The 51,428-nt window shown below is 59.0% G+C and carries 43 protein-coding genes and 3 pseudogenes (1 of these 46 running past the window's edge); 33 read left to right on the forward strand and 13 right to left on the reverse strand.

The genetic code is table 11. The features are described from left to right. The 5 genes in view from K3F49_RS37380 to K3F49_RS37400 are tightly spaced (at most 32 nt apart) and all read right to left on the reverse strand, a layout consistent with a single transcriptional unit that may run on beyond the window. A protein-coding gene (locus K3F49_RS37380; RefSeq protein ID WP_234685863.1) for an ABC transporter permease crosses the window boundary here: on the reverse strand, positions 1-690 show its 5' portion. It extends 138 nt beyond the left edge of the window; 690 of the gene's 828 nt are visible here — the first part of the coding sequence; it begins with the start codon at positions 688-690; the stop codon falls past the left edge of the window. Then, entirely contained in the window at positions 687-1,607 is a 921-nt protein-coding gene (locus K3F49_RS37385) for an ABC transporter ATP-binding protein (RefSeq protein WP_234685864.1), read from the reverse strand. Before K3F49_RS37385 ends, K3F49_RS37380 begins: the two co-directional genes overlap by 4 nt. Beyond that, positions 1,604-2,944, reverse strand: coding sequence for a nitrous oxide reductase family maturation protein NosD (locus K3F49_RS37390; RefSeq protein WP_234685865.1), 1,341 nt, complete (start codon positions 2,942-2,944; stop codon positions 1,604-1,606). Before K3F49_RS37390 ends, K3F49_RS37385 begins: the two co-directional genes overlap by 4 nt. Positions 2,945-2,976: 32 nt before the next feature. Then, positions 2,977-4,929 carry a TAT-dependent nitrous-oxide reductase gene (gene nosZ, locus K3F49_RS37395; protein WP_234685866.1) on the reverse strand — a complete coding sequence of 651 codons (1,953 nt, stop codon included), beginning with the start codon at positions 4,927-4,929 and terminating at the stop codon, positions 2,977-2,979. A gap of 23 nt (positions 4,930-4,952) precedes the next feature. Beyond that, positions 4,953-7,196 (reverse strand): NosR/NirI family protein, encoded by a 2,244-nt coding sequence (locus K3F49_RS37400; protein ID WP_234685904.1) that lies wholly within the window; start codon positions 7,194-7,196, stop codon positions 4,953-4,955. Between the two features lie 345 nt (positions 7,197-7,541). Between K3F49_RS37400 and K3F49_RS37405 the strand changes: the two genes are divergently transcribed. The 5 genes and pseudogenes from K3F49_RS37405 to K3F49_RS37425 all read left to right on the forward strand — a co-directional run bounded on the left by K3F49_RS37405 (position 7,542) and on the right by K3F49_RS37425 (position 11,855). Continuing rightward, complete coding sequence (locus tag K3F49_RS37405; RefSeq protein ID WP_234685867.1) at positions 7,542-8,252, forward strand: Crp/Fnr family transcriptional regulator; 711 nt, start codon at positions 7,542-7,544, stop codon at positions 8,250-8,252. 101 nt (positions 8,253-8,353) lie between these two features. After that, the gene (locus K3F49_RS37410; RefSeq protein WP_234685868.1) at positions 8,354-9,235 is read left to right on the forward strand and encodes a ferritin-like domain-containing protein; all 882 of its coding nucleotides are present in this window, start codon (positions 8,354-8,356) and stop codon (positions 9,233-9,235) included. Between the two features lie 659 nt (positions 9,236-9,894). Continuing rightward, entirely contained in the window at positions 9,895-10,116 is a 222-nt protein-coding gene (locus K3F49_RS37415) for a hypothetical protein (RefSeq protein ID WP_234685869.1), read from the forward strand. Between the two features lie 654 nt (positions 10,117-10,770). Continuing rightward, positions 10,771-11,046, forward strand: a pseudogene (locus K3F49_RS37420) (SulP family inorganic anion transporter); the annotation flags it as partial. A gap of 380 nt (positions 11,047-11,426) precedes the next feature. Continuing rightward, positions 11,427-11,855 carry an RrF2 family transcriptional regulator gene (locus tag K3F49_RS37425; RefSeq protein WP_234685870.1) on the forward strand — a complete coding sequence of 143 codons (429 nt, stop codon included), beginning with the start codon at positions 11,427-11,429 and terminating at the stop codon, positions 11,853-11,855. Between the two features lie 143 nt (positions 11,856-11,998). Here the strand turns inward: K3F49_RS37425 and K3F49_RS37430 are convergent, their stop codons facing one another. Further along, positions 11,999-12,274 (reverse strand): DUF2249 domain-containing protein, encoded by a 276-nt coding sequence (locus K3F49_RS37430; protein WP_234685871.1) that lies wholly within the window; start codon positions 12,272-12,274, stop codon positions 11,999-12,001. Next, on the reverse strand, positions 12,267-12,764 hold the full coding sequence (locus K3F49_RS37435; RefSeq protein WP_234685872.1) for a hypothetical protein: 498 nt from the start codon (positions 12,762-12,764) through the stop codon (positions 12,267-12,269). The genes K3F49_RS37430 and K3F49_RS37435 overlap by 8 nt, the downstream gene beginning before the upstream one ends. Positions 12,765-12,837: 73 nt before the next feature. On the opposite strand from K3F49_RS37435, the gene K3F49_RS37440 reads away from it, so the two are divergent. From K3F49_RS37440 to K3F49_RS37450, 3 genes are read left to right on the forward strand one after another with little or no spacing between them, the layout of a single operon-like run. After that, positions 12,838-13,218: a DUF6522 family protein gene (locus K3F49_RS37440; protein ID WP_234685873.1), complete on the forward strand. Its 381-nt coding sequence runs from the start codon at positions 12,838-12,840 to the stop codon at positions 13,216-13,218. 58 nt (positions 13,219-13,276) lie between these two features. Continuing rightward, positions 13,277-14,041, forward strand: a complete 765-nt coding sequence (locus K3F49_RS37445; RefSeq protein WP_234685874.1) for a class I SAM-dependent methyltransferase — start codon at positions 13,277-13,279, stop codon at positions 14,039-14,041. A 17-nt stretch (positions 14,042-14,058) separates the two neighbouring features. Next, positions 14,059-14,469 carry a PAS domain S-box protein gene (locus K3F49_RS37450; protein WP_234685875.1) on the forward strand — a complete coding sequence of 137 codons (411 nt, stop codon included), beginning with the start codon at positions 14,059-14,061 and terminating at the stop codon, positions 14,467-14,469. Between the two features lie 794 nt (positions 14,470-15,263). Here the strand turns inward: K3F49_RS37450 and K3F49_RS37455 are convergent. Next, positions 15,264-16,205: a LysR family transcriptional regulator gene (locus K3F49_RS37455; protein WP_234685876.1), complete on the reverse strand. Its 942-nt coding sequence runs from the start codon at positions 16,203-16,205 to the stop codon at positions 15,264-15,266. 129 nt (positions 16,206-16,334) lie between these two features. Here K3F49_RS37455 and K3F49_RS37460 point away from each other — a divergent pair, with 129 nt between their 5' ends. From K3F49_RS37460 to K3F49_RS37470, 3 genes are all read left to right on the forward strand, one after another. Further along, the gene (locus K3F49_RS37460; RefSeq protein ID WP_234685877.1) at positions 16,335-17,300 is read left to right on the forward strand and encodes a tripartite tricarboxylate transporter substrate-binding protein; all 966 of its coding nucleotides are present in this window, start codon (positions 16,335-16,337) and stop codon (positions 17,298-17,300) included. A gap of 8 nt (positions 17,301-17,308) precedes the next feature. Further along, entirely contained in the window at positions 17,309-18,322 is a 1,014-nt protein-coding gene (locus K3F49_RS37465; protein WP_234685878.1) for a methyltransferase, read from the forward strand. A 111-nt stretch (positions 18,323-18,433) separates the two neighbouring features. Continuing rightward, a protein-coding gene (locus K3F49_RS37470) for an IS5 family transposase (protein WP_234685879.1) occupies positions 18,434-19,193 on the forward strand; the annotation gives its coding sequence in 2 pieces (ribosomal slippage) (positions 18,434-19,125 and positions 19,124-19,193; 762 coding nt in all). 458 nt (positions 19,194-19,651) lie between these two features. Here the strand turns inward: K3F49_RS37470 and K3F49_RS37475 are convergent. Next, on the reverse strand, positions 19,652-19,864 hold the full coding sequence (locus K3F49_RS37475) for a hypothetical protein (RefSeq protein ID WP_234685880.1): 213 nt from the start codon (positions 19,862-19,864) through the stop codon (positions 19,652-19,654). A gap of 91 nt (positions 19,865-19,955) precedes the next feature. On the opposite strand from K3F49_RS37475, the gene K3F49_RS39570 reads away from it, so the two are divergent. Further along, positions 19,956-22,094 carry an Ig-like domain-containing protein gene (locus tag K3F49_RS39570; RefSeq protein WP_234685881.1) on the forward strand — a complete coding sequence of 713 codons (2,139 nt, stop codon included), beginning with the start codon at positions 19,956-19,958 and terminating at the stop codon, positions 22,092-22,094. Between the two features lie 46 nt (positions 22,095-22,140). Here K3F49_RS39570 and K3F49_RS37485 read toward each other — a convergent pair whose 3' ends face one another. Continuing rightward, the gene (locus K3F49_RS37485; protein WP_234685882.1) at positions 22,141-23,205 is read right to left on the reverse strand and encodes an ATP-grasp domain-containing protein; all 1,065 of its coding nucleotides are present in this window, start codon (positions 23,203-23,205) and stop codon (positions 22,141-22,143) included. A 661-nt stretch (positions 23,206-23,866) separates the two neighbouring features. Between K3F49_RS37485 and K3F49_RS37490 the strand changes: the two genes are divergently transcribed. From K3F49_RS37490 to K3F49_RS39775, 9 genes are all read left to right on the forward strand, one after another. Continuing rightward, a complete protein-coding gene (locus tag K3F49_RS37490) occupies positions 23,867-24,640 on the forward strand; it encodes a sugar transferase (protein ID WP_234685883.1) in 774 nt (257 codons plus the stop codon). A 151-nt stretch (positions 24,641-24,791) separates the two neighbouring features. Beyond that, a complete protein-coding gene (locus K3F49_RS37495) occupies positions 24,792-25,829 on the forward strand; it encodes a glycosyltransferase family 2 protein (protein WP_234685884.1) in 1,038 nt (345 codons plus the stop codon). Positions 25,830-26,127: 298 nt separating this feature from the next. Then, positions 26,128-27,765, forward strand: coding sequence for a tyrosine-protein kinase domain-containing protein (locus K3F49_RS37500; RefSeq protein WP_234685885.1), 1,638 nt, complete (start codon positions 26,128-26,130; stop codon positions 27,763-27,765). A 1-nt stretch (position 27,766) separates the two neighbouring features. Further along, positions 27,767-28,996: a polysaccharide biosynthesis/export family protein gene (locus K3F49_RS37505; protein WP_234685886.1), complete on the forward strand. Its 1,230-nt coding sequence runs from the start codon at positions 27,767-27,769 to the stop codon at positions 28,994-28,996. Positions 28,997-29,107: 111 nt separating this feature from the next. After that, entirely contained in the window at positions 29,108-30,343 is a 1,236-nt protein-coding gene (locus tag K3F49_RS37510; protein WP_234685887.1) for a cellulase family glycosylhydrolase, read from the forward strand. Then, positions 30,333-31,856, forward strand: coding sequence for an O-antigen ligase family protein (locus K3F49_RS37515; protein WP_234685888.1), 1,524 nt, complete (start codon positions 30,333-30,335; stop codon positions 31,854-31,856). The genes K3F49_RS37510 and K3F49_RS37515 overlap by 11 nt, the downstream gene beginning before the upstream one ends. Positions 31,857-31,899: 43 nt before the next feature. Beyond that, positions 31,900-33,258, forward strand: coding sequence for a lipopolysaccharide biosynthesis protein (locus K3F49_RS37520; protein ID WP_276575460.1), 1,359 nt, complete (start codon positions 31,900-31,902; stop codon positions 33,256-33,258). 4 nt (positions 33,259-33,262) lie between these two features. After that, complete coding sequence (locus tag K3F49_RS37525; RefSeq protein ID WP_234685890.1) at positions 33,263-34,384, forward strand: glycosyltransferase family 4 protein; 1,122 nt, start codon at positions 33,263-33,265, stop codon at positions 34,382-34,384. 770 nt (positions 34,385-35,154) lie between these two features. Then, complete coding sequence (locus tag K3F49_RS39775; RefSeq protein ID WP_452101159.1) at positions 35,155-35,403, forward strand: hypothetical protein; 249 nt, start codon at positions 35,155-35,157, stop codon at positions 35,401-35,403. Between the two features lie 262 nt (positions 35,404-35,665). Here the strand turns inward: K3F49_RS39775 and K3F49_RS37530 are convergent, their stop codons facing one another. Then, a complete protein-coding gene (locus K3F49_RS37530; RefSeq protein WP_234685891.1) occupies positions 35,666-37,444 on the reverse strand; it encodes an adenylate/guanylate cyclase domain-containing protein in 1,779 nt (592 codons plus the stop codon). A gap of 776 nt (positions 37,445-38,220) precedes the next feature. Here K3F49_RS37530 and K3F49_RS37535 point away from each other — a divergent pair. The 4 genes and pseudogenes from K3F49_RS37535 to K3F49_RS37545 all read left to right on the forward strand — a co-directional run bounded on the left by K3F49_RS37535 (position 38,221) and on the right by K3F49_RS37545 (position 41,233). Continuing rightward, positions 38,221-39,129, forward strand: coding sequence for a heme-binding protein (locus K3F49_RS37535; protein ID WP_234685892.1), 909 nt, complete (start codon positions 38,221-38,223; stop codon positions 39,127-39,129). 336 nt (positions 39,130-39,465) lie between these two features. Further along, positions 39,466-40,473 (forward strand): annotated as a pseudogene (locus K3F49_RS37540) (cytochrome P450); the annotation flags it as partial. A 34-nt stretch (positions 40,474-40,507) separates the two neighbouring features. Continuing rightward, positions 40,508-40,861 carry a cytochrome P450 gene (locus K3F49_RS39330; RefSeq protein ID WP_276575462.1) on the forward strand — a complete coding sequence of 118 codons (354 nt, stop codon included), beginning with the start codon at positions 40,508-40,510 and terminating at the stop codon, positions 40,859-40,861. Positions 40,862-40,984: 123 nt separating this feature from the next. Further along, positions 40,985-41,233 (forward strand): histidine kinase, encoded by a 249-nt coding sequence (locus K3F49_RS37545; RefSeq protein WP_234685893.1) that lies wholly within the window; start codon positions 40,985-40,987, stop codon positions 41,231-41,233. Between the two features lie 209 nt (positions 41,234-41,442). On the opposite strand, the gene K3F49_RS37550 is transcribed toward K3F49_RS37545, so the two are convergent. After that, positions 41,443-41,793, reverse strand: coding sequence for a hypothetical protein (locus K3F49_RS37550; protein WP_234685894.1), 351 nt, complete (start codon positions 41,791-41,793; stop codon positions 41,443-41,445). Positions 41,794-42,388: 595 nt separating this feature from the next. Here K3F49_RS37550 and K3F49_RS39335 point away from each other — a divergent pair. Then, positions 42,389-42,523 (forward strand): hypothetical protein, encoded by a 135-nt coding sequence (locus tag K3F49_RS39335; RefSeq protein WP_276575444.1) that lies wholly within the window; start codon positions 42,389-42,391, stop codon positions 42,521-42,523. A gap of 41 nt (positions 42,524-42,564) precedes the next feature. On the opposite strand, the pseudogene K3F49_RS37555 reads toward K3F49_RS39335, so the two are convergent. Continuing rightward, positions 42,565-42,977 (reverse strand): annotated as a pseudogene (locus K3F49_RS37555) (adenylate/guanylate cyclase domain-containing protein); the annotation flags it as partial. Between the two features lie 324 nt (positions 42,978-43,301). On the opposite strand from K3F49_RS37555, the gene K3F49_RS37560 reads away from it, so the two are divergent. The 7 genes from K3F49_RS37560 (at position 43,302) to K3F49_RS37590 (ending at position 50,909) form a co-directional block, all read left to right on the forward strand. Continuing rightward, entirely contained in the window at positions 43,302-43,739 is a 438-nt protein-coding gene (locus tag K3F49_RS37560; RefSeq protein ID WP_234685895.1) for a hypothetical protein, read from the forward strand. After that, positions 43,732-44,964, forward strand: coding sequence for an HlyD family secretion protein (locus tag K3F49_RS37565; RefSeq protein ID WP_234685896.1), 1,233 nt, complete (start codon positions 43,732-43,734; stop codon positions 44,962-44,964). Before K3F49_RS37560 ends, K3F49_RS37565 begins: the two co-directional genes overlap by 8 nt. A 602-nt stretch (positions 44,965-45,566) precedes the next feature. After that, positions 45,567-45,749 (forward strand): hypothetical protein, encoded by a 183-nt coding sequence (locus tag K3F49_RS37570; protein WP_234685905.1) that lies wholly within the window; start codon positions 45,567-45,569, stop codon positions 45,747-45,749. An 853-nt stretch (positions 45,750-46,602) separates the two neighbouring features. Then, a complete protein-coding gene (locus K3F49_RS37575) occupies positions 46,603-47,106 on the forward strand; it encodes a hypothetical protein (protein WP_234685897.1) in 504 nt (167 codons plus the stop codon). A 30-nt stretch (positions 47,107-47,136) separates the two neighbouring features. Then, positions 47,137-47,847 (forward strand): adenylate/guanylate cyclase domain-containing protein, encoded by a 711-nt coding sequence (locus tag K3F49_RS37580; protein WP_234685898.1) that lies wholly within the window; start codon positions 47,137-47,139, stop codon positions 47,845-47,847. A gap of 614 nt (positions 47,848-48,461) precedes the next feature. Beyond that, positions 48,462-48,980: a hypothetical protein gene (locus K3F49_RS37585; RefSeq protein WP_234685899.1), complete on the forward strand. Its 519-nt coding sequence runs from the start codon at positions 48,462-48,464 to the stop codon at positions 48,978-48,980. A 1,746-nt stretch (positions 48,981-50,726) separates the two neighbouring features. Continuing rightward, a complete protein-coding gene (locus tag K3F49_RS37590; RefSeq protein ID WP_234685900.1) occupies positions 50,727-50,909 on the forward strand; it encodes a hypothetical protein in 183 nt (60 codons plus the stop codon). The last annotated feature ends 519 nt before the right edge of the window (positions 50,910-51,428 follow it).

Here is a 51,428-nt window from a genome sequence, read left to right on the forward strand (position 1 = left end):
GTTCGCAAAACCGGTCAGGTTGAACAGCCGGTAGACGTCCGTCGGGTTCAGGAGAAGCATCGCATCGACGGCGGCCGCCGAGATGCTGCGGCCCTGGTCCACGGCGAGGACGCCGAGCAGCGCCATGTCGTAGATCAGGACCAGAAGGAGCCACAGGCCGATGCAGACGCCGGCGGCCGTGCCCCGATCGCGAACCAGTGAACTCACCAGATATCCAATTGCGACGAACACGGCTCCGAGCAGCACGGAGGAACCGATCATCGCGGCGAAGGCCGCGAGGCTATCGGCACCGATCCGGCTTCCCGTGGCGATCAAGGCCGCAGCGGCTATCCCGTAGCCGAGACAGGTCGCGAAGGCCAGCACCGCCAGATGTCCGATAAACTTGCCGAGCAGAACCTGCCAGCGGGCGACCGGGTAGCTGAGCAGCAGGAGCATGGTCCCGCGCTCCATGTCGCCGACGATCGCATCGTGCGAGATCAACAGCGCGATCAGCGGAATCAGGAAGATGGTCAGGCTCGAGAGGCTGACGATCACGACGTCGAGCGCTCGCACGCCGACGGTGCCGGTCGGGGCGCTGCCGAGGAACGTCAGCGACAATGCCAGTCCGGCGAGCAGGAGCGTGGATGCGAGCACCCAGCGGTTTCGGATGGCCTGGTGGATCTCCTTGCGGGCGATGATCAGCGCATTCATGACGTCTGCTCCGCCTGTCGGAGGAAATGGGCGTAGAGTTCGTCGAGCGTCGGCGGGATCACGTCGAGATCCTCGACCGCCGTTCCCGACGCGGTGGCGCTGTGCAGCAGCTCGATCTTTCGGTCCGGCTCCGCGTCGATCTCGACAAAGTGGCCGTTCAGGCGGCGACATGGCGCACCGGCCGGCAGCCAGGACGGCAACTCGCCGGGCGAGAGGCCGGCGATCTTGAGCCGTATCTTGGTCGGCAAGCGCGCGATGTTGCGCAGTCTTTCGATCGACCCATCGGCGACCTTGATGCCGCGATTCATGATGATCACGCGGCCTGCGCGTTCTTCGAGTTCGGTCAGGGCATGGGACGACAAGAGAACCGTAGTGCCCTCGGCCGCGAGCCGCTGGATGACCTCGTAGAAGGTCTGGCGCAGCTCCGGATCCAATCCCGTCGTGGGCTCGTCCAGCAGCAGCACGCGCGGATGCCCGATGAGCGCCTGTGCGAGGCCCAGGCGCTGGCGCATGCCTTTGGAATAGGTGCCGACGCGCCGGCTGGAGGCGTCACCCAGGCCGACCGCGTCGAGAAGCTTCAGCGCGCCGGCAATGGGCTCCCGCTTGAGCCGCGCGTAAAAAGCCAGCGTCTCGCGCCCGGTAAGGGCGGTATCGAACGAGACATTCTCCGGAAGGTAGCCGAGCTGTCGGCGCCCGGCGAATTGTCCTGCCGCCGGATTGTCGCCGAGCACCTCGACCGAACCGCTCGTCGGACGGATCAGTCCGAGCATCAGCTTCATCAGCGTGGTCTTGCCGGCGCCGTTGTGGCCGATCAGCGCCACCAGTTCGCCTTGGCTCAGTTCGAACGAAGCTCCGCGGACCGCTTTGACGCGGCCGTAGTCCTTGGTGACCTCGGAGATGCGCACCGTTGTCATCATCGCGCCTCCTCGGCCGTGCGGCGCGCGGGCGGTGACATCAGGGGGCGGCTGTCGACGACCCCACCGGGCAGCAGCGCCGGAAACTGGGCCTGCGCCCAGCGGATGACCTGCACGGCCGGGCTGTTAATCAGCAGCTTCGCGGCCGGGGCCGTCCACAGCACGCGATCGATGAGGTCGTTCGGCCGGTACGCCGTGTCGGCGATGCCGTCGCCATTGAGGTCGAACGCCGGATTGTCGCTCCAGTAGTTGCCGCGTCCGCCGGACGACCAGTCCAGGTGCCTGGTGCCGACGTATTTCACCTGGTTGGCGTTGTTGACGAAGGCGTTTCCGGTGATCTCGTTGCCCTCGGAGCCCGCCGTGAAGTGCACGCCGATGGCGCAGCGTTCGAACCAGTTGTCGCGGAATCTATTGTGATTGGTGTTGTAGATGAACACGCATTTTTCCGGACCGCTCCGGACAGCTTGTTTACGCTTCGCTTCCGGAAGCATTCCTGGTTCGTCGTCAGGACTCTCTTCCGTCTTGTCCGCGACCGTACCCAGGAGACCGCCGGTCACCCGGTTTCCGTCGATCTCGGCGTAGTTGGCGTAGTTGAACAGGATCCCGTAGTCGCGGTCCCGATCCGAGATATTGTCTCGGATCACCAACCGGTTCGAGTACATGATGGCGTAGCCGACATGGTTGCCGATCGAAACGTTGCCGCTGACTTCGCTGTCGTTGGTGTACATATAGTGGACAGCGAAGCGCACCTGGTCGAAGCGGTTGCCGACGAAGCGGTCCTTTCGGCTGGAGATCGAGAAGATGCCGTCGCGACCGTAGCGGAACGTGTTGTCCGCGATGGTGACGTCGGGCGCGTTCCAGAGCGACACGCCGTTGCCCGCCTCGCTGAGACGCCCGCCGCGCAGCCCTTCGATCACGTTGTGGATGACTCTCGAACCCTGCGCCCCGTGCACGTAAACGCCGAACAGGTTTCCCACCAAACGGTTGTTCTCGATCGTCGCGCGTTCGGCGGTCTTTTGAAGAAAAATTCCGGAGTCCATCGCCTGGAGATCGCGGCCCGATCCCCGGACCGTCACGCCGCGAACGGTGACATCGGGGGCGCTTACCGTGACGACATTGCCTGCGCCGCCGCCGTCGAGCACCGCATCTGGGCCTCCGGTCAGCACCAGCGAGCGGTCGATCCGGATGACGCCGTGGTATTCGCCCGGAGCCAGATCGACGACATCGCCGGCGCGCGCGCGGTCCAACAGCGCCTGCAACGGCTGGTCCGGCGCAGCCGTCAGCGTCTCCGCGTCGGCGAAGCCCGATAATCCGGCGGCGAAGAGCGCCGCCGGAAGCATGTGTGGGAGAAATCGCACCGAGCCGATCCCGATTAGACCGACTTCGGTTCGACGAACATGCGGCCCTTCATCTCCATGTGCATGGCGTGGCAGAACCAGGAGCAGTAGTACCAGTAGACGCCTGGCTTATCCGCCGAGAACGACACCGAGGCCGTCGCCATCGGCGCGACCTCCATCTGGATGCCGTAGTTCACGATGGAGAAGCCGTGCGTCAGGTCTTCCACGGCGTCGATGTTGGTGATGTAGACGGTCACCTTGTCGCCCTGCTTGACCTGGAACTGCTCCAAGCCGAATGCCGGTGCGGTCGACGTCATGTAGACCCGGACGTTGTTGCCGTCGCGGATGACCTTGGAGTCGGCTTCGAGGTTGATTCCGTCGGCCTTGGCCTGCTTGACCGCGTCCGCGAACATCGGGTCGGCCCGGTCCCAGATCGAGATCGGGTTGATCTTGGAGCGGTGGACGATGGTGGCGTCGTGCGGCTCGGCGAAGCTCGGACCGTCGTGGACCAGCTTCATCTGGTCGCCGGAGATGTCGATGAGCTGATCGTTCTCGGGCTTCAGCGGACCGACGTTGAGGAAGCGATCCTTGGAGAACTTATTCAGCGAGATCAGCCACTTTCCGTCCGCCTCCTTGGTCTGCCCCATCGACGAATGGTTGTGGCCGGGCTGATAGTGCACGTCGAGCTTCTGGATGATCGGATCGACCTTCTCGCCCTTGAACGCTCGCTTGGCGAGTTCGATGTTCCACTTGCAGACCTGGCTGTCCAGAAACAACGTCGTGTAGGCGTTGCCCTTGCCGTCGTAGGCAGTATGCAGCGGACCGAGGCCGAGCTCCGGCTCCGCGACGACGACGTCGCGCGGCTTGATCTTGTCGTCGAACAGATCGTCGAATTTGCGGACGTCCATCACCGTGACCGTCGGCGAGAGCTTGCCGGCCGCGACGATGTGGATGCCGTCGGGCGCGGTGTTCATGCCGTGCGGATTGTTTGAGACCGGAACGTAGCGCGTGTAGGCCGAACCCTTGCGGCCGTCGATCACGGGTACGCCGTTCATTTCCTTGAAGTCACCCTTCTTGACCGCCTCTTCGATCCGTTTGAGGTTGAAGATGACGACCCAGTCCTGCTCGTTGGCCGTCATCTCTGCCAGGGTGACGCCTTCCTCGGCATTGTAACAAGTCGAGAAGGCGTATTTGCCCTGGTAGTCGGCATCGACGTTGTCGAGATTGCCGCTCACGATCACCTGCCAGGCGACCTTCATCGTGTCGCCGTCGATCGCGCTGAAGATCGAGTGGTACTGCTTGGGATCGTCGAGGATCTTGCCGTCGTTCGGCAGCGGCACGCCGTCTTCGCCGTTGCAGAACACGTATCCGGTGCGTGGATACTTCTGCACGCGCAAGCCGTGGACCGTATGTTGGTTCGGAAGCTCGATGATCTTGTCGCACTTCATGACGTCGAGGCGCACGCGCGCCACGCGGGTATTGGCCTTGTCGTTCATGAAGGCGTAGCGCCCGTCGTAGGTGCCGTCCGTGAACGAGATGTGCGGGTGATGCAGGTCGCCGTTCATGAAGGTGCCGCCGCGGCTCTTGAGGAATTCGCGGGTCGCTGGTTGCAGTCCCTCGGTCAGGACCTTCAGGCTTTCGTTGGTCAGGCCCCATCCGGTCGCGCTGCAGCGGTTGAACACCGGAACGCGCATCAGTTCGCGCATCGAAGGAAGCCCCACGATGCGCATTTCGCCGGATTGGCCGCTCGAGAAGAACACGTAGTATTCGTCGAGTTCGCCGGGTGCCACCTCCGTCTTTTGCACCGCTGGCCGAGCCGCCGGCGCCTTTGGTGCGGCCGTCTTGGTCTGCGCGTCTGCGGTCGAGACGAAGCCGGTGCCGTCCTTCGTCACCACCGCTCCGCCGGCAAGTCCCACGCCCGCAGCGGCGGCCGTGGTCCCCAGCAGGGTTCGTCGGCTGACGCCCTTTCCGTTCTCGTTTTCGCTCATGATGGTCTCCTCGGCTTTCGGTTTCAGGTTGCGGGTGGAGTGATGGCATCGACAGGCGGCACGCCGACAGGCTTTCCCCCGGCGGTGATGACCGTGGCCGGACCTTTGCCGCCTGGGCGCATCGACGGCGACGACATCGCCTGGCGCTTCTCCCGCTTCAGCCGCACCTGGATCATGTGCGGGCAGCGGTGGTCGTCGAAATAGAGTTCCTGACAGTGCATGCAGTAGATGCACTCGTTGACGTTGATGTGTCCCTCCGGATGGATGGCCTGGACCGGACACTCGTTGGCGCAACGCTGACAGGGCGAGCCGCACTCGGGCCAGCGCCGCAGCCATTCGAACATGCGGATGCGGCCGGGAATCGCCAGCGCCGCGCCAAGCGGACACATGTAGCGGCAGAAGAAACGCTCGACGAAGAGACCCGCTGCGAGCAGAGTCAGGGCGTAGACCACGAACGGCCACTCACGCGCGAATTTCAGGATGATCGAGGTCTTGAAGGGCTCGACCTCGGCGAGCTGCTCGGCGAAGGCGGTCGAGTATAGCGACATGCCGAACAGGCCGAGGAAGATGATGTACTTGATCGGCCATAGCCGTTCGTGAAGTCCCCAGGGCACCCTGAATTGCGGCACCTTGAGCGCCTGCGCGACGTTGTTAAGCAATTCCTGCAGGGCGCCGAACGGGCAGAGCCAGCCGCAGAACGGGCCGCGCCCCCAGAACAGGAGGCCAGCCGCGATCGAGGCCCAGAGAATGAAGATCAGCGGGGCGGACAGGAAGTATTCCCAACTGAAGCCGGTCAGCAGCGAGTTGGCGAAGGTCAGGACGTTGACGACCGAAAGCTGCGCGTTCGCGTACCAGCCCAGCCAGACCAGGATGAAGAGCAAGTAGCCACGGCGCACCCACACGTACACCGCCGGACGGCGAACCAGGAAGTTCTGAAAAAAGAAGATCAGGGTGAGCGCGCCGAGCGCCACCACTGTCAAGCCGACCTTGACGGTGTTGGCGCGCCAAATCCGCATCCACAGCGGCTCTTCGTCGGACGCGGCCGGCGGCGTGCCGACTTCGCGCGTCTCGGTCGCCGAGGAGGGGGCCGACGACTTCGCTGGTGCAGCCTGTGCCGGTGTCGGCTGACGCTTCAGGTAGATGTCGGGAAGCGCATAGCCGACGTCGAAGGTCACCAAGGCCTTGTCCCGGGCACCGACCACGCGCTGCACAAGCAGCTGCAGCACCCATGGCTCGGTCGGATCGAGCGCGAGTTCGGGCGGCACCGTGAACAGCGCGATTTCCGGAAAGTCGGGTGCGCCCTCGGCGGCAAGGCTGCCCAGCCGGGTATGGTTGCGGTCACGAAAGCGGACGCTGTTGGTCTCCTGGATCAGTTCGATGCGGTCGAAGATCCCCCCGCGGACATAGGCGGCTCCCTTGAATGAGTAGCGGCCGGATCCGGCGACGACGAGCGCTTGCTGACCCGGCTTCAGCCGTCCGGCGAGCCGATCGTAGCCTTCGTCCCCGAGCAGACTGCGTCCGATCGTCGGAACGGCGACGTCGGCGACATACAGATCGATGAACGTGTCGTCCGGATCGCCTTCCTCCGGATGCGCGGCCGCTGCGCCGTTGCCGGTTTTTTCGAAGGCCTTGTTGACGTCCGCGACCGACAGGAATAAGCGCCGGATCGAGCCGTCACCCACGAGACTCTGCCAGTCGCGAACCTCGCTCTTGTCCGGATCGATCGCTTTCGACGCTTGCGGCGTCGCGCTGGTGACTGCCTTGCCTTGGGCGCCGAGCCGACCGCTCTTGATCAGTTTGGTCGCGGAACGAACGATGCTGTCGCCGATCACCAGAACTGTCACCGTAGCGCCGCTGACGATATCGACCTGGGGCGCGGGCGCGGCGCCGCGCGCCACGCCTCCCATGTCGACCCCGACCAGCTTGTTGACCGCGTCGAGGATGCGTTTTTCCGGGATGCCGACGAGCACGATCGGTTCCTTGTGCTCGACGAGTTTGAGACCGGTGAGGACTCCCTTCGGATCGATTCCGACCAGGACCCGGATCGGCTTCCCCGAATAGCCGGTCGCGTTGGCGAAGTCGGAGTTGAGGTAGACAAATCCTTGCAACTGGTCGCCACGGTAGACAGGAACGATCGGCGGGTCCCCTTGCGGCTCACCGAATCGGTCGGCACCCGGAAAGAGGTCGGCCGGCGAAGCCTTCGGCAGATACGACGAGACTCCGTCCGCCGCGAGCGCGCGGCATGAGAACAGCGCCGCGCAAGTCATGACGACGGCGGCAGCGAGGACGGCCCGAAAAAGCTTCGAAATCACGCAAGATCATCCGTGCAAGGAACGCCCGCAGCTGTGGTCTCGCACTCTCGGCACGCCGGCGTTTTCCGAGGACGGTCCATCAACGGCGACGGCCGGAGCTTCGAGAATGTGTCCATCACAGGTGTGCCTCCGCTCGTTGCGACCACTCGCAATCTATCAACAAAGAAAATAGTCTGGTTTGCGCTGGAGCAAACTGGGTCACCGCCCCGAGCGTCTAAAGAGAGGGCGGAAGTCGATCGATTGACGATTTGTGAACTCCGTCCGCGATGGTCGGAACTATCAGCACTGATTGAAAGTAAAATGGCCAGCTCCGACCCCGCGGTGTCCCGGCGAGAACTGGCCAACATCGAGCTGTTTCGGGGCGCCTCGGCGTCGACTCTCGACGAGGCACGCAGATCGGCCCGACGCCTCTCGTTTGCGAAGGACGCCAGGATCTTCGATCAAGGCGATCCCCGGGTGCGGGCGCACGCGCTTCTCGAAGGAAGCGTGCGCATCTCGCAATCGGGTAGCGACGGTGCACAAATAGTCATCAGATTCATCGGTCCCGGCGAAATATTCGGGGCCGCGGCAGCATTCGCCGATCGACGATATCCCGCCGATGCGGATGCGATGGAGCCGTGCGTCGAAGTGAGCTGGAGCGAAACTGACCTGCTCAGGTTGATAAGCCGCCATCCGCAGGTAGCGATCAATGCCCTCAAAATCATGGGCAGACGCCTTCATGAGCTGCAGAATCGCCTGCGGGAAGTCTCCACCCAATCCGTCGAAAGGCGTGTGGCCCACACGATACTCCGCCTGGTCCATCAATTCGGCCGAGAGGCCCCGCACGGAAAGACTATTGCTCTTCCCCTGCGTCGCAAGGACATTGCCGATATCGCGGGCACCACTCTCTACTCGGTGAGCCGTTCGCTCACGAGCTGGGAAAGGCGCGGATTGCTGTTCACGCGCGATCAGACGCTCACCGTGGTCAAGGTGACCGATCTTCGCGGGATCGCGGAAATGATCGTAGAATAGCATGCGCCCCGCTGGGCGAGCCTTTGACCCAGCGCAAATCGTCGATTGTCAATGAGAGCAATATCGTGGCGCTCGGGTTGCGAGCAAACGGACGGTGAATCATGCTGCTGTCGCGAACGCTGCTGTTGAAGGACCAACCCAAGGGAACTCTGCACTCGTTGGGTGAACTGTTCGCGCTTGCTGACGCCATGGAGCGGGAGGCGGCCCTCAAGTACGACGAGCTTGCCGGGGCCATGCGCGAGCAGGGGAGGCAGGATCTGGCGGGCGTCTTCGCCGAGCTCGCCGCCGCCGAGCGCGAACATGTCGGGAGCGTGGCCCGATGGTCGCAATCGCGTCTCGGCAAGCTCCCGGATCCGGCCCTCGTCCGCTGGCAGGCGCCGGAAACATTCGATGCGGAAGCGACCGACGAAATCAAGGCCTCGCGCTTGATCACACCCTATCAGGCGCTGGCTATGGCCGTTCAGAACGAGGAGCGCGCCTTCGCATTCTGGGCATACATGGCAGCGTTTGCGGACGATGACGACATCAAGACGGCCGCCGAAGCGATGGCGCGCGAGGAACTGGGACACGTTGCCACGCTCAGAAGGGAGCGGCGCCGAGCCTATCATCGCGAGCATCCGCGCAGTAGCGATGGGGCGACGCTACGGCCTGCCGGCGTCGGGAAAGACAGGGTGGACGCCCGGACACTTGAGCTCCGGCTCGCTACGCAATTGGACGCACTGGAGCATCACCCCTGGGGCGCTGCGGGAAATCGCTTGCGCGAGCTTCGGGAAGAGACGCTGGGCATGTCCGAGGAAGCTGCAGGGATCGGAAGCTTTCCGACCGCGTTCGCAGCGCACGACGCCCAGGCGATCGCCGAAGCTCTTGCCGATACATACCTGGAGGAGGCGGAGAACGCCGGCGACCAGGAGCGCGTCGATCTACTGCAGCGAATGGCGATGAAGGCGATAGCTCGACTGGCCTGGCTGCGTTCAATCGGCTGACGACCTGTGGCCGTGTCTCCGGGACCGGCTGCTGCGGTGGAGGTCGAGCCCCACCAGACTGACGGCGCGGCGACAGGCCACTTGTCGTCGGCAGAGGCGGATCCGGAGCGCGTTATATGATCACGATCGGGGCGAAAGCCTGTTTGGCGCCGATGACCGCGGAGATCGCATTTTCCCCGAGGGGGGTCCGGGTCGTGACCGGCGGGGTGGCGGCTGCGCTCGTTGCGGCTCCGGAGAATTTCTCCGGAAGCGAGGTCAGAGGCAACGAGACGGCTATCTGGTCAGCCCGTTCTGTTGCTGCCGCACTATGACTCGCCAAGCACGTTCGGACGAGATCCCGGTTTTGGTTCCATTGCTCAAAAGTTGGGCTGGCTATCATGGTCGGAGCTCGGAACCCACCCCACTCAAGTCAGTTTGCAACTAGGGCCCCACAGGGAGTGGTTTGCATGATCGAAACGGACACACTGCTGGTGAACTGCCCTCTTTGCGGCGCTTGGCTCATGGCCGCCAACCCGGCGAAGCCCAATTCGATCCTCCCCGAGCTTCGGCTCAGGTGCGCGAAGTGCGGCCATCAGGAGAATGGTCGGCGGCCTCGCGCGGCAGCCACGCAGCGCGTCCCGCAGCATCGGGCGCGCGCTCGGAACGCGGCCTGAGACGCGATGAAGATCCGCTCCCATTCCGAGAGCCACATAGCCGAGATGGAAGATCGCTCACGATGGCGGATTTTCGAGGGCGACCTCGACCTGACCTTGAGCTGGAAGCCGGAAACGGAATTGTCCGTGGAGCCCAGCGACGATGAGATCTGCTCCCATGTGCTGATCGGCGGTGGCGCGACCGTCCGCGTAATCCGGCCGGCGAAAGCTGGCCGGTTGCCGACGTAAAGGCGGCGCTCCGCGAAGAGGGCTGAGGGCGAAGTCAGCAACAGTCGTTCGCCGGGCGCGGCTTGGCGAGGCGATCCGAGGCAGCGTTTGCCGGTGCCGACAGGATGGCGACCGGCCGAAGCACTTCGTTGCTTGGCTGCAAAAGCCATGGCGTCGAACCGACCCCGCGCTTCAGTCTCGCCAGCAGAGGTTACCTTCAGCAATCTTTGATTCAGGTCAATAGCCCACTTCGGCTTTTCTCTCACCATCTGGGTATGAAGCCGCCCGATCGTGAACTGCGACCGCCCAATGAAGCAACGAGGACCAAGCCATCTGGCGCCGATGAGGTGCGGCAGGTCATCGAGGAGTACGCAAACGATCTGAGGGAATTACTCAAGAAGCTCCGCCAAAGGTTGCTCAACGGAGAGGACGCCGGTGACGTACGAAGGAGCGCGAGGACGGGACCCGGAACATCAAAGACCCGACTCCGGGCGGCCGCCGGACTCGATCGCCAGACTCACCGCCCTCGCGGCGCGAAACAACTAAAAAATTAGAACCCGCTTCAAAGAAGAGTCCTGAAAATTCTTGAGAGCACTGAGTACCGCCGGCTTGCGCTAGGATAATATAGGCAGCTTCCGGACATGCGATGTTGAGTTCTTCAGGTGCCCCGCCTGGATTCCGGTCAAGCTCACGTCATCGAAATCGCATGCCAGACGGTTCGTCTCTGTTCAACTGGATCCTCCCAAGCTCCTCACGACCATCGGCGAAGGTTACGGATTCGCCGACCTGCAGCGCGACGCCATCGCCGGGTTGACGGTCGCGGTAGTGGCACTGCCGCTCTCGATGGCGATCGCGGTGGCTTCCGGCGTAGCCCCCGAGCGCGGGCTCTTCACCGCCATCGTCGGTGGCCTTCTCGTTTCCGCCCTCGGCGGAAGCCGATGTCAGATTGGCTTTTGGATCGGCCTGATCGGACCCCGACAAACTCTCTATAAATCCTTCACCGCCAAAGGCGGACAGAAGCGGTCAACGGTGCACCGTAGGTTCAACGCGCTGAGACGCTTCCGCAACCGCGTGGCCCATCACGAGCCGATCTTCCTACGCCCCCTGGTGCAACTGCATTCGGAAATAGACTGGGCACTCCATCACAGTCGGTTCGAGCAGGTGTCCACGACGGCGGCCTAATCGGCGTCGCCCTTCCGGAAGTCATCACGACAACGAGTCCCTATGATGCACGGCCATGGTGTTCAAAGGTTATTCTTTGCCAAAGATGCATACTTTATATATCTTAATAGCTCCATGCCGCAAGCTGCCGCAAACCGCTATTGGCCATCATGCGATTGACGAACTTTTCGGACTATTGCCTTCGGGTTCTGATGTACGCCGCGGCAAGGCAGGATCGTCTCATCACGATCGAGGAGGTGTCCGAGGTCTACAAAATCTCGCGCGCCCACCTGATGAAGGTCGCCAATACGTTGACCAAAGCCGGCTATCTAAAGGCGGTGCGCGGCCGTGCCGGTGGTCTGATGCTCGCGAAGCCACCGAGCAAGATCGGACTCGGCGACGTGATCCGCGCCACTGAGCCTGATTTCACCCTGGTCGAATGCTTCGGTGCCGGCAACGAGTGCATCATCACGCGCAGCTGCCGTTTGCGTGGCGTCCTGCACGAAGGATTGGACGCCTTCAACGCGGTCCTCGACAAGTACACGCTGGCGGACTTGATGCTCAGGCCCAAGGACTTCGGCGTGCGACCTGCGGCGTAACGGATCTGCGTCGATCGGCTACTTGCAGGATTCACACGCCGACCACAGGGGCACGCAGCGCGACCGGCGGCGACTGCCATCCAATCGCGAAGCAGACCCGTTCCGCCTCATCGTCGGGCTTACATAGTGATGTGAATCGCCTTTCAAGCGGACGCCTCTTCGCGGGCAGCGTCGCGCGCGAGCAGACGCAGGCGAACGCGCCATAGGTCGGGTCCCTGTTCCAGATAAGACCAGCCGCAGCGCGAGTCATAGTGCGCCTCGAGCTGCAGGCGGAGGTGCCGGGGATCGTGATCTACGACGATCTGCAGCGATTGGTCCGGCGTGAGGTGCTCCAAGAGTCGAAAGAGGATCGCGTGCCGATATTGCGGATCGATCTCGGCAACGTTGACGACCCGCTCATCAGTGTCGGCCTCATTCATGACCGGTCTCCGTGGAAGGTGCGCTCGGCGCGAATGCTGGGTGCTCGGCCTTCAATTCGATCTCGAAAAACAGCATTTCGATGTGGCGAATCAGCCGTTCTGCGCGGCTCGACTCCAGCAATCTGTACAGAGCGGCCTGGAAGTAAGGCTTGAGGATTCTTCCGGTGATGCCGCGCTCCGCGCACACGAGATCGACGATGTTTTGTGCCAGCGGAGAAAGTCGATCGCCTGTCGTCGCCTGATCGAGAATCGCCTCGAGTGCGTGTTCTACTTGGGTCCAGTTCGCGCCCGAAATGTGTGTCAGCACGTTGTTGATGTGGGAATGCGCGCGAAAGGCAGCGAAGATCCGGAACGCGAGCTCGGCCGCGGAAAGCTGCGTGCCCGTGTCGGGATTGCAGGGCATCGTGCACGGAGAGAGCCCTTGGGAGAGGGCCGGGTTCTGTGTTGGGCGAGCCTCTGCTTGGATTTCCAATCGAACGGGAATGGTCACGGGTTGACCTCAGTAGCTATAAGATATATTTTTAATGTATCTTTCTTATGATGCTTCGACAAGGGGAAATGCGATGGCCGAGAGCCGTGAGGAGACTCGCTCCCAGCCGCTCTCCGAAGGCGCGATCGAGTTCCGCGACGACACGTTCGTGGTCGATGCGGCGATCATCGGCGAGCTTTTGCATCTGCCGGCCTCGCGCGTTCAGATCCTGATGCGCTCGGGAAAGATAACGAGTGTCTGCGAACGCGGAGTCGACGAGCACGCCGGCGAATTCCGCCTCAGCTTCTTCTACCGCAATCGACGTGCCCGGCTCAGCACAGACCGGAAGGGTCGCATCCTTCGTAGGTCGGCCATCGATTTCGGCGACCATCCGATTCCGGACGCGCCACGTCGACCAGTCACCCAGGACGAGGATCCGGTCGACCCAAGCCCCGCAGCAGGAGAGAGCAGATGAGCGATGTTCATTCCACACAAGGCATGGAATTGCCGGGCACCGAACTCGAGTGGCAAAGATGCCGGGGCACTGGCTGCTTGCCCGTCTCGGCAAGCGCGTGTTGCGCCCCGGTGGCCTCACGCTGACGCGCGCTCTGCTCGACGGCCTGGCCATCGGCCGAGACGACGAGGTCGTGGAGTTCGCGCCGGGGCTCGGCGTGACGGCGCGCATGATCCTGCAACGCAGGCCGCGGCATTACACCGCAATCGAGCGGGACAAAAAGGCAGCGCAATGGACGCGCAGGCAGCTCCCGTTGGATCCGGAGATCACGGTTGTGGTGGGGAGGGCCGACCAGACATCACTTCCGGCGGCTTCCGCGTCCGTCGTCATCGGCGAGGCGATGTTGAGCATGCAAACCGGCGAGTACAAGCGCTTGATCGCGGCCGAGGCCTTCCGGCTGCTCCGCCGCGGCGGCCGCTACGGCATTCACGAACTCGCGATCGTACCAGGCGACATGCCGGCCGACGAAAAGCGCGAAATCGATCGGCAGCTCTCGTCCGCCATTCACGTCGGCGCCCGCCCGCTCCCAATTCAAGAGTGGAAAGCTCTGCTGGAAGGCGTCGGCTTCCGGGTCGTCGCCACAGACCTTGCCCCGATGCACCTGCTCCGTCCACTGCGGCTCCTTCAGGACGAAGGCGTCGTGGGCACGCTGCGGCTTGCGAAGAATCTCCTTTTTGACGGCCCGGCCCGTCGGCGGGTTCTCGCGATGCGACAGGTGTTCGAACGTTATCAGCGGAACTTGAACGCAGTCTACCTTGTTGCTCAGAAGGACAACACGTCCTGAACCGACCGGTGCACCTCATGGAAGAGCACTCCCAGTTGGCCGAGCGGATTCTCGAATCGACGGCCGATGCGCTGATTTGCGCCGATCGCTCCGGCACGATCGCCCGCTGGAATTCCGCCGCCACAGCGTTGTTCGGCTATTCTGCGGAAGAGGCGCTTGGCCAAAGCCTCGATCTGATCATTCCCGAGCATCTGCGGCCTGCGCACTGGCGCGGCTTCGAGACCGCGATGACCAAGGGAGCCATGAAGCTGCAGGGCCGTCCCACGCTAACCCGCGGCTTGCACAAGAGCGGACGCAAGCTCTACGTCGAGATGACATTCGCGATCGTCAAGGACGGTGCCGCGGGCGAAGTGCTCGGCTCGGTCGCCGTGGCGCGGGACGTGACCGAGCGCGTGGAGCGAGAGCGTGCCGCGGCCCGCGCTTCGTGAGACCCTCCGAAGGGCCGTTTCCGGCTCCTTGGCGATGGCCCAGGTAGCGCGAACGACGGTTGCGGCGTACGCAAAGGTTGACAGCAATTGGTGAGCCAATTCTTAAGCACCTGCCTGAGAAGGATTTACTCCAGACGATGAACGCAGGAGTTGCCAGGACGTCTTCGCGAGCAGGGCGGGAGGCCGGGACCGGTCACAATTTCTGCGCGCAGGTTTGCGATGGAGCGGAGATGGCCTTGGTCATGTTTCGCTGTCCGAGCACCGGCTCGAATGTACGTCGATGGATCGAGGACGGCCCCGAGGGCTCGCCGGAATCTTTCGTGCCGATGGACTGCCCCGTGTGCGCGGGCGTCCACTTCGCCAATCGACACACAAGCGAAGTCTTTGATAACGGCGAAGCCCGTGGAGACGAACCTGAACCTGACCGGTAGGCCTATGCGGCCTCGGGTGCGCGCGCTCCCTCGAAACGGATCCGATGCGCTTGTCCTTCCGCCACACGACGACCGCCGGCCGCGACGAGTGCTCGGTCTCGATGACCAGGGAAAACCGTTCTGGGATCCCGACGGGAGAAGTTACGTCGATGGGTGGGTGTGGCGGCAAGGGCGGAGGAACGAACGCGTTGACGTCTTCGTCGCGGTAACGCGTTCTGATGTACCGTGATCTTTAATTGGAGCGGTTTCCTAAAGAAAAGAGCAGAATTCTTGTTTAGTGTGCGACTCTAATTAGGCCGCGTACTCATAAACTCGTACTCCTAAACTCGTCAGTTCCGCTTACGAACAGTCCGCTCAGACCAATCAGCTCACGCCAACCAGCGCCTTACAGACCTTCCGGCTGGCCTCTTGAAATAATTTGACGGCACCTCCGGCCCGTCGTCCCTTCAAGGTGATCGAGGCTATCGGCGCGGAAGTATCGCCAAGATCGACGTTCAGCGCGCGCAGCCATGAGCTACTTGATCGCATTCTGAGTATCTGCATTGGCAACAGGGTTATAAATCGGCTGCTCGCCAACAGATTTAGCCGCATGTAGATTGAAATTGTGGTGACCGTCGTTGGCGGAAGCGGCAGGTTATGTCGCCGAAATAGCTCGGCGCCGGTACGCCCCAAAAAAGTATCGGGCGGCGAGAGCGTCCATTGCTCTTGCATTAGTTCTGCGAGTTTCAATTTCTTCCTCGATCGCAGGAGCGGATGCCGTCGCTCCGCCATCACCGCAAGGGAGGATCTAAAGAGCACCTCCGCGGACAAATCATCGGCGGCCGGTAACGGCGACCATCGCGTTATGGCCAGATCAAGAATTCTCTGGCGCAGAGCATGCTCCAGCGCATCCCGATCGCCTATCGTGATATGATACCTGATGCCCGGATATCTGCGGACGACATGTCCGATAATTTCCGTAACGATAGCGGTGACCGGCTCGGTTGTACCGATCGCAACGAACCCTTGCGCCGGATCCGACCTTTGCACAATCTCGGTAACACCTAGCTTTATTTCGTCGAAGACGACGCGCGTGCGATCGACAAGAAGACGACCGCATTCGGTAAGTTCAACTCCGCGCGAAGTGCGATCCAGCAGCGCAGCTCCGACGGCATGCTCCATCTCGGTGATAGCTTTGGAGATCGCCGGCTGCGACAAACCGAGACGGCGAGATGCCTTGGCCATGCTGCCGACCTCTGCGACGGTCTGCAGCGTATGCAGATCCTTGAGGCGTAGGCGTCGGCTGATGCGGTCGTGCCACTGCATGGGTATTCACCTCACGTTATAGCCCGATAGGAAAATACAATTTCGGGTTATAGCGCTGTTGCTTCAGAATAGCGAGATGGAAAGCTGGCCGGATCATCGCCCTGCTGTCCCAAGCACATGGAGAACGCCATGCAGCCTTACTCGCGTCGCGCCATACTGGCCGGGTTTTCGGCTCTGGCTCTTCCGCTACCCACTATTGCTGCCGACGAGCCGCTGAAGATCGTGTTTCCATTCGCGCCTGGTGGGTCGGGAGATTCGATCGCCCGGCTGTTTGCCGAGCAGCTCCATATCAGGTTCGGCAAGGTGGCGATTGTAGAGAACCTTGCTGGCGCTGGCGGGCGCATCGGCGCTCAGGCGGTCAAGAATGCCGCACCGGGAGAGGAGGAAGTGCTATTTGCTTCCGCTTCGCAATTCACACTTCAGCCCCATCTCTTCAGGAGCCTGGGATATGATGCGGAGCACGACTTTGTGCCACTTTCGCAGGTGATGACGGTCGATCTCGCTCTGGCGGTCAGCGGGAAGCTACCTATCCATTCGGTGCACGAACTCATCGACTGGATGAAGGCCAATCCCGAACAGGCCGTGTACGGCTCGCCGGGAGCAGGTACAGCGCCTCATTTCATCTGCGGCGAGTTTGGCCGGACCACAGGCCTGAACCTGCGCCACACGCCCTATAAGGGTACGCCTGCTGCCCTCCCAGATGTGCTGGCCGGCCGGGTCCCGATGTATATGGCGTTTGTTTCTGAACTCCTGGAGCAACACAGGGGCGGTGGCATACGCATCATCGCCACCGCAGCCGCTGCGCGATCTTCCTTCCTGCCCGAGACCGCAACTCTGAAAGAGAGCGGGATCGATATCGACGCAGCCGGCTGGTTCGCATTCTATGCGGCTGCGCATTCCTCGCGTGAGTTCGTTGAACACGTGGGAAAGGAGATCATTGCAATCGGGAGCAATCCCACAGTGCGTGCAAAGATTCATGCCATGGGGTGCGAACCGACAGGAACGACATCGGACGAACTTAAACACATCCAGCGCGCTGAGTTCGAACGCTGGGGACCGATCGTCAAGGCGTCAGGATTCCCGATCGAAGGCTAGAGCGGCACATGACCACCGATCTCCGCGAAAAGTTGCTGGATCTTGTTCAATCGCACCGCGTGACGGCGGTGATCTATGTTGCTGCCCGGCTGGGCCTCGCTGAGTTGCTGCGCGACGGACCGCGAACGGTCGACGAACTCGCGAGCCGAACCCACACCGAAAGGGACGCACTTGCCCGCTTGCTCGTCGCTCTCTCGACCGTCGGCATCTGTTCTCGCGTCGGTGAAGGCCGCTACTTGCTAAACGAACTGGGGGCCGGGCTCGACGGTGCTGCGGGACGATCATTCAAGAACTGGATCATTTTTGAAGGTTCCATGCTGACTAGAAGGTGGGATGGTCTTCTGGATTCGATCATGTCGGGCAAGACGGCTTCCCAACTTCAGGACGTCGACGACAATTTCGACTTAATGGCGCGCTCGCCAGAGCAGGTGCGGATATTCAATGAAGCCATGACAGACCTGACACGGCTGGTAACACACGATCTGCTGCAGGCCTACGACTTCGGCACTATCACCCACTTGATGGACGTCGGAGGCGGCTCCGGGGAGCTCATGGGCGCGGTGGCGAGAGCACATTCAACCATGAGAGGAACAGTTTTCGATCTGGCGAGATGCGCCGACGCCGCCAACCAGCACTTCGGGCGCCTCGGAATCTCGGACCGCGTCGACTTTGTTGCAGGCGATTTCTTTCGCGCGGTGCCTGCAGTGGCCGATGCGATCATCTTGAAAAGCATTATTCACGATTGGGATGATGAGCGCGGCCGCATCATTTTGGAAAACTGCCGCAAAGCGCTTTCCCAAAACGGCAGGCTGCTATTAGTCGAACGTGCGATGCCGGAATTGCCCGGTACCGATGAGGCGAGTAGGTCGTGCGCGATGAGCGATTTGAACATGCTGCGCGGTCCAGGCGGACGGGAACGGACGGAAAGCGAATATGGTCGGCTTCTGACGGAGAGTGGCTTCCGTCCCATCGCGGCTGTCCGCGCCGGCCGCTTTAATCTGACCGAGTCGCGGCTTTGTTGAAACTTGGAAGCCGGCCGCGGCGATGCGGCAGAGGCCGACAAACACGCCGCAACGAGCATTGCGTTTGGCCGGGGTACCATGATTAAAACACTCAAACTTGGGGCTCGAATCATGCGCTACGAACTCACCGACCATGAATGGTCCGCCATCAAGCCGATGCTGCCGAATAAGCCGCGTGGCGTTCCTCGGGTGAACGACAGACGGGTCCTGAATGGCATCTTTTGGGTCCTCCGATCGGGAGCCCCCTGGCGTGATCTGCCGACGGCGTTTGGCCCATACACCACTTGCTATAACCGCTTCGTTAGGTGGCGGCGGGCCGGTGTTTGGGGCCGCATCATAGATGCGCTTGCCACTGCCCACGATGCCGCTGTCCAGATGATCGACACCTCCATCGTCCGCGTCCATCAGCATGGAGCCTGTATCACAAGAAACCAGCGCCAATCGATGGGAAGGTCGCGCGGCGGCTTGACGAGCAAAATCCATGCAGTGGTCGATGGCAATGGCCTGCCGGTACGGCTGGCGCTGGGCCCGGGTGAGGCGCATGACGTTCGGCTCGCCGGAAAGCTGCTGTCTCGCCTGAAATCCGGGTCGATGCTGCTTGCAGACCGTGGCTATGATGCGGACTGGATCAGGGAGCTTGCCATGAAGAAAGGCGCGTGGGCCAACATCCCGCCGAAAAGAAATCGCAGCGATCCGATCTGCTTCAGTCCCTATCTCTATCGTGCTCGCAACCAGGTCGAGCGTTTCTTCAACAGGATCAAACAATGTCGTCGGGTGGCGACGCGCTACGATAGGCTGGCCGCAATATCTCGCATTCGTTCAACTCGCGTCAATTAGGCTATGGCTGCGCCTTAATGAGTCCGCGTCCTAGCGACCCACACTGGCCGAAGATTAACTCACGAATTAGTATCCGGCTCGCTTTTCGAGACACCGGCCGACCTGGAGCCGGTGGTCACAACGCTACTTTTTGAACGTCGCGATAACTTCGGCGCCGTCGTGACGCGACCAGTTTTCTTTGGATGCGGAAGAACGGGGCACCTCCAAACTGGTATCGCTAGAGGTTTGGTCTTCCGGCCCTTTTCCGAGAGATTGCAGCCATCTCTCATTGTAGCTACGGTCGTGAGCTACGCTTTCTGGCTTGGTAGTTGCCCAGCTGCCGGGCCTCCCGCTTATGGGATGGTGGATTGAACGCTCACGCCGCGGCAGGCACTCCCCCATTCAGTCAAATCGAGTAGTTCGCGGTCAGGAATGATATGGGGGCAGTGAGAAGTTGGCGCCCTTGAATTTCTTATGCTCCTGAACAGACCAAAGCGGGCATAAGTCGTGACGTCAACCGTCGAGGCCGTTCGGACAGCCCGCGTCGCGGCACACGTGATCGATATCGACCGCCTCGGCGATGTTTCCGCGGACGAGCTGGCGGTAAGTCGTCGTGTCGAAATCTCCGAATTTGGACTCGGGCATCGCGAACAGCGTGACTACTACTAATCGGTTGATTTGAAGTACCCGATTTTCCCCGAAATTTGGCGTATTCGCAACCTCCATTGAGCAGTATCAATTAAAGATCGCTCAATTCTCTTAATCGGAAATGCGTTCTTGCAATCTACCTTGCGCTCCACATTGCGGAGCGCTGAAAGTGTCCACCACTTCAAATTCGACCGCTGGTTTTGCGACTAATTCCGCAACGAGCACGGCAAGTTTCATCAGCTCCATTGGCGTCGATGCTCACTTCGCCACGTACGATTCGGCGTATATCTTGAGCGAGCTCTCGTATCTCGGAATTTCTAACGTTCGTGACGGCGTGCCGACCGCTGACGCGCTTCCGACATATATCGCTGCGGCCCAGGCCGGAGTCCATTTTGTTCTTCTAGAATCGAACGCCTTCTATGCCGATCAGGCAAGCCAAGTGAATGCGGTGGCTGATGTTCTGCGCGCGGACGCGCTCGAAAAAGCTGTGCCTGGCAGCATCATAGCGCTGGAAGGATCGAACGAGTACACGGTTAACACCTATTATCTGAATGGCGTTTCGTCCACCGGGAATCTGAACTGGGGTTTAATGGACGATGCCGCGTTGCAGGCGGCCGTACGAGCCGATCCTCTCATGGTCGGCGTCAGTGTGATCGCCGCCTCAGAGGCCAGCACGACTGCGATTCCCTCGTTCGGGACATTTGCAGACGCCTCGAACGTTCATGCCTACGCCGGCATCGGCCAGCAGCTACAGGACAGCATCAACATGTGGGTTGCAGTCGCTCAGGCGTCCAACCCCGGCAAACCGGTCTACATCACCGAAACCGGCATCTCCAGCTCAGGCTTCGACACGTCGACCTGGGGCGGAGGTGTGGCGGACGCCTACACCCAGGGCATCATCGACACTAACGCGCTGTTGGACGGCTACAAGGCGGGAGCGGCTATCACGTTCCTGTACGAGTTGATGGACGAGCCGGGCGCGTCGAGTGTACAGGAACAACACTTCGGTCTCTTCAACGCCGACGGGACTCCGAAGCCGGCCGCTGTCGATATCGGCAACCTGACGCATATTCTGCAAGACAATGGCTCGGCATTCACGTCGCCAGGGACCCTTGCCTACAATATCACCGGTCTGCCGAGCACCGCATCGTCGATGCTCCTGGAAAAGTCGAGCGGGGCTTTCGACCTCGTCCTGTGGAACGGGGAGGCTACGCTTTATAACGGTACCAGCGTTGTGACACCGGCGACGTCGGAGGTGACGATCACCTTCGCGACTCCAGCTTCGCAGATCGAAATCTACGATCCCATTCTGGGGACCACAGCAATCGAGATCGTTACAGGCGCGAGCAGCGTGACAGTCGGCCTGTCGGTCGATCCGATCATCATTCAGATCGAGCCCGCCGCGGCGCAAGCCGCCTTAACAGCCCCCACTCCGCCGGCGGCGCCCCTGAGCCTGACGGATTCCAGCGTCGTGAATGGATACGTCAATGCAGCTCACAATACGTCGCTCCAGACGGTCACCGGGACGGCCGAGGCCGGCACCACGGTCATGGTCTACGACAATTCAGTCGCCTTGGGTTCGACCGCTGCTGACTCCCATGGAACCTGGAGCCTTGTCCTCGGTGCCCTGACGGATGGCTCCCACGCCATCACGGCCGTCGACTCGAACAGTCCTGTGCAAACGAGCGCCCCCAGCGCCGCGCTCAACTTTACGGTTGACACCGTTGCGCCGATCCCGCTCGTCACGGACGTCCTGCAGTCCGGTTCTAGTCCGGCCACGATCAGCGGCGTTAGCGCGACCGCCTCAAGCGTGTCGATCTATGACAACGGCCAGTTGATCGGGACGACGTCCTCCTCGGCCGGCTCGTGGAGTCTGACGGCCAAGTTGTCTTCCGGTATCCATAGTCTGACTCAAACTGCGATCGACGCCGCCGGCAACATAGCGAGTTCTCCCGGTGTCACCCTCTACTCGAACCAAGCTAACCAGACTCTGACAGGCGGCGCGGGTGCGGACGTCCTCATCGGCCGCAGCGGGGACAAGCTGACCGGCGGGGCCGGCTCGGACACTTTCGTCTTCAATGCCGGCTTCGGCAAAGAGACGATCATCGACTTCGCCCCGAGCACTGCGACGGCGCAAAGCGATCTGATTGCGTTCAGCAATAGTGTGGTGCCCGACTTTACCCACTTGCTGGCTGATGCCCGTCAAGTTGGCAGCGACGTAGTCATTACCGTCGACAAAGCCGACGTCCTGACCTTGAGCCACGTCGCGTTGTCAAGCCTGCATGCGGCCGACTTCCACTTCATCTGAGTTCGTTCGAAGATCGAGCGCGGGCCTCAAGCTGGAAAGTCCGCGCTCATCCTTTGATCGATTGCAGCCGGCGACTTCTCCGACCTGCGCGCGGCGCGCGCATCAGCGCCGCCGCCCGGCTTGCGAGAAAACTTCCGTATCCCGACGTATCGGATCGTAGTTCTACCGGTATACGAAGCAGCTCATATAACAGCATCAACGGATCGCTAATCCAGAATGTCGCGTCGGCTGAGGCTTCCTTTGGAATGCGTCCCGAGGTCAACACGCCATAGCCAATTGCATCGGGTGTGTAGACGGCAGTCCTCGCCGCCATGCTGGCCAGATCTTGCTGTAGCGAAACGCCGAACTCCGGCAGGTTCAACCCGGCCAACAGGGTCAGGCACATTTTGTTGTAGAATCTCGGGTTGCATTCCAGTAGAAAAAACCTGCCGTCTCCGTCGAGCCTTGCATCGAAATTGTAGATTCCACTACAGTTCAGTTTTTTCAGGAGGCCGCCGACCGCGTCTTCCAGCTCCGGAATCGGAAGCACCCGATAGAGTCTCTCTTCCAGGGTATGACAGATCGATGCTGTGATTTCACCCGCTTCACAATACACGCTAATTCCGACATCGATTCCCGGGACAAACTCCTCAACCACTATCGGCCCGTAGTTGATGCGCTCTAACGCGCCGTCGATTTCGCTCTTCTCGACTTTGACCACGCCTCGGCCTCCCTCCATTGCAGGAGGCTTCAGGATCAAAGGCCAATTCAACCGCCCACTTTCGATTTGATCGCCGATCAATCGGACATCTTCGGCGACGAATCCCCGTGGTATCGGCAGTCCTTCAGCCTCGCACAAGGCCCGGAAGGCGCCCTTGTCGTCCAGGATCGCATGCTGAGACGCGTCAGGAGATGGAAAGCACCTGACGTCCAACGCGGTCTTGTTGGCAATCAGCGCCTTCAGTGCCGGCGTATCCGCAGCCGCGATCATATCCACACCGAGGCGAGCGGCCGTCTCATTGATTTCACCAACGAGCGCTTCGGAATTGGTCGCAACGAGCTCATTCTTTGCGAGGACGAATTCCTCGATGAAGCGGCACCACGAAAGTGGTTTCGACTGCTTTGTCCCCATCACGCTCACCCGGAGACCTGCTGCGTGGAAGCAGCGCAGGCCTCTGTAGGCTAGCGCGTATTGCGACGCGAGGAGTAGCACGTGCCGGACCGGCCGAGCATCGTCCGCGGGGGGAGTTGTCGTAAAGGGAAGGGGGGCGGCGAAAGGAATCGCAACTTTCATCAACTACCAAAAAAATAAAATCGGTGGCTGCAAATACCAAATGCAGGGCGTGATGCCATGAAATCAGAGGTGGGCGCTAAACATCAGGCGCATCAACAATCTCAAAGATACTTAGCTGCAGCTATAATGCTTGGGGCTTTTGCCAAGTAAAAACAACGTCTGGCGAATGATCCGTGTCTAAAATCAATTGCCGAGTGAATGTCTAGCCGACCAGCGCTGATCAGCCTCAAGATTCCTCGTCGTCAACAACGGGTGCCTCATCAACCCAATGTAGAAAAGACAGTAAGCTGAGTATCCAAGCGCTAGCGAAGGCAGGGAACATGATATTTCTCCAAGCGCTAGTTTAGCTCACAAATGTGTCCTAAATCTTAACGCCTGAACGAGAGTTTCGTCCCGCTCGAGGAGTGGGCCATACTTTGGCATGAGTATTGCACGAAATTCGCAAGAAGTGCAATTTAATATTACCCGCTAATCTTACCGACGGTTGGGGCAGCAGGACTTGCCGTTTTTTCCTGGCATCGGGTCAAAAATGCTGCTACGCGGTATTCTAATAAAAGAATTACCTATTGCAGATTTAAAGCCATCCTTTGTTAACGAATTTTCCTTTTTGGGATTTTTCAAAATGTATCGTGAGGCGTTAGGCGCTGTTTCCTCTCGCGCGGAAAAGAAATTCTCTAAGGAACTAATCGAAAGATATTTGGCGATAGGGCTTTTGATTCTGGCAGCCTTTCCGCTGTTCGTGATTGCGATCGCGATTGCGCTCACAGATGGGACTCCGGTCCTGTTCCGGCACCGGCGGATCGGCTACCGCGGCCAGGAGTTCTATTGCTTCAAATTCAGGACCATGGTCCTGGATGGTGACGGCATTTTGAGCAAGCATCTCGAGACAAATCCGAGTGTCGCCGAGGAATGGCGTACGACGAGGAAGCTGCGCAACGATCCGAGGGTCACCTGGATCGGCAAGATCTTGCGCCGGACGAGCCTCGATGAAATCCCCCAGCTCATCAACATTGCGCGTGGAGAAATGTCATTTGTCGGTCCGCGCCCGATCGTCTCGGCCGAGATTTCGAGATATGGCGAGCACTTCCCGATCTATTGCTCGGTGAAGCCGGGTCTTACCGGCCTGTGGCAGGTGAGCGGGAGAAGCAATACGACCTATGAACAGCGTGTCGCACTTGACGTTGAGTATGTTCGCTCCTGTTCATTGTTGCTCGATTTGAAGATCGCGCTGCTGACGGTACCAGCTGTGCTGTTGCGGAAAGGCAGTGTCTAGCGGCTCAGCGTTCGGGCCGGCGCCTCCGGCGTTGCTTGCGGCTCCAGTTGGAATCCGGTTCGAGCGGCTGCCTCTCATTCATTCGCCTCGAAGTCGAGCGCGACTATCCTAACTGCTGGCTTGTTGCTGGTAACGGTTTTCGCGGGATCAAATGAAAACATTGCACCCTGAGCTCGTTCGGCAAGACCGAAGAGACATACCAGAAGATGCGAGCGAGATTCGCCTTTTCGTCGTGCTACGCGACGAAATGTTACGCTTGCCCTACTTCCTCGACTATTATCGGAACCTGGGCATATCCCGCTTCTTTGCAATCGATAACGGATCCAAGGATGGGTCGGGCAAGTTCCTTCTCGATCAGCCGGATTGCCACGTGTTTTTCACGGAAGGATCTTACGCCAAGAGCCGCGCTGGCGTCCATTGGCTGAACTCCCTCCTGGACGTCTACGGCACATCGCAATGGATTCTTCTGGCGGACGTCGACGAACTGTTCGTCTTTCCCGGCTGTGAAAATACGGATCTACAGCGCTTCTGCAGCTGGCAGGATCAGTTCGGCTACGAGGCGGTCTACGCCGTGCTCCTCGACATGTATAGCTCGCTTCCAATTCGGGAAGTTGGCTATCGGCAGGGAGAAGACTTCAGAGCGACGTGCCCCTACCACGATAGCAACTATCTTGTCGTGCGCCGATACGGCTTCCCAAAGGCTTTCCCGCCTTTCGAGCACATCGGTGGACCGCGCCTACGCCTTTGCTTCGAAGACCAGAATACCGCGGCGATCTGGCCGCGCCTGAAGGTGAAGTTGGCCAGGCGAGCCTTGTCCGTCACAGGACTTTCGCGGTTGAAGCCACCTCCGGTGGCTGCAACACAGGCCTACAAGGTGCCGCTCGTCAAATGGCGAAGTGGCAATGCGTTCGTTAATAGCCACCGTCTCAACGAGGTGAAACTGTCGCCTGTCACCGGTGCCTTGCTCCATTTCAAATACTTCCAGGATTTCGGAAGACGCATCGAGGATGCCCTTGCGCATGGAGAGCACTACGCGGGCTCGGCAGAATATCGCCGCTACGGCGAACTACTGGCGGCGAACCCAAATCTGTCTCTCGCCAATGCCGAAAGTGCGCGTTACAGCTCGACGAGGGGGTTGGTGGACTGCGGTCTGATACGCTCTGACAGCGGTTGGGCATCGGTCACGTGAGACTTCAGCGCGGTAGTAGATGAGTGTGCGATGATGATCGAAACTAACCAAGATGCGATCTCGCACCGCGTTAACCCTTTAAAATTCATGAGCACACTTGCATTGTCGAGGGTGAGCGTACTTGATCTCACTAGCGTCCTGAGGCTCGACCATCGGCGCTTCGACGAGGCACCGTGAATTTATTCAATCGTTAATGTTGGTGTTCATCGGCAGTCTTTTGTGCCTCAACATCAATATAGGCTAGTTCCAAGGGCGATCACGTCGGTTATCGATCAGCCCAATCTGCGGATATCGCGTGATGACACTTCCTTACTTGCCTCCACGGGGTCAGATCGAACCTGCTCTTCCAGACGCCGCCTGGCTTCAAGAAGATGCGCGGCCGACGAGAGACCCGCGGGAACAGCTCGACTACTTGGCCCGCTTCTTGTGGCGCTGGAAGCGGCTCGTCTTCTTCATCAGCGCGCCGATTATGCTGGCGGGCTTCTTCTATCTTCTGATCGTTCCTGAAAAATATTCGGCTCACGCGACGCTGATGGTTGGATTCCGGCAACCGGAGCTCCTGACGGCTGAGCAAGTGCGCAGCCCTGTACGCGGCGAGCCCGACATCGACGGCGCGATCGATTTGATCCGGGCGGAGCCAGCCTTGCGGCATGTGGCGAGCGAGCTCGATCTCGCGGCTCGGCCAGAGCTGGCTGGAGCTGGTCGCGTGTCGCTTCTTGTTCGTTTCAAGCGAGCGCTTGCATCGATTTTCGACCGGACTAACGGGGCATCGAACCAGAGCGCAGATCCGACAGCATGGGTTGCCGCCCATCTCCGCAAAGACATTAAGATTGATCGGGTGGGACGCTCGACGTTGCTCGACCTTTCATACACTTCTTCAGACGCTGCTATGGCCGCCAAGGTGGTCAACAGTCTGGCCAAGTTCTCTTCTGAAGATGAGAGCTTTCTGTCACGGATGAGTTTGGCCGAACGCGCGGGTTTCCAGATAGTCAAGGTGTCGGTCGTAACCGAGGCCGTCCCGCCGCAGGAGCCCTCGTCGCCCAATTCGCCCCTGATCCTCGCCGTCACCACGTTCTGCGCGCTGATGGCAGGACTTGGAGCGCTTCTCGTGAAGCAATTCCAGGAGCAACGAACCGTTCGGGGAGTGGAGCAGGTGACGCGTCGCGGTTTGCGCGCATTGGGGGTAATCCTGGATGATCAGAACGTGGAACGCCACCCTGGTGCGGGCGTCGCAATGGTCGCCGGCGATCCGACCCACGCCTTCTCGGCTTCGGTGATGTCACTTCATGTCGCGCTGTCGACATTGCCGCGGTTGCACAAAGAGCGCGGCCTGGTCCTGCTGGTGACTTCCGCTCTTCCCGGCGAAGGTAAGTCGACGACGGCGGCGGCACTGGCGACCTCAATGGCTGCATCCGGAAAGCGAGTGTTGCTTGTCGATGGCGATCTGCGCGCTCCGACGCTGCATCGCAGTTTCGGCGTCGAGCAGCGCCCGGGATTGGCGGAGTTTGTTGACTCGCAAGTCGTGCTTGAGGCAGCCATACGCAGAGACCGTACTACGGGTGTCCATTTCCTTGCTTCCGGCAAAGGAAACGCCAACCCGTTACGTGTACTTAACTCAATCCGTTTTCAAACGGGATTGCGTGTCATGCGCGCGGAGTACGATACGATCCTAATCGACTCACCACCGGTGTTGGCTGCCGGCGACGCGCGAATTCTGGCACAGCTTTCGGACTACGTCGTCGTCATGACGCGCTGGGGTTCCACAAGCTGGTGCGTCCTGGGGCACGCCCTGCGGGCACTGCAAGAGAGCGGCGCACGTTTGGCGGGAGTGGTTGTGTCGCGCGTGGATAGGCGCCAACTCTCGATCTACGACTATGGCGGCGCTCAGATTTATGGTGCGGGCTACGGAGAATACCTCGATGCGCGGGGCGAATAGGGTGGCGTCCCTGCTGACGAAGGCTGGCATCGTCGCCGCGCTCATATGTATGTCGCTGGTCTCGGCTCGCGCTGACTATGTTGCTCAGCGTGGTGATGTGCTCGATTTGACCGTTCTGAGCGCACCCGCGCTGAATCGGCGGATGGTCGTCGACACCAGGGGCAATGTTACCGTGCCGATGCTTGGCGATCTGAAAGCAACGGGTGTCCCGTTGTCCGAGCTGAGCCGACAAGTGCAGATGATGTTGGCGGCGAAGAACATTGTTCAGCGGGCTGACGTCGTCGTATCCGTTTTGGAATACTCGCCGATCTATGTCGATGGCGACGTCGCTCGGCCCGGTGAATACAAATATCAGCCCGAGATGACCGCGCGCGGTGCGATTGCCCTAGCCGGCGGGGTCGATTCATCCGGCGGGATGAGACGGCTGACTCCGGCTCAGCTTTCTGAAGCGCGCAGCGAGTACAGCGCCGCCACAATCGAGTTGGCCAAGCAGGATGCTCATGCTGCCCGGCTGAAGGCCGAACTAACTGGGGGGGAGACATTCGACCTCTCCGCAGTGCAGACGAGCGCCGGTGTTGAAGAGGCGGTCTTGAAAGAGATCGTTGGGATCGAAGCCCAGCAAATGGAAGCCGAACGCCAGGCGAAGCTCCATGCGGAAACGCATCTTGAGCGGATGTTGGCGGCAGCAACTGCTGAGGCGAACGAACTGGCGCAAGCAGAGGAGCAGCAGAAGGCGAACTATGATCAGGTTGCCAAGGATGCCGCCCGCGCACGCGAACTGCTCCAGAGCGGCATGGGAACGGTGGCACGGGCAGAAGATACCCAGCGAGGCTTTGCACAAGCCCAATCCCAGATGGTCGATCTCCGGGTGCGACTGGCTCAGTCACGCAAGGAGATGGCGGATCGCTCGCGCTTGCTCGAAACGTACCACGATGAGCGCCGGGCCAAGATGTTGGAAGCACTCAAGGACGCGGTTTCGGAAGCTGGAAAGGCGAGATCTCGTGTGGCTGCCGCGCGGGAGCGCATGGCGGGTCGGACCGATGCTTTCCGTGCCACTGAGGTCGGCGGAGAACCGCAGATCGTCGTGCGGCGTCTCGTGAATGGAACTATGGTGCGACTTGCGGCTCAACTCGACACGCCCTTGACATCTGGAGACAATGTCGAGGTGCTCGCAGCCGAGGGGCACTCGCGTACCGGTTCATCCACCAGGCAGGGCACGGCCTCGCCGTGAGCGGATACTGTGCTTGTAAAAGATGCTTTCGCCTCCGTTAGCCCCCCGGTCACCGGACATACATCCAGCAGGCCTTCGCACAGGAGCTGCTCGCTGTCTGCTCAGCTTCTTGTGCTGCAGCTTCTTTTGCTGCTCTTTGCGCAGGCCTCGCCCAATCGGGCTGCCGCCGCCGAGAGCAGCAGCCTTCCTTCAGGCTTGGGTGTTCACGTGCAGGTGTGGCAGATCCGCGCTGCCGATCTGGAGCGGATCCGGAGTTTTGGTTTCAGCTTTCTCCGATGGGGCATGTCGTGGCAGGCTATTGAGAAGAGGCCCGGGCAATTCGATTGGACCGAGCCAGACGCGTTTTTCGACAAGGTCCGACGTTCGGGTCTTTCCTCCATCGTCATTTTGGCAACCGGTAACCCACTCTACGGTCGGCAGCTGGAATTGCGGCCGGATCCGACGGCCCGGGAGTTGAGAGTCGCTGCCCCTCCGGAGGATCAGCCTGCCGTGGCGGCCTTCAGTCGGTTTGCCGCTGCCGCCGCCAAGCGGTACGCAAACGATCGTGTCACGTGGGAAATTTGGAATGAGCCGGATTCGCCAGTGTTCTGGCCACCGAAACCTCAGCCAGAAGCCTATGCACGACTCGTCGCAATGACCTGCAGCGCGATCAAAGTGGCCGTTCCCGAGGCAATGGTCATTGCGCCTGCAACCGCTTCACTGCCGATCCGGGCAAGTGCGTTTTATTCGGCGCTTGCGAAGACCGACGCCGCGGGGTGCCTCGATGGTTTGAGCATGCACAGCTATCGCATCATACGTTCGCGGCGGCCCGATCCGGAGAGTGTTGAGCCTGACAATCTGGCCAGCCGCGTGCTGCTCGGGAGGTTGTCCAACCGGTGGAGCACCTTGCCGATATTGTGCACCGAATGGGGCTATCCGAGTTCGTCCGTCAGTTCGGCAACTCAACAGGCCTATCTGGCCCGTGTGTATCTTGCCAACCTCGCCAGCGGCGTGACTGCGACAGTTTGGTACGAATGGAAGGACTCAAGGGACGAGGTCGCCAATCCGGAGTCTCATTTCGGGCTCCTGACAGCGCAGGGGGCTTTCAAGGTTGAGCCGGATGGTGAACTGATCCGGCGTTTAGTCGGCATGAAGTTCATTCGCCAGGTCGAGTCTGCGGTCCCTCAGGTGCAAGCTCTGTTATTCGAGGAAGGGAATACCAATCAGATTGTCGCCTGGCTCAGGTCTGACGATGATGCCCGAACGATATCCGTCTCAATATCGGGAAGAGCAGCCGTCCTCAGCAATCGGCCCATCGTCGTTCCCGGTGATCAGATAGAGGCGGGCGGTCATAGCAATGCTCACTAAGCTGATTGCCTTTCTGTTTGCGATGGCCGTGATTGCCATTCCGTTCGACGCGATCCCCGGCGTCAAAGCGTTTGGAGAGCTCGCCCATGAGAGCTCGTTCTATCTCTTCGCTATCGCAATTGGTCTGTATAATCTCAAGGTTGCCGGAGCGATTCTCGCTGGCGACTTTGACGCGCAGGTCGGCGGGCGCTTTATCTGGCTAACCGGAACGGCCATTGTGGTCGTTATTGCCATTTCCGCGATTTGGAATGCGATCGATATCAGCACCGCCACGTTTCACAATCGCGATGGCTTTCCGAAATTAATCAACTCCGCAACCGTGATCGTCTACGGCCTGACGCTCGCCCTGTTGACCCGCGCGATCGTTCCAGGGCGATGGTATACGTGCCTCGCGCTGCCAATTTGTGTCAGCGCGTCGTTATGCGTCGGATTCGGCATACTCGAAGCATTCGATCGGGCGGGAGTGAGCCTCCCGCTCTACCATGCCCTGAACTCCATGCTGCACGCAGGTTCGGACCTGGCTGTTCAATCGTGGGACGGCTCGACGAATTTGAAACTTATCGAGGTCTGGGACAAACGCCTTCGGACCGTTTCGTTTGAGCCACCGGCATTTGGGAATTTTAGTGGGCTTGCATGGCCCTGGCTACTTGCGGCCATCTTCATGACTAAGGGTGTGAGGAGGGCGGTTCATATTTGCCTGTTGATCGCCTTCACGGTCCTGATTGTGGCCGCTCAAGCCCGAACGGGCTGGCTACTCCTGGCAACCGACATCGCGGTTTTCGGTCTCGCGAGGTTTGTGTTCCTGCCACCTCATGGACGTGTCCGAAGATCTGCGGCCTTGATCATAAATTCGGGGGTGGTCTTTGCATCGATCGCTCTGGTCATAGTCTATGTGGCGAGGTTTGACGAGATCGTTCGCAGTACGGTGAGCGGGTCATCTGTTTCCGATATCTCTCGCCTGGCCTACCAGGTTACGGCTGGCCGGATGTTCGCTATGAATCCGATCTCCGGAGCTGGACTGGGTCAGTTTGCTTTCAAAGCGTCTTCATATATGCCTGAATGGGGCTATTTCAGTCCGGAGATCAAAGCCTCGCTCCAATATCCAGAGGCACCCTGGCCGAACACCTACTCGCTTTACGCTAGGCTTGCTGCTGAACTTGGTGTGGTCGGTCTTGTTGGATGGATCGCAATCTGGGTCACGCTGATGGTGTCGGTCCGCCGCGCGGGGTTGGTCTACTCGCACTTGGGGCGAACTGTGCCCGAGGTCGCGTACCCGATTATCATGAACTGCGCCGGTGTCCTCGTCGCCGCGGTAACAACCGACACGTTTCGGACGCCAATGATCTGGATTACGCTCGGCGTAGGTGCCTGCCTCAGTGCGCGGGCGCAGCAACTTGCCGGTGGCCTCGTCCAGGCCCGACCTTTCTCAGACCCTACAGTACGTGATGATCGCCGATACATCATCGGCGTAGCGCTTGCGCATCGATTGAGGGGGGCATTTTGGTGCGGATAGCAGGGCAAGACGTAGATCATCTGGCGCGGGACGATCACCGCTAATGGCCTTGCATCGGGTGACAGCTGCCGCGGATCGTCCGAATGAGCACGCGGAAACTTGGAAACGACTGAGGTCGCGTCCGATATTCGGTGCTGCGGCCGCCCTGGCTGCTCGGTTCGTTCAAATGGGCACCACGCTCGCTCTGGTGCCGATCCTGCTGCATCACCTTGGGGCCGAGAAATTCGCCGTCTGGCTTGCGGCGAGTTCGTTGATGGGGGCATTCGCCTTCATCGATTTGGGAATTGGATCTTATCTGGTCAATCATATCGCGATCTCGAGGGGCGTCTCCGTTGCGGCGCGAACAGACGTCTCGAATGCATTCGTGGTCCTTGCGTTGTTCTCGGTCGCGAGCACGGCAATCGTATGCCTGGCGTTCCTTTCAAGTGAGACGAGCTACGGAATCTTTCATTTTTCGGAAGTCGAGACCTGGGAAGCCTTCTTCGTGACGTGCCTGATGCTTTGTCTCATGTCGCCACTGAGTCTGATCTGGAGAATCCGGCTTAGTCTCGGTGAAGCGTCCGTCCAAAGCCTGTGGGATGTGTTCGCGTCTCTGGGAACGTTTTCTGCGATTTTCGTCAGCCTTCAATTCGATACCGGTCTTGTTGCAGCAGTGGCCTCATTCTGCGTTGTCCCGTTGCTCGTTCATATTCTGAATGCAGTTCAGTTGTTTCGCAGATACCCGGACCTGAAGCCGGCTTTTTCGCCGGCGAGCACCAGACAACTGGTGGCGACATTGAAATCAGGAGCCCCGTTTCTGCTTGTCAATGCGATTAGTACTATCAGTTTCTCCTTCGATTCGATTTTGGCGCTTCATCTGTTGCCTGCCGAGCAGGCCGCCCAATTCGGGATCGCGCAGAGACTGGTGCTCGCCGTCCAGACGCTCCTTACGATTGCCGTCACGCCGTTTTGGCCTCATTTCCGGGTCGCAACGGCCGAGCATAAAGTTCGCCCCGCATTGGGAATTCTCGTCTCCTCCTTTTCGTTGGCGTTGGTCATGTCACTTTCCATTTCGGCGATGATTGTCTTTTTCGGGAACGATTTGACGCGCCTTTGGACGCGAGCCGCAATGTCACTTCCAACTGACCTAATCGTCAGCCTTGCGATCTGGCTTCCGGCCTTTGCCATCGGAGCGGTGCTGACCTCGATGATGAGCATACCATCGCTGCTTCCTGTGCAAATAAAGCTCGCTGGCATGTCTGGTGCTTGTTGTTTTGTCGCCAAAATCGCTCTGGCGAAAATATGGGGTGGACCTGGGCTGTTCTGGGGAAACAGCGTCGGCCTGTTCACCTTTCTGATCGTGCCCAGCTTCTTTGTTCTGGCGCAAGCTCTGCGCAACATGAATCGCTCGAAAAGGCCGTAAGCAGATGGCAGAAACAGATAGTCGAACTCTCAAGGTCGCGCACTTCACCGAAGCGCCAATGGGAGGAGTTCTTGCGCATTTGGAGGAGTTGCTCGCCGAGCAGCTTAAGGATCCCGCAATCTTGCAGATTTCGGTATTCGGCCCCGACGTCAATGAGCGGGCCCTGTCCCACCTGAATCATCCAAAGCTTGCAATCACATCCTATCCGTATAATGGACGATCGATAGGGGCGTTGATCAAGTTCCTCATGGCCGTCCGGGCACTGATCGGGGACTTCAGACCCGATGTCGTTCACGTCCATTCCACGTTTGCCGGACTTCTGGTGCGTCCGGTGGCCTTCCTGCGAAGGCGCCGTCCGGCCATCGTTTATTGCCCCCATGGTTGGGCGTTCTTGCGGGATTCGAAGGCGAATCGCCTCTATGCGTGGTTGGAGGCGGCTTGGTCGCGTCTGTGCGATGGTATTGTTTGCGTATCGAATTCTGAACGCGAAGTTGCCGCTTCTGCCGGTATTCCTCTCTCAAAGTGCACCGTTATTCCAAACGGAATCGCGCATGCGAGTTTGCCGCCCGCCGGTTCGTCGACTGCGCATCAGGGACCGCTCAAGATTCTTTTCGTCGGTCGCTTCGATCGGCAAAAGGGATTTGACGTATTTCTCGATGTCATGTCCGAACTTGGTGACCTGGCCCAGGGCCTCGCGGTAGGCGACTTCGTCACCGATGGCCCGTCCAATTTGAAGATCCCGAAGAATGTCGAGCTTCTTGGTTGGCGATCTCGATCGGAGGTCGGTGAGAGCCTGGCGACGGCTGATCTGATCCTGATGCCGTCGCGCTGGGAGGGATTGCCGATCCTCGCGCTCGAAGCGATGCGAGCCGGTCTGCCGATATTCGCTTCCTCGGCAGGCGGACTTCCCGAGCTTGTGGAGGACGGCGTGACCGGACGGCTGCTGACGAGCTTACGGTCGCTAGATATTGCTAATGCAATACGTGAGACGAGCGCCGAGGAATTGCGAAGCTTCGCCAGCAGCGCTTATCAACGATTCGAGAAGAACTATAGCGGTCAAGCAATGGCTACCCGGACAAGGCAACTTTATTGGGAGCTCTTGATGATCCGCAATGTTCGCGCATAAGAGCCGTAGCGAGAGCGTCCCTTGCCCACAGCCGGGCCAGTAGTAGTAGCCAAGCTGCGATCACCGGTCTGACGAGGATGATTCGCGGGTGCCGTCGTTAATGGGCCTCCTATGACCCAGGGCGCTGATCTGCGCTCGCGCGGCCATGTTCGTATCGGCGCCGACAGAACCGGCTTCTTGTAGCCGCCGATCTTTCCGGGCGACAGACCTGCTGTCTCCGGCCCCTGAGCCTTTGAGGCAGTTGAAATGCGCGGGTAATGCGTGCGGGTGGAAATGGTATTTGGTTGGCTCCCAGCTCAGCTATCAGAACCTCTCACCGAGCTTACTGTCGTGTTTTAGGAAGCATGTTCCTATCGAGGATATCTGGGAGCAGCGGAAGCCAACTTGACTGCTTGATTTAGAGGGAGAGTCGGCGAGACGGATCACCGCTCCTCCAAACCGAAACGCTTAATTCTTTGATCCAATTCAACTTTCTTGTTGGAATTCGATCTCGCATTACCGCAACTACGGTTGTCAGCTACGTTCTTGATTAGTCATCTCATCTTTTCTCGCCCGCGATGGCAGGCAGCCCCTTGTCATCATCGTGGGTGACAAGCGCACTGAGTTCGCTGCTGCGAGTGGCAGTATTCGGCCCGCGACAGCATCACAGAGCGAGCGCTGAAGATATTGCCGAGGCCGGAAACGACGCCGACCGGACACACACATCCGCGCGCCTGATCTCCGCCAATTCGGCCTGCAGCTATGATGCATGCATTCAATCAGAAAAACTAATGCGGTGGATTGTGCCTGCAGGTGCCGAGGCTGACGTTGAAGAGTTCGAAGCGAGGGAGGGGGGACACTTCAAGATCATCTTGTCGTTCGACAACGATATCGGAAAATCGTCGTCTCGGACGGACGTCGTATCAGCGCGGTTCCTTAGGCTTGTCCTGAATGAAAGCATTGTTCAAGCTGTAGATTTTGTGTCCGAGCGACCTGAATTTGCGGGCACGATGATAATGAGCTGGTTCTTCACACGTTAGGCGAAAAGACGCTTGTGAGCGTGGTCGCAGAGAACGTTCCGAAGGGCATAAGCAGAGCCGATCATGAATTAGGGATGGCGTCCTCTCTCAAAAACCTGGCGCGGTTTGTGGAAGCCGTTTGCGATCATTAAGCCGCTTTCTGGAGCATGTCGCAACCTAGCTTATCAGCGAGTAGCAGCGCACTTCGTTGAGGTCCGCTCATTGGGGCGCGGCGGACCGAAGTTGCTCAGATTGAGTACTCGTATTCGAATCATTTCCGACGTCAATCCTCCGGAATTCCGGCAATGCGTAAGCCTCGATAGATCCGTTGGCGTGCAGCCAGATAAGTCGGATGATCGCTGAGGGCGCTGCTGCTGTAGCGGCGAATATTGAATTGTGGATTAAGCGCGAGACCCGCCTTGGCAGCGATCTTCGCCTGTTCAAGGGCACCCGATAGCGCGAGGGATGCGGCAAGTCCAAAATGTGAGGTGGGATAATTTCGGTTCGTTTCGATGCTGCGGGAAAACCAGCCGATCGCTTCACCATCCCCATTAATCTGCAGCTTGGCGAAGCCAACAATCGATAGCCACCAAAAGGCAACGGTATCGCGAGGAGACAGGCGGAATGCCATGTTCACGTGCTGTTCGGTTTCCGCGCCGCGTCCGAGGAAAAGCTTCGCAAGGCCGATTTGGCCATGGGCTTCAGCCAAATTGTGGTTCAGGGTCAGCGCTCTCTCACACTCGGCAATCCCTTGATCTACACGTTTCGTTAAGATCAGAACATCTCCCAGGACCAAATGAGCACCTGCGTGCTTCGGCGCTTGAGAGAGTGCTCTCAGTATTGTCGCCTCGGCAGCCGCGAGACGTGCGGCTGTGTCGTTGTAGAATGTCGCTCCGACTATAACGTCCACGCCGGCAGTTCCAACCATCGCCTCAACGTTGCTGGAATCGAGAGATAATGCCTTCTCAAAGCAGGTACGGGCTTGTGCCATGTACTCTGGCGACCATCCTTTATTCCATGAAGCTCTGCCTTGAAAATAAAGATCCATTGAATTGGGAAGCTCTGATCGCTGTGATTGACGCGCTGCTTCATCCGTAAGTTGAGCCTGCAATTGATTGGCAAGCCTTGATACGATCTCATCCTGCATATCAAACAGATCGGAGACGGACTTATCGAAACGTTCGGCCCACAGATGGACCCCGTTCTCAGCGTCTACGAGCTGAACATTCACGCGAAGTCGATGATCGCCGCGCTGCACTGACCCTTCCAGCACATATCGCACGTTCAAATCTCGACCAACTTGTCTTACGTCAACTGCTTTGTCCTTAAAGGTGAACGCCGTGTTCCGGGCGATCACAAATAATCCGACGATACGCGAGAGGTCTGTGGTAAGGTTCTCTGTTACACCATCAACGAAGTACTGTTGTTCAGTATCGCCGCCGAGATTGACGAGAGGCAGTACAACGATGGAACGACTGGGCACAGATGGGCTTTGATGATGGGCCGGTGCCACTGAACCGGATCCCTTCCCGCACAGTGCGTACACTCGAACCGGACGGGCAATGTTTTTCAGGCTGCGGTCACCCAGATCGGCAAATTCGACGGCCACCTTGCCGTGAACATGTGAGTAGACCGACGAGGAGATACAAACACCGCCGGGTTCGGCTATCCCCTCAAGCCTCGCCGCGATATTCACCTCATCTCCAAAAATGTCGTGGGCTTCGACAATCACATCGCCAATATTTATGCCCACGCGGAAGCAGATGCGACTTTCTTTTGGATCGTCGATCGTCAGGTCATGAGTACGGCCTTGGAATTCGGTTGCGGCCCGAACTGCGCCAATAGCACTCGGAAACTCTGCCAGAAATCCGTCTCCGGTATACTTTACAATACGACCGCCGTGTTCGGAGATCGCCGGGTTGACCACGTTGACGAGAATTGAAGTCAGTTTGGCATGAGTTGCCTCTTCGTTATCATGCATGAGGCGCGAATATCCGGCCGTATCAGCAGCCAATACTGCCGATAACCTGCGCTCAACTCGCACTGGCCGCTCTTGCACCATCGGTCGCGCTCCACACTTGAGCCAGCGTATAATGAACGAGAAGCCCAGCCAAATCGCTTTGACGAGAGGCGTAATCGGGAATGGAAGGTAAACCGTTCTGACCGATTTGCAGACCAAATGCCGGCACTCGAACATGTGCTCCTGATGTCGCCTATTGGCCGGTTGTGTTGCAAAAGTCGAAAGTTGCAGGGCTCAAGAGTTTTCGCGAAAACATTGCGCAGCGATCGACCGCTGGCTCGTATGACCTCAATCGCGTTACCGAAGCCGCCTGAGAATTTTGCGTGAGGCCGTGAGGTCCCTCGCATCTTGTACGCGAAAGTCGCGCCAACGGCCCGCAGAATTTTGGTCATCGGCGAAAAACGACTTTCGCAACAATATCGGCCGATAGCGGAGCTGCAAGTCGTTGCGGCCGACGTCCGCTTTCGGGGGCAGACCGGACAGGGGCATCGCGTCGGGTGATGTCGTTGTTTGACCCAATTCGGACCTGGTGAGGATTCCCAATGAACCTCTCCGCCCTAGCTTAGACCTAACCATGGGGCTTTCGAAATTATTTGGTCATCGCCCCTGTCACGTAAGTGTCAGCAGGACAGACGGATAATCGAAGAGCGGCGAGTGTCCGTCGTCAGGTACGTCGTACCTTCAATTAATTGCACGTTGCCGGTCTGATTTCCTTCATAGGGATCCTTGAAACAGTAGCGCATCTCTCGGACTAGCGCAGAGCCGGTGGGGCTGCGCGTCCCCCGTCAATGCACCCATCGCACCAGAGGAGCAGCACAATGAACGTCAAGCGACAAATCTTTTCATGTTCGATCAGCGCTCTCGTGACCATGATGACCCTCCCGGCCTTCGCGGATTGCTCCGCCCTGCCGGATTTTTCGCAACTTCGTTCGGCGCTTGTCGGCGCCATCACGCCGGCGGCGGGTGCGAATGGCGGCCTTGGCTTCCACATGTGGGGTACGTTGGTCGCCAATGACGGCACCGTCTGCGCCGTTGCGTTCTCGGGCGGCCAAGGTACCTCGCAGTGGCTCGGAAGCCGCGTGATTTCCGCACAGAAGGCAAACACTGCAAATGATTTCAGTGTCGGTCAGAACGCCACACCTCCCGGCAGTCTGTTTCCGACCGGGCTTGCTTTGTCCACCGCCAACCTGTTTACCGCCGTCCAGCCGGGTGGCAGCCTCTACGGACTGCAGCACAGCAATCCAGTCGATACGGCAGCTGCATACGGCAACCGTCCATCGTTTTCCGGCAACGGTATCAGCACAGCAAACTTCAACCCGGGCCCGTCCAGCGGTTCAACATTCGGCACGCCGAATGATCCGATGGTCGGCCAACGCATCGGAGGCGTAAACGTGTTCGGGGGCGGCCTTGCGCTCTACCGTAACGGAGCCAAGGTCGGCGGTGTCGGTGTCAGCGGCGACACCTCCTGCACCGACCATATGGTGGCTTGGCGGGTCCGAAATGCCCTCGGGCTCGATCAACTACAAGGCGTCAAGGGCGTGGCAGATGCGGTCCATCCCGACAACATCATCTTCGACATCACCGCGAACGCTGACGGCACCGGCGGTACGGGACAGGCGCCCAACGGACAGGGCGGCGTCGGACATAGTGCGGGTGGATTTGGTCACCCAAAGTGCCTTAACAATCCTTCGGACGCCGCCGTGGCTGGTCTTCCGCCCGTGAAATGAAGGTTGTCATCGCGCGAGAAGCATGTGCTGCTTCTCGCGCTCAGTAACCCCGTGCTATTTGCGCAGCCCTGAGCCCGGTTATGGCCCGTGGCTGACCTCGATTCTTGGTCTCGCAAGGTCCACTTCCGAAAGCGGAGCGGAACGCCTTCTTAAAGCTCCCGAGGGCGGCCTTTGACCCGAAGCGGTCTTTTGGCCTCTTAAGCGTTACCCGGCGGGGCCGAATGAAGTGCCGCAGCGGGCGGGCGACAATTCACACTTGACTTTCGGCAAGGAACCGATTGCCACTTGTTCCCGTTACATCGCGATTTATGTTCATCTTTTCTCTTGCAGTTGCTCATGTTGCACCGCCGCGAACTATACTATTGCCCGCCTGCGCCGCGTCCTCCGCCAAATCGGTTGGGATTTGTCGAGCTATTGATCAAGCTGAGGCAAAACCCGCTTGCATGCTGGAGTGCGGATTTTTTTGAAGAACCCATAGCCAAACTCCGTCTGCCGTTCGCCGACGCATTCCTGGTTCATCAACCCCAGGCCATCAAGCGCGTGCTGATGGATAATTCGAAAAATTATCAAAAGGATACAATCCAACGCCGCATTCTCGCGTCTGGCCTGTCCGATGGTTTGCTGAGCGTCGAAGGCGAGCGTTGGGAGCTTCAACGACGGATACTCGCACCCGTATTCGCTCGCCGAACCGTCGGCGCGTTCACGAAGCCCATGACAGCGGCTGCGAATGAGCTAGCCGCAAAATGGACGAGGCTGGGACCTGGCGCCGTCGTAGACGTCGTCGCCGAGATGGCTCTGGTCACATTGAACGTGCTTGCACTTACGATCTTTTCCGACGGCATTGGCGGCGACTTCGAAGAATTTCGCCTGGCGATGAATGCCTATTTCAGCACGATCGGTCGCATAGGGGTGCTGGATCTGTTCGGTGTACCCAAGTTCGTTCCGCGCCCGGGCTATCGCCGCCTGCGTCACACGATGGCCTATTTCGAGGGGGTGATCGATACAATCATCCATCGGCGGGAGGAAACGCTTTCCGCTGTCGCCGCAAACGACGCGCCGGATGATCTCTTGACGTTGCTGTTGCGCTCGTTGGATCCCTCGACGGGACGGCAACTCAGCCGGACAGAGGTTCGCTCGAACATTCTCACTTTTCTTTCGGCGGGACATGAGACGACTGCGAACACTCTGGCTTGGTCGATCTTTTTGCTTTCACAAGTGCCCGAGTGGCGGGCACGTGTCGTGGAGGAAGCTGAACGTGAATTGTCCAATCCCGGAGATGACCTGGCCGACCGGTTGATCATCACAAAGGCAGTAATAGAAGAAGCGCTCCGCCTCTACCCACCAATCGCCGCACTCAGCCGGGCTGCGGTAGAGGCTGATGTGCTGGGTGATATGCCGGTCGGGCCAGGCTCGCTNGATCGTGATAGCGCCGTATGTTCTTCATCGACATCGCGAGCTGTGGGGCCGCCCCGATGCATTCGACCCCTCGCGTTTTTTACCGGAGAACCGCGACGGAATTTCACGTTTTGCCTTTTTGCCCTTCGGGATTGGGCCTCGGACTTGTATTGGTTCGTCCTTTGCCCTGCAGGAAGCTGCAATCGTTCTTGCTCTCTTAACCCGCCGCTTCGAAATGCGGCTGTTGCCGCACGCTGAGGTCTGGCCCCTTCAGCGCGTTACATTACGCCCCGCAAATGGGCTGCCGATGCAACTGGTTCCGAGGAGAGCGAGTTAACTGCTCGAAACGTTTTGCCGAGTGGAGGAAGCAAACGGTCAGACCGAATAGAACTTAAGGATCGTTGCCCGACATTTTCGTGCTTGGCCCGCGAAGTAAGCAAAAGGCAATGGAGGAGAAGATATGCTGCGTTCGGTCTTGTTAGTCGCGTCAGTCGTGATGATAACCGCGACCGCGGCCCTGGCGGACAGCAAATCCGATTGTCAGAAGGGTCTTGAGATGATCAAGGCAGAGCTCAAGAAGAAACATCCGGCTCCAGTGATGGCAACCTTGCGCAAGGCGCTTAGCGGTGCCGAGACCGAGGTGACGGAGGAAGATTGGCCCGAATGCATGGACTACATCAAGACCGCGCGTGCTGCGCTAAAACAATGAGCGCAACCGCAAACGAGTAGTGGTCATTTTGCTTCCGTCCCAAACGAGACTCACGAGGGCTCGCCAACCTAGCGTCGGCGCTTCTGTTGTCCCTGAGCTGAACAACGCAGAAGCCGCCACCATGTCGGCTGTCGGCAGGAGACCGGACGTTGTGCAACGATCGTGATGACCGACGCTTGTGACCCGAGGCGAACCAGTTTTAAACCGCATCAGGTCATGATGCCAGGCATGAAGCGTCGGACACGCGGATGGCCATCGATGTAGTGCCTCCAGACCATTGTGCGGCCGAAACGGTTTGGTTCTGTGATCACTGCGCCGTCAGGCACGATCACCCATTCATCGTCAATGAGGACGCGGTAACGCCCACGACTGGACTCCCAGTCCGCATCGGACACGATATATCCGTCGGCATCGGTACAGCACTTTCCAAATTCGCTCTGCAAGCTTTCAAACCACGACTTCAACGGAGAGTAGTCGTATCGGTCATCGTTACGTGCGAACGCTGGCGTCAGTAGCAACGCTGAGCCAGATAACAATGCCACGAGTTTCGCTGGAAACACCTCTGGCCTCCACGATGTTCAGGGGGCGATCCGCTGGTGTGGCGGAGCCTAGGCTGGCAACGTGGTAAACGATTGCGTTGCAGGCTGCCGCTGACAAGCGACGACAGCCACTATCGTCAGATGGTGTGTGATGGGACCGTTCGTCTCCACCGCTTACGGACGTGAGTCCTGCAATTCGTAGCGAAGGTTCAATATCGACTACAACTCAATTAAGGTCAGTGCAGTTGCTTGTTTGGTCCAGCGGGTCGGGTGGCACCGTGTCGTATGGCCAAATTGATCGCTTGTGACCCATCGCGCCCTTACTGGGCCGGCTCTGTTGGTCTGCTCCTTAGGGCTAAGCGGACAGATTATGCTGCCGCCCGATCTTCCATCTCCGCCCCGCGCATCACGATCTTAAGCACATCATCCGCAATGGTCGCAGCAGCGCTTTCGTCTCATCCCGCAGTCCGCGCATCCAAACGTCGCACCGGTTAAGGGATTGGTTACTGGTCACTGTCACCATTTACATATAGGTCGCATTATGCGGCAGCGCATTCTGAGAACAGTCTAATACTTCGGGACGCCCGGTTGGCGGTCTNTTTGTAGGAGAGGCCCAATGTTTAAGGGCTTCACGGCGGCAGTTGTGGCGCTGATTAGTACAGCGCAACTGGATCAATACCTAACCAACGGTCGATACACCGACGCGGCCATGGCTATGCTGCGGCAAATCAGGCACGCGTTCGGGTTTTGAGATTGTCCCTCGGGGACGACTTTGAGGCGTGTGATGNAAAAGATGCAGATGCCTCCGGGCTCTGCGATGCTCTCAAGTCGCGCCGCAATATTCACCCCGTCGCCGAAGATATCATGCGGCTCTACAATTACGTCCCCGATATTGATGCCCATGCGGAAAGCAATGCGATTATCTTCCGCCTCATCGATTGTAAGTTCATGAATGCGGGTTTGGAATTGCAAGGCAGCTCGAACCGCTTCGACCGCGCTCGGAAACTCCGCTAAGAACCCATCGCCAGTGTTTTTGACAATGCGGCCTCCGTGTTCACCTATTGCCGGGACGATAGCCTCGGTGAGGAGCACCGTTAGTGCGTAGCCTCTTCATCATTGTGCATGAGCCGCGAGTAGCCAGCGACGTCGGCGGCCAATATCGCCGACAATCTTCGCTCGATCCGGACTGGCCGCTCCTGCACCATCGCTCGCAACCCAAACCACAGCCTAGGAGGATCGGACAACACGGCCATGCGAATTTGACGTATTAGCCACCTAGGCGATATCGGCAGTTGGCCCATCGGCGAAGCAGCGATGTCCATCCACGAGGTCCGCTCATTGGGGTACGGCGGACTAGATTTGCTCAGGTGAGTTCTTCGCATTTCGACCCAAAGCTGTCATCAAGAGGGGCCACTTCAGGAGCATCCAAATACAAAGACCAGTTGCTTCAATCCCACTTGATTTAGTTCCCCAGTTTGGGGAACATCGTTCAACTAATAGGCGCTTCTCATTTCGGGCAGGATTCTAAGTTGAACGAACAGATGCATCCCTCTGCCCCGCACCATTTACCATTCTTCCTCTCCTCCCCGGATGGATCGGACCCTTTGATGGTGGTCATGGGCATTTTCCTCGTCGCGGTGATTCTGTGGGTCGGCACATTGTATTGGAAACTTCACAGCTTGCCTGAGCGCATGGCTCATAAATCGCAGAAGCTCCAGTTCGAGATCGTAGCGGTGCTCGGTCTGATTTCGCTCTTCACACACATGCATATTTTTTGGGTGGCCGGCCTACTGCTGGCTATGATCGACCTGCCAGACTTTGGGACGCCGCTACGCGCCATCGCCGGCTCGGTTGAGCGGATCGCAGACGCAACTCCGAATGGGCCCACGTCAAGCTCAGAAGGCGCATCGCCCGATAAGTCAGCTACATGCGATGCCGCGACCGAAAAGGGACAGAGCCGTGCTTGAACTTCTCCTCTGCTCCCTCATCACTATCCTTCCAGACTACCTTTTTCGCCGCTATCGTCAGGGCAAGCGCTTCGGCAAGGAGATCACTTTCTATTCGGTTTGGTACGAGCTTAGATGGGGCATTACCGGCTGCCTGATGCTCACCGTCGCGCTGATCACGATGATCTTCTATTTCCATCCTACGACAGATTCAGCGACACTTTACTACCGCACGGTGCCGATCCTGCCGGAAGGGTCGGGGCGCGTTGACCAAGTGAAAGTCAGCTTCAGCCAGGCCGTGAAGAAGGGCGATGTCCTGTTCACGCTGGACAGCTCCCGGCAGCAGGCTGCCTTTGAGACCGCGAAGCGAAAGGTCGCCGAGGTCGACGCCACGATGATCGCCGCGCAGTCGGACGTCGTGAAAGCGGAGGCCCAGATCCAGGAAGCCAGGGCCAATTATCAGCAAGCCAAGGACGAGCTCGACGTCAAGAGCGAGCTTCAGACCCGCAATCCCGGCATCGTGCCGCAGCGTGACATCGACAAGCTCAAGGTGCTGGTCGATCAACGCCAAGCTGGGATTGATGCCGCCTCGGCAGTTAAGGAGACCGCGAGCTTACAAGTATCGGCCTTGCTCCCGGCGCAGAAGGCAAGCGCCCAAGCAGCGCTCGATCAAGCTCAGGTTGACCTCGACAAGACCACTATCCGCGCGGGCGTCGATGGCCGCGTCGAGCAATTTTTCCTCCGTCCGGGTGACCTTGTCGCCCAAATCATGAGGCCGGCCGGCATTCTCATTCCCGATGGGGCAGGAAAGACCGCTCTTCAAGCCGGCTTTGGCCAGATCGAAGCGGGCGTGTTGAAAGAGGGCATGATTGCAGAAGCAACCTGCATCTCCAAGCCGTGGGTGATCATTCCGATGGTCATCACCAGCGTGCAAGACTATATCGCGGCCGGTCAATTTCAGGGTGGCCAGCAATTGATCGAGGCACAAAACGGTCCGAAGCCCGGGACGATCCTCGCGTTCCTCGAGCCGCTCTACAAGGGCGGTCTTGAAGGTGTAACTCCGGGTTCGAGTTGCATCGTAAATGCCTACACCAGCAATCACGACGTGATCGCCGATCCGAAGACCGGCGCGCTCAGAGGCTTTGCTTTGCACGTAGTCGACGCAACAGGGCTGGTCCATGCGTTGCTGTTGCGCATTCAGGCTTTGCTGCTGCCGGTCAAGACGCTGGTGCTGAGCGGCCACTAAAGGTGCCTTCAAGTGGGCTGGGCTAACCTCCATCGCGCTCAGAACATTAGCTTGTGACCCCGGACGACTTTCATCGCGCTAAGGCCTTGGTCGTCGGGTGTCGGGCGCAAATCCAACAAATATCAATCAGACCTCCTGCTACTCCTAAAAAGGTAGCATGCGTTACTTTCCACCCGTGCTGGGGGCAGAAATGCGAAGTGCGGAAGAATGCCGGGATCTTTCCCGACAATATTTAAATCAAGCGAACTTGCCAGGCGTATCGCCAAGAATGGCGACCGGGCTCAAAAATATGTCTAAGAGCTTTGCCGCTCTAGCCAATCAATTCGAAACGCTATCGGCTATCGCGGCGGATGAGCGCCGCCAGAAGTAAGGCCGCCCAGCTGGTTTCAGTCCACGTTGACTTCCTCTACTGGCCGATCTCCGAATCCGAACAACGTCCGCAATTGGTGGGTGACCGGACATCGATCGCAGGCCGCTCAATAAGCATAGCTTTTGACGATTGTCGACAAAATCACTGACACGTGTGGTGCAACCAACGCGATGTTGTTATTCTCGACGATGTTACTTTGAAGGCCTCGGTCAACCATGACTCGGTAGTTCAAATGGCAAGGAAGACGAAGAAGAGTGTCCGCCGCGTTTACACAGCGACCGACGTGAAAGAATTACGCCGGCACTCGAGGGCGCGCACGCCAGTCGTGAAGATCGCCAAGCAGATGAAGAGAACGGGCGGTTCGCTTCGCCAAAAGGCGATTACGCTGGGAATTCCACTCGGTCACCAGCGTTGACGCGTCTCGGTTCGTTTTCTTGACTCAACCGTCGAATCAACCGCGAACACGCTACACGTCGCAGCCAGGATCGTTCGTTTGTCGCCGGTCCGATTGAGCCTCACGAACGTATCGACGCCGCGAACAGTCTTACTTGTATTGTAGTCGCCATCGCCGCCGCCATATGGCTTCGGCATTCGCGGGTTCTTAATCGCGTTGGCTAGCACGGGGTCCATGGGACGCGTTCGTACGGCGTCCTTGCCATTTACCCGGTCCCACTGGGTGCGAAGTTCTGCGCGTCGAAGTATTCCGTACTGCGTTAGGTTTAATTTCAATGCCGGTTTGCCGTTTGCCCCCATGACGCAGCAATATCTCCTGTGCCGGTTGTCGCATCGCTGACGACTGGCAAGGGCCGCCAGTGGATTCCTTGGGTTGGAAAGCTGGCGGCCCCTAGGCGAGACGATTATCCGTCCCAAACCTCATCACTGAGCTTTTGGTCCAGCACCTCCGACAGCAGGGGCTCTTATCGAACGACAGCCCCGTATCTTAGCGCCAGAGAGCGCGCCGTCTGGCTTGAATCCCAAAATCAAAGATTCTCCGTTTTGGGGATATGCAAAAGTTACGGCCCATCGGTCTAAGGGCCGAACCGGCTAAGGATTCACGCCCCCCTTTGCTCAATCCGCTTCTGGGGCATAAGAGGACAAAGTCGGCCAAGTCCACGATGCCTGATAATGACCCCAAGCGGAAGTCGGCGGGGATCGACACTTGTACCGATCGATGTCTCAGACGCGGTATTATTTAGACAGAAATTGGTTGTCGGGTTCAGCCCACGTTGGCAGACTGGAGCCGGTCGCCATTGCTTGGGAGCATGCCCATGTCACGCCGCGACGAAAGCGTTCCGACGTCAGCTGTGAAGGCCCCCCTCGCGGAGGAGCGCGCGTCGCGGCGCCGCAAACTCATCAACAAGATTATGAACGTGATTGTAGTGGTTGGGATCGCTATCGATCTGTTCTTTGCCATCCTCTACTCGGTGCTCGACACCCGAGCCTACGCTATTGCTATCGGGGCGAACCTCGCGACTGCGGCCCTGTGGGCCATGACACCTTTATTTTATCGTTGGCCAGGCCCATTCGCTGGCGTGTGGTTTCTTGGGGTATTTATAGCGGCAATGCTGAGCTTCACGTTATTGCTTGGACACGCATCGGGCTCCCATTTGTTTTTGATTCTTGTCGCGATTTTTTCGCTGATCTTCCTCGGCCCTCGTCCGATTGTACTACCGGCGCTCACGACCCTGTTCGCCTGGGGAGCGTTCGTCGTCGCAGTCAAGGTTCTGCCTCGTTGGCCATCCCACATCCCGATGTCGATAGATCAGTCATAAGCTCTTTTCTACGCCACTTCGGCACTGACGATGTGTGTGCTCTTCCTCACCACCCGATATTCAATCCATCTAGTTGACACGGCCGAGGCGGCGCTGGAGCACGAATACCGTCGTTCGGAGGCGCTTCTACTCAACGTTCTTCCTGGACCGGTGGCTGAACGCCTTAAGTCGGGCGAACAGATCGCTGATGGATACAACTGCATTAGCGTGCTCTTCGCGGACATCGTCGGATTTACGGCAGCCGCGCGTCGGGCGGGCCCCGAGGCGACGGTCGGCATGCTGAACCGCTTCTTCTCCGTCGCGGACGAACTCGCTCAGCGGCTCGGTTGCGAGAAAATTAAGACGATCGGAGACTGCGTAATGGCGGCCGCTGGTTTGCCCGAACCTACTTCCAGCCACGCTGAGGTTCTTGCCCGCTACGCGCTTGATCTCAGGGAGACGATGGAGGGAGAAGCCTTCGCGGGCGCGCCGCTCAAATTGAGGATCGGAATTCATTCAGGCCCGGCAGTCGCGGGTGTGATCGGCCGCAGCCGCTTCGCCTACGATTTGTGGGGTGATACCGTCAACGTGGCGTCGCGAATCCAGCATGCGGCCAAGCCCGACGAAATTCAGCTTTCGAATGCGACACGTGAGCTTCTCGGAGCGAATTTCTGCTGCACTGAGGTTGGCGATGTCGAGACACGGGGAGCGGGTCGGGTGGGCGTCTGGCGTCTGGATCGCCGGCTTGAAAGAGTCACTTAAGATCCTGCCGTCCGCATGCCCGCATAGACGGCGACCTTCGCCAACTCACCGTCGTTTGCGGCGCGCTGACACCTGTCCGACAGATGCGTGTCAGGGGCAACTCCGACATGACCAGCATCAGGCCAAATCGACGCTCCTGGCCCGCTGCGGAGCTTGGTGGCCCCTGGCTGTACGTCCGGGTCTGAGGGCGCAGCGGACTCGCGATACCGAAAGCGAGAGGTCTCACTTTGACCCGTTGCAGACCTCGTCCTTGCCGGCGACCTAACTAGTCGGCAATAAGGAACTCGGCTGCACCCATCGTCTTGTCGAGGATGGACTCAATGTAAAGCTTCGATCTTCCGCTGCTTGGTCCACTTCGTGACCCGCACCCGTTCGGCCTGAAACGCTTATTGATCTCCTACGTAGGGTTAGCTCTTGTCTTTCAAGACCCGCTATGGCGGTGTATGGTTCACCCGCTACTTTGAGCTGCCATCGCGAATGTGCCGAGCATTCAATTTTCAAAGGCAGCGACAGGGCCATCGGCAGGCAGCAAGGCTGTCCTAAGCCAAGCGACTTTATTGGGCTGTTGCCCTCGATTGATTATGCCAGAGCAATTCCATTGCAGGAGTAATTCAATGGGAAAGACCTTTATCTTGATTACTGCCGCTTCCACAATCTTCGTCGGTGCGTGCGGAGTTGCGCAGTCGGAGCCGATCGGACGGTATGAATGCAACATCGTTGGAGCGGCCAGCCAAGACCCCATCGGGGACCGCGATGGGCATCGGATCGTCGGCACGCAATATGCCTGCGCCGGTGTTGATGGTCTCCTGAAAGGCGCACAGTACACTGGAAGTTCTACGAGTGAATGGGATGGCCCCAAAGGCCGGTACCTAAACGGGATCGGAATGCTGCGCTCACCCAATGGGATTGGCGTCACACTAGTCACTGAAGGTGTCGGCTCGGTAGTCATGAAGGACGGCAAACCGGTGGGAAGCGAAAGCACCGGTAAGGCAGTCTATCAATTCGCGACTGGTGTATTTGCGCCGCTCTCAGGGAAGGCGGTCAAATGGGCAGTTCAACCCGCAGGGTTCAATCGGTTTAGCCTTGAAGTCATGACAGACGATGAGGTGACCACTGCAGCCGCCAAGCAATAACTCCTTGCTGCGTCGTTGCGGCCCCCCGTCTTGAGACTTAGTCAAGACGGGTGGCCGTACGCTGACGGGCGGGCCAGAAGCGCGCGGCAGCGCATGGCTGACGATTACACGATTACAATGTGGACGGTCGTTCGGCGCGCCCATCCGTGACTCTTTGGGCCTTCGGCGGACGACTGGTCAATTATTCTAGGCGTGTACCGCTGACGTTTAGCTGTAGCTTTAGGTGATGCTGCGGTGCATGGGTCCGGTTGTGGTCGCTTAGCGGACCAACGGACGAGCGATATTCTGCTCATCAATCCAAAGCGGACTTTCCAAATTGAAACATCGAAGGGGCAGGGGATATCCACTCCTCCGAACCGGAAATAGCCAAGGCGTTACAGTGTTAGAAAATTTTGATCAGTCTGCCTCGGGCTCGCGTGAGTAGCTACGGTGACAAACTACAAATAGGTCTCGACTTGTGGACCGCGTCTGCCGCAGCATGCAGCCGGAGTACTCGGGGGTTATTGGGGACCGTCGAGAGGTGAGCGCGTTAGTCTTCCCACAAGCGCTTCCCGCACCCGCATTCGAACATGTGAGTGATTTCTCCGGACTCAGAGTTCACCACTGTTCGTACAAGCTTCATTTTCTTGCCGCAGAATCGGCAGCTTCTGCTTGAGTTGTCCTCGAGAACGCAAATCTTCTCAGCGCGAAAAACTTCCATGAGCCCCCCTTCCTGAGGTGAGGAAATTACGACCTATTACAGCGGGGAAATGGAAGAACTGGTCCGAAGTCGCGACAAATTTGCGACTGCACTCGGAGCAAATTAAGACGTCCCAGTGACCCTGGCATGCTCTTTTAAGCGGTACCCCATCCGGATGACCCAGTAGTGGAACGGAGCGTTCGCTATTCCTGATCCAGATTTTGCTGATGTAATTTCTGCGCACGACCGTTGGTCGCTGAGCCTAGAACAAAACGGTGACGCCGGTTGAATGGGGCTTATGCCGAAACGACACCACCATTGCCAGCCAGTGCTGGGTGAGGGCGCGAGCGTGGTCCTTGGGCTGCTTTGTGCATCTCTCTGCGCGGCCGAGTAGTCGGGTTAACGAAGCCCTGAACGGAAATAGTCGCTCAAGGGTTTCGGCACGGCGGTCCAGACCAGCAATTGTCCGGTAGGTGAGCCAATTGCTCTTTCCAGAACGGATCTCACCTCCCAGGGGATAAAACAAAGGACGACTTCCGCTCAGGCGCCGGTTTCTCACAATTCGCGTGTTACGGGCAGAGCTTGATTCGCATTGCTGCTATTGAAACGCAGCGGTCCTGATGATCTCGGTCTAGGGCATGCGCGGCGGATCGAGCGGAGGCTTTGAATCGACTTGGCGCTTTGGTTATCGATAGGGGCTCGGCGTGTCGGGATCTTCCTGCTTCGAGCGCGGCGATCTGGTGATGCTTACGGAGGATGGCGTGCGCTGGATGGTGGCTAACCCAAAGCTTCACGTGCGCTGGAGACATCGGCGCGGCGTCATCGAAAGCAATTCTAGGAGCGGCTGGCATCGCGTGCGTTGGGACGGTAACAAATCGTCAACCGAGGCAATACCGGCGAAGTTCCTGCTACCGGAAGTGTCGGAGGCGGCATGAGTGGCATCAGCGTGAACGTCCAATGGAGTTTGGGCAGAACTTTGGAAGAATCTGACACGCGCGCCATGGAAAATTGCCCCCTCGGCGTCACGAGGAATAGGCCCGTCGTGGATTGATCCACGGGGGCAGGTGATGAAGACGCCGGACGACGTGGCGCAGATGTTGCGCCTGAGGGCGTGCGGGTGGGACCTGAGGCGGATTTCGCGGCAGCTGGGCTGCAGCCAAGATACGGCGAAGGAGCACGTGGCGGCGGGCGGCGTGAAGCCTTTCAAGTCGCCTGAGCGCCCGAAGCGGCTCGATGGCCTCGAAGGCTGACTGCGCGAGAGGTTCATTCGGCATCGCGGCAATGCGGATGTAGTGCGCCAGGACCTGTTGGCCGAGGAAGGCGTGGCAGTCAGCCGGCGAACGCTGCAACGCGCCGTGCAGCTGTATCGCCAGGCACTGAAAGCGGAGGCGCTGGCGACGACGCGATTTGAGACGCCCCGGGCCGCCAGCTACAGATAGACTTCGTCTGGTCAGCCACTATTGCCAACATTCGTAGAAGCGATCGTCTCCGCTTACGTAGCATTGAATAACCAGCTAGCGCTGAAAATATCCATCAGTTTGTTGGAAACACGACAGACCACAGGTGGCATCGATCCCGCTCTGTCTCGAAATTCAATACTCGAGGACCTCCGAGTGATCGAGGATGGACTGGAGCGGCTCCGGCCGCCACCCCAACGGCTGAGGCGGTGATCTAGGGCGTGTACTCATAAACCTGTCGTTTCGGAAGCGGCGAGGTCCGCTTTGCGGTCGGAAGCGGACATGCGAGGCGCACTTGGTCATGTCCGCGTG

The organism is Bradyrhizobium monzae (assembly GCF_021458635.1).
Taxonomy (GTDB): domain Bacteria; phylum Pseudomonadota; class Alphaproteobacteria; order Rhizobiales; family Xanthobacteraceae; genus Bradyrhizobium.

Excerpts from the sequence above, each read along its gene's own strand:
- K3F49_RS37385 (WP_234685864.1), bottom strand. The coding sequence starts at position 1,607 with ATGATGACAACGGTGCGCATCTCCGAGGTCACCAAGGACTACGGCCGC.
- K3F49_RS37390 (WP_234685865.1), bottom strand. The coding sequence starts at position 2,944 with ATGCTTCCGGCGGCGCTCTTCGCCGCCGGATTATCGGGCTTCGCCGAC.
- nosZ (WP_234685866.1), bottom strand. The coding sequence starts at position 4,929 with ATGAGCGAAAACGAGAACGGAAAGGGCGTCAGCCGACGAACCCTGCTG.
- K3F49_RS37400 (WP_234685904.1), bottom strand. The coding sequence starts at position 7,196 with ATGACTTGCGCGGCGCTGTTCTCATGCCGCGCGCTCGCGGCGGACGGA.
- K3F49_RS37405 (WP_234685867.1), top strand. The coding sequence starts at position 7,542 with ATGGCCAGCTCCGACCCCGCGGTGTCCCGGCGAGAACTGGCCAACATC.
- K3F49_RS37410 (WP_234685868.1), top strand. The coding sequence starts at position 8,354 with ATGCTGCTGTCGCGAACGCTGCTGTTGAAGGACCAACCCAAGGGAACT.
- K3F49_RS37415 (WP_234685869.1), top strand. The coding sequence starts at position 9,895 with ATGAAGATCCGCTCCCATTCCGAGAGCCACATAGCCGAGATGGAAGAT.
- K3F49_RS37425 (WP_234685870.1), top strand. The coding sequence starts at position 11,427 with ATGCGATTGACGAACTTTTCGGACTATTGCCTTCGGGTTCTGATGTAC.
- K3F49_RS37430 (WP_234685871.1), bottom strand. The coding sequence starts at position 12,274 with ATGAATGAGGCCGACACTGATGAGCGGGTCGTCAACGTTGCCGAGATC.
- K3F49_RS37440 (WP_234685873.1), top strand. The coding sequence starts at position 12,838 with ATGGCCGAGAGCCGTGAGGAGACTCGCTCCCAGCCGCTCTCCGAAGGC.
- K3F49_RS37445 (WP_234685874.1), top strand. The coding sequence starts at position 13,277 with ATGCCGGGGCACTGGCTGCTTGCCCGTCTCGGCAAGCGCGTGTTGCGC.
- K3F49_RS37450 (WP_234685875.1), top strand. The coding sequence starts at position 14,059 with ATGGAAGAGCACTCCCAGTTGGCCGAGCGGATTCTCGAATCGACGGCC.
- K3F49_RS37455 (WP_234685876.1), bottom strand. The coding sequence starts at position 16,205 with ATGCAGTGGCACGACCGCATCAGCCGACGCCTACGCCTCAAGGATCTG.
- K3F49_RS37460 (WP_234685877.1), top strand. The coding sequence starts at position 16,335 with ATGCAGCCTTACTCGCGTCGCGCCATACTGGCCGGGTTTTCGGCTCTG.
- K3F49_RS37465 (WP_234685878.1), top strand. The coding sequence starts at position 17,309 with ATGACCACCGATCTCCGCGAAAAGTTGCTGGATCTTGTTCAATCGCAC.
- K3F49_RS37475 (WP_234685880.1), bottom strand. The coding sequence starts at position 19,864 with ATGGAGGTTGCGAATACGCCAAATTTCGGGGAAAATCGGGTACTTCAA.
- K3F49_RS37485 (WP_234685882.1), bottom strand. The coding sequence starts at position 23,205 with ATGGGGACAAAGCAGTCGAAACCACTTTCGTGGTGCCGCTTCATCGAG.
- K3F49_RS37495 (WP_234685884.1), top strand. The coding sequence starts at position 24,792 with ATGAAAACATTGCACCCTGAGCTCGTTCGGCAAGACCGAAGAGACATA.
- K3F49_RS37500 (WP_234685885.1), top strand. The coding sequence starts at position 26,128 with ATGACACTTCCTTACTTGCCTCCACGGGGTCAGATCGAACCTGCTCTT.
- K3F49_RS37515 (WP_234685888.1), top strand. The coding sequence starts at position 30,333 with ATGCTCACTAAGCTGATTGCCTTTCTGTTTGCGATGGCCGTGATTGCC.
- K3F49_RS37520 (WP_276575460.1), top strand. The coding sequence starts at position 31,900 with ATGGCCTTGCATCGGGTGACAGCTGCCGCGGATCGTCCGAATGAGCAC.
- K3F49_RS37525 (WP_234685890.1), top strand. The coding sequence starts at position 33,263 with ATGGCAGAAACAGATAGTCGAACTCTCAAGGTCGCGCACTTCACCGAA.
- K3F49_RS39775 (WP_452101159.1), top strand. The coding sequence starts at position 35,155 with ATGCGGTGGATTGTGCCTGCAGGTGCCGAGGCTGACGTTGAAGAGTTC.
- K3F49_RS37530 (WP_234685891.1), bottom strand. The coding sequence starts at position 37,444 with ATGGTGCAAGAGCGGCCAGTGCGAGTTGAGCGCAGGTTATCGGCAGTA.
- K3F49_RS37535 (WP_234685892.1), top strand. The coding sequence starts at position 38,221 with ATGAACGTCAAGCGACAAATCTTTTCATGTTCGATCAGCGCTCTCGTG.
- K3F49_RS37545 (WP_234685893.1), top strand. The coding sequence starts at position 40,985 with ATGCTGCGTTCGGTCTTGTTAGTCGCGTCAGTCGTGATGATAACCGCG.
- K3F49_RS39335 (WP_276575444.1), top strand. The coding sequence starts at position 42,389 with ATGTTTAAGGGCTTCACGGCGGCAGTTGTGGCGCTGATTAGTACAGCG.
- K3F49_RS37570 (WP_234685905.1), top strand. The coding sequence starts at position 45,567 with ATGGCAAGGAAGACGAAGAAGAGTGTCCGCCGCGTTTACACAGCGACC.
- K3F49_RS37575 (WP_234685897.1), top strand. The coding sequence starts at position 46,603 with ATGTCACGCCGCGACGAAAGCGTTCCGACGTCAGCTGTGAAGGCCCCC.
- K3F49_RS37580 (WP_234685898.1), top strand. The coding sequence starts at position 47,137 with ATGTGTGTGCTCTTCCTCACCACCCGATATTCAATCCATCTAGTTGAC.
- K3F49_RS37585 (WP_234685899.1), top strand. The coding sequence starts at position 48,462 with ATGGGAAAGACCTTTATCTTGATTACTGCCGCTTCCACAATCTTCGTC.
- K3F49_RS37590 (WP_234685900.1), top strand. The coding sequence starts at position 50,727 with ATGAAGACGCCGGACGACGTGGCGCAGATGTTGCGCCTGAGGGCGTGC.